The organism is Bacillus sp. DB-2, from assembly GCF_003315125.1.
GTDB classification, from domain to species: domain Bacteria; phylum Bacillota; class Bacilli; order Bacillales; family Bacillaceae_G; genus Bacillus_A; species Bacillus_A mycoides.
In genome coordinates, this window is the sequence record NZ_QNRN01000007.1 from 153,850 (window position 1) to 211,520 (window position 57,671).

Consider the following 57,671-nt stretch of genomic DNA (forward strand, 5'->3'; position numbering starts at 1 on the left):
AAGCTGAAATAGGAAGTGTAATAACCCATGTAATTAACATGCGTTTTGCAGTTCCCCATTTTACACCTTTCACGCGATGTGAAGCACCAACTCCTAAAATAGAAGAAGAGATAACGTGCGTCGTACTAACCGGTAAGTGAATAAATGTTGCGCCGAAAATAACAAGTGATGATGATAAATCGGCAGCTACACCATTTACAGGACGAATTTTCATAATTTGTCCACCGACAGTTTTAATAATTTTCCAACCACCGACAGAAGTACCAAGACCCATTGCGATTGCACAAGATAATTGTACCCAGAAAGGGATATCGCCAGAAGTATGATAGTTATTGGCCATAAGAGCCATCGTAATGATTCCCATTGCTTTTTGTGCATCATTCGTACCGTGCGTATAAGCTTGCAATGCAGCGGTGAAAATCTGGAATATACGGAAGTTCTTGTTCGTTTTCGTTAAGTTAAAGTTTTTAAATACCACTTTAAAAATACTATATACGATGTAACCAATAACAAAAGCGATGATCGGTGAAATGATTAAAGCTTCAAGAATTTTTATAAACCCTTTATAGTTTAATGCGCTAATACCAGCAGCAGCAATTGCTGCACCAGCGATTGCGCCAATGATTGCATGCGAAGAACTACTTGGAATGCCATAGTACCAAGTGATCAAATTCCAGACTATTGCCGCAAGCAAAGCAGCTAAAATTACAAGAGAACCATTTTGCAAAGCAAACGGGTCAACAATATCTTTTGTAATCGTTTTTGCTACACCTGTAAATGTCATCGCACCTAAAAAGTTCATAATAGCTGCCATAACAATTGCATGTCTAGGCTTTAGAGCTTTCGTTGAAACAGCCGTTGCAATAGCGTTTGCTGTATCGTGAAATCCATTGATAAAGTCAAAAGCTAAAGCGCAAATGACTACTAAAACGGTCAGTATCAAGAGTGTATCCATGATCAAACTCCTTACGCGTTCTTCATAATGATTGTTTCTAATACGTTTGCAACGCTTTGACAGCTATCAGCTACTTCTTCAAGCTCTTCGTAAATCTCTTTAAATTGAATAATCTTAATCGGATCTTTCTCACGAGAGAATAAGTGCTTAATCGCATGACGGCGAATATCATCACATTGTGACTCGTAATCCTTAATCTTGATCGCATTTGTACGAATATCGACTAATTTCTTTTTAGAAAGTAGTTCAACAGAATTTGCAATCTCAATCGCACATTGATTAATTGCTTCAACGAATTTAATCATGTATTCATCAGCTTCTGTAATAGAATACATTTCGAATAGACCAGCACTGTGATCTAATCCGTCTAATACATCATCCATACTCATTGCAAGTTGTAGGATGTCTTCACGTTCAATAGGAGTAATAAACGCTTTGTTTAGCTCCATAATGATTTCGTGAATGAATGAGTCACCTTTTGACTCATACTCTTTCATGCGCATAGAAAACTCTTTTAAATCGCTAGCATTTTTAATTTTATACTCCACGAAAAACTGCGCGCCTTCTTTTAAATTTTCGGAAACGTTCATAAGCATTTCAGAAAATTTATCTTTTTTTGATTTAAAGACCATTATTGTTACCCCCACAAAAGTAATATATGTAAAATATATTGGCTAATCAATTCTAACAAAAAACTGTCGTTTTTTAAAACATTTTATCGAAAAGTTTACAAAAACTTAACATAACTCTCATTGTTGTATTAATAATATTAATACTCAACGATGAATATCTTACTTGTAGAATGTCCTTTTCTTGCAAAAAGTATGAATGTGAAAGAAAAGCTTTACACTATAGGAACGACTACGTTATTATAATAAATTTAAAAGGAGGTATATTCTTCCTTTTAAAAAGAAGAGTGTAAACAAATGAAGGAAGTGAACCAATGAAATTGAAGAACACTCACTTTAAAAAAACGCTTGAGTGGTTCAATAAGAGGAAGAAACTACGCAATTCATTAATTGTACTGGGAAGTTTACTTGCTACTCTATTTATTGTTGTAAATATAATAATTTCCATTCAAGATATATCTGAATTAAAACAAGCTGTTCCACAACCGACTTTAATTTATGATGCAAATAATGAAGTTGCGACTAAATTAGCTTCTTCTAAAACAGAAGGGGTCAAAAGGAAAGATATTCCTGATATTATGGTTCAAGCAATTGTTGCAGTAGAAGATAAGGAATTTTTTAGTCATCATGGTATTTACTATAGTGGAATTATAAGTGCTGTATTTAAGAACATTACAGCCGGTGAAGTTGTGGCAGGTGGTAGTACAATTACACAGCAACTTGCGAAAAATGTATTTTTAACGCAAGACCGTACATTCTCGCGTAAAATAAAGGAATACTTTCTAACGAAAAAAATAGAACGTACTTATACGAAAGATGAAATTGTTGAAATGTATATGAATCAAATTTATTTTGGTGAAGGTGCTTGGGGGATAAAAAGAGCAGCTAAATCTTATTTTGATAAAGAAGTAAAAGACTTAACGATTTCAGAAGCCGCAACGATTGCAGGATTAATTAAAGCGCCATCTGCGTATTCGCCGTATAAAAACTTTAATAAATCAATTGAAAGACGTAATGTCGTATTAGGTTTAATGAAGGAGCAAGGATATATTTCTGAAGAACAATATAATCAGGAGAAAGAATCAGGTCTTGTATTACGACGTGGTGTTGACGATAAATATAAGGGAAAATATTCTCAATACGTAGATTATATTGTTAGAGAAGCGATGGACAAGTATGAATTAACACAAAATGAAATTTTAGCAGGTGGCTATCGTATTTATACGGAACTTGACTCGAAAAAACAACAAGCGGTTGAAGATGTTGTGAATAATGATAGTTATTTTAAAGATAGTGGCTCAGATCAGCTTATGCAAACTGGAGTGGTCCTTATGAATCCAAAAACTGGCGGTGTTCCGGCTTTAGTTGGAGGCAGAGGTCCTTATCAATTTTTGCAGTTTAATCATGCAACACAATTAAAAAGACAGCCAGGTTCAACGTTAAAGCCTCTTGCAGTGTATGTACCAGCGTTAGAACAAGGATATGAAGTATACGATGTCTTAAAAGATGAACCGTTTAATATTAAAGAATATGCACCACAAAATAGTGATCATACGTTCCATGGTAATGTGACGATGTATGAAGCGGTGGCAAAGTCATATAATGTTTCAGCAGTTTGGCTATTAGAGAAAATTGGATTAGATAAAGGATTGAAATCTTTAGAGCGGTTTGGTATTCCATTAGAGCCTGAAGACCATACGTATCCGATTGCTTTAGGAGGTATGCATGTAGGGACTTCACCATTTGTAATGGCTCAAGCGTATAGCGCACTTGCAAATGATGGTGTCCAAGTAGAAGCTCATGCCATTAGAGAAATCCAAAATGCTGAAGGGGAAACAATTGGAAAATGGTATAAGAAAGAAACTCGTGTGACGAACGAGAAAGTTGCCCAAAAGATGACATACTTATTAAAAGGTGTTATTGAAAGGGGAACAGGGGAAAAAGCGAAAGTTAATAATATCGATACCGCAGGCAAGACAGGGACTACCCAGCTTGTAAATGGACCAAGCACTGGTGCGAAGGATTCGTGGTTTGTTGGATACACACCGGATTTAGTAGGTGCGATTTGGGTAGGGTATGATAAAACGGATAGTGAGCATTATGTGCCAGGAGGCAGCCAAATTACAACGACAATGTTCCGGGATATTATGAAGAAAGCGAATGGAAATCCAACTCAAAAGGCATTTCAGTTATCACTAATACCTGAGGCGGATTATACAAAACAATTAAAAATGATTGAGGAAGAAAAACGAAGGAAAGAAGAAGAGAAAAAACGAAAAGAAGAGGAACAACAAAGAAAAGAACAGCAAAATGAATGGATAGATAAAGTGAAAGAGTGGATTCCATTTTGGTAAAAAAAGAGGCGAATAGCGAGTTCGCCTCTTTTTTATGAGAAATGAGCGGTTTTATCTCGGTTCAAAATGCGGCAACAGAAAAGAAGTTAGGTGAGAATCGAGCTGCCTATAAAAATTTGATGGGTTTAACTTAATAATCCGTGGGGATGGGAAAAGCGCCACGGATTAAAGCTTCAGTTTATTTAGCGTAACATTGGTCCTACCGAAGGATTGAGAATCATACGTGACGGTTATTATTCCTTTACTAATAGGTTCATATGGCAATTCCTCTTCGAAACTTCCAGTATTTTCATTATGGATAGAGAGTGTTATTTCATCAACGTCTTTATTTTTATATTGATCTTTAATCGTTTCAGCGATTTGAAGTAGGTTTTCATAACTAGAAGCTTCTGTAATAAGCATTCCTTTTATAACTTTTTTTTCATTTTGTGTGGAAGAGGAATACGGGATGTTGTTTTGTTTTGTATACAGAAGTTCGTATGGAATGGTTTTTCTTTCTGCTTTTGAAACATTTGAATAGTTTAGAGTTAAAAGAAACCCTATACATAAAATTATGCATACCATAAGAACAAACCAAAAACGTGTCAGTGATATAATTCGCATTGTCATCCCTCTTTCATGTCTTTGTCTTCACTATTCATCATACAAAAAGAGGATTAAGCTAGAGTAAATTTGAAGTAAAGAAACGTAAAGAAGGAGCACTTATCCTCCAAAATAAGTGCTCCTTTTTATTAAAAGAAAGATTTAACATACAATCAAAATAATACAAATTACTATAAATCAAACATTCTTGGTCGTTCAAAAATAAAATGAAAACTAAAATTAGTAAATTCGGAAGACTGATAGTGTAGCTGTTGTGTCACCAGTGTTAGGGATGGAAATAGTATTTACTGTAGGTTGTACAGAGATGGTTGTACCAGCTGTTAAAGTAACAATTGTGGAGAAAGAAACCGCACTACCGATAACGTTAGTTGAAAAATTACGAGTAGGTGGTTGACCGTTGAATGAAATACCGAATCCAAATGGTGAAGAACCCGGGAAGGTTGTAGATGCTGAGAAACTAATATCGTATACTCCTGTTTCTAAAATAGTTAAAGTATCTGAAGTGTCATTAAAAATGAGATTATTTAGTTCGAAAACTTGATTGAATTGGATATTCGTTCCAGGTGATATAGTTTGTGGATTAGAATTTCCTATTGCTGCTATAGTTACAGGGATTGGTGTGCCCGACGGTCCAGTAGCACCTTGAGCACCAGTAGCACCAGCCGGACCTTGAGTACCTTGAGCACCTTGAGCGCCAGTAGCACCAGCCGGACCTTGAGTACCTTGAGTACCTTGAGCGCCAGTAGCACCAGCCGGACCTTGAGCGCCTTGAGCACCTTGGGCACCAGTAGCACCAGCCGGACCTTGAGTACCTTGAGCACCTTGAGCGCCAGTAGCACCAGCCGGGCCTTGAGTACCTTGAGCACCTTGAGCACCTTGGGCACCAGTAGCACCAGCCGGACCTTGAGTACCTTGAGCGCCTTGAGCGCCTTGAGCACCTTGGGAACCAGTAGCACCAGCCGGACCTTGAGTACCTTGAGCGCCTTGAGCACCTTGGGCACCAGTAGCACCAGCCGGACCTTGAGCGCCTTGAGCACCTTGAGCACCAGTAGCACCAGCCGGACCTTGAGTACCTTGAGCACCTTGAGCGCCAGTAGCACCAGCCGGACCTTGAGCGCCTTGAGCACCTTGAGCGCCAGTAGCACCAGCCGGACCTTGAGCGCCTTGAGCACCTTGGGAACCAGTAGCACCAGCCGGACCTTGAGCGCCTTGAGCGCCTTGAGCACCTTGGGAACCAGTAGCACCAGCCGGACCTTGAGTACCTTGAGCGCCTTGAGCACCTTGGGAACCAGTAGCACCAGCCGGACCTTGAGCGCCTTGAGCACCTTGAGCGCCAGTAGCACCAGCCGGACCTTGAGCGCCTTGAGCACCTTGAGCACCAGTAGCACCAGCCGGACCTTGAGTACCTTGAGCACCTTGGGCACCAGTAGCACCAGCCGGACCTTGAGCACCAACCGGACCTTGAATACCTTGAGGTCCTTGAAGTCCAGTAGCACCTTGAGCACCAGCCGGTCCCTGAGTCCCTTGAATACCTTGAGGTCCTTGAGGTCCTTGAGGTCCAGTAGCACCCCGAGCGCCAGCCGGTCCTTGAGGTCCAGTAGGTCCAGTAGGTCCTATTGTTCCTCCACCAAGGCAACCTGATCCATATTGAACTAGGATAGCTTGAATTTCTGTAATGAGCTTAACTAGTTTATCGATAGTACAGCAATCGATTTTGAATAACTTAGCAATATACAATAAATAATTAAGCAAACTTTGTAGTTCAACGTACAATGCTCCGCATGAGAAAGGTGAGGACTTTAGGATAGTTAATAAGTTAGCAATAATAGAACTACCAATCTTTTCTTGTGCAGGTGATAAATTTAAGCAACTGAGGAATTTTTGAAGATTATTCAGGAGAGCAATTAGTTTATCGATGTTATCTTGAGAAGGGTTTTGAAATACAGCTTGAATACTTTGACCAAGAGCTTGAAGAAGTCTAGCATACTCTTTTAGTTCTGCCTTAGAGATGTTAATATAACTGCAAGCTCTTACTTCGCAACAATCATTACCATAAAACACTTTCCCTTTATTTTTGTTGGACATTTGTTCATTCCTTTCTTTTATAGAATAAATAGTCGTTACTATATAATAAAATGAAAACTAGACTGAATTCGTGAGGGACAAACTACTATTTCTAAAAAAATAAGCAGTTTACCTATCTTGTGAAAACAAAGAACAATTAAGAGATAGAGAAAGATTTATATGAGTTAAAAAAGAACAGGTTAGAATAAAAAACTGCACGCAAATTGTTAGATTATATCTAACAATTTGCGTGCAGTTCGTGGAACAGCCCAACCTTTTTAATGATTAATTCGTTCATAGTTCGCTTTAGGTAAAATTGGAATAGAAATAGTGAAAGTTGTACCGTTTTGATTACTAGACATTTTTAATGTACCGTTATGATTTTGAATAATTTTCTTCGTTACTGACAAGCCCAGTCCTGTTCCTGAATCTTTTGTTGAGAAGAATGGATCAAAGATATATTCTTGAATAGCTGGAGGAACCCCAGTTCCGTTATCTGTGAAAGTAATCCGAACAAAGTTATCTAGGCGATAACTAGAGATTTGAATGGAAAGAGGTCTTTCGCCTCGAGCATCGATAGCATTTTGAAATAAATTTAAAAAAACTTGCACAAGTTCATGACGATCGATATTGACAAGTACACCATCTAATTCCGTAGAAAATTCATAGTCAATAGAAATGTTGTGTAAAAAAACTTCACTAGCAAGTAGTTGTTGAATATATTCGCGTAAAAACGTATTGATGGGAAAAGGTTCTCTAGTAAATTCACGCGTTTTTGAAATGGCTAAAAATTTTGTGATAATACTATTTGCACGATCTAGTTCAGGAATGAGTAGACTTTTAAACAATTCTTTATTGGATGGAGAAACGTTATCTTGTAGAAATTGCAAGTATCCACGTACCGTTGTAAGGGGATTTCGTACTTCATGAGCAATCCCAGCTGCGATTCGTCCTGCTAATGAAAATTTTTCTGCATCACGTTCTGTGTTTAAATAATGGAAGACACTAATAACTCTAAAAATCTCTCCGTTATAATCCCGAATAATTCGATTGTTTAAAATACCATAGTTTTTGTCTAACACTTCTTCATTATATATTTCTGTTCCTGTTCTTAATGTTTCAATCGCTTTAATTTGTTCTTCTGGCAAGTTTAGTAATTGTTGAATTGGCTTTCCAATTATATCATTTCGTACTACACCAAAATCATCTGCTGCAGCTTGATTACATAAAGTTATATTTCCTTTACTATCAACAAAGGTGACATGATGTGAAAAAGCATCAAAAATATGAACAAAGTATGTTTCAAGTTGTTCAAATAAAAATAATGAATCGCAAGTAAGTTGAAAATCAGCCTTTTTATTCTCTTTTTGTATGTTTTGAATGGAATGAGTCGTTCTCGTTTTCTTTATTTGTAAACCAATATGTGGATTTTTGTATGTGAAATGATGTGGTAATTGATTCACAAGCTCTTCATATAACCGCACTTTATTTTCTAGTTCTTCTATTCGTTTTTCATGAGATACAATATCATCGTTTGGAAGCATAAATAAATAACCCCTCAATTTAAAAATTCTTCCATTTAGTATATCATATTTTTATACGGATACTCTTAAAGAAGGGGCTACTTAATGAAATTGATTAGCTGAAATGTCCGGGAAGTGAGTAGAATGGATAGAAGGTGAAGTTAAAAAGGGAGGGATATATTTGCTTTTCATTGGAGTGACAGGGTGGGGAGATCATGATTCTTTATATATAAATACCTATGAAAATAGAAATAAATTGCGAACTTATAGTGAACATTTTCCCATTGTGGAAGTAGATAGTTCATTTTATGCGATACAACCTGCGCGGAATTATACAAAATGGGCGATGGAAACGCCGAAAGATTTTTCTTTTATAGTAAAAGCCTATCAAGGAATGACAGGACATATGAAAGGGGAAATCCCTTTTTCTACGTTCGATGAGATGTTTGATGTGTATAAACAATCCATTCTTCCTTTAATAGAAGCAAATAAATTAAAAATGATTTTATTTCAATATCCACCATGGTTTGATTGTAAAGTGAAAAATGTAGATTTACTTCGATACACGAAAGAAAAAATGGAAGATTTACCATGTGCAATAGAATTTCGAAATCAAACATGGTTTTATCCAGAAATGAGAGATAAGACGTTACAGTTTTTAGAAAAAGAAAACTGGATTCATACAATTTGCGATGAGCCTCAGGCTGGAATAGGATCAGTACCGCTTATATTAGAGGCAACAAACTCGGACATGACGTTAATACGTTTTCATGGCCGAAATGTTCATGGTTGGCTGGATAAAGGAGAAAATTGGAGAGCGGTTCGCTGTTTATATCGTTATAATAGTAAAGAATTGGCGGAATGGGTAGAACGATTAGAGCGATTGAAAAAGAAGACGAAGGATATATTTGTATTGTTTAATAATAATTCGGGCGGAGATGCAGTGGATAATGCGAAACAGCTTATGAAAATGATGAACATTACATATGGTGAGCCGAAGCCTGAGCAATTAAATTTGTTTGAATGATGATAAACAAGAAAGGCACTGTACAAACAGGGGGAATGTACAGTGCCTTTCTATATGAAAAAGAGGGGTAACAATGTTACTGAGCGTTTGGTTGATTCATCAATTGTTGGCTTCATAATAAATGATAATGGTTATCATTATCATTGTCAATGGTTTTTCGGAAAATAAGTAAAAAACTTTTTATCCCGCTATTTGCGGCAGTAAAACCCCTACCTCAAAATTCGGCTGGAGCAAAGAAGTTAGGTGGGAGCCCTGCTGCCCGTAAGCGCCCGATTGGTGAAGGCTAATAATCAGTGGGGGATGAACAAAACCCCCACTGATTAAAGTTTCACTTTATATTTTAAATAGTAATAAAAAAAGAACAGCAATTACTGCTGTTCTTTTCCATTGATGATTTGTTGTAAATCAAAAGGAGTTATCGCTTGGATAAATTCCTTTGAGATAAGTGTTTGAACGAGAGTGCTTTCAGAAATTGTAGCACCTGTTTTCTTTTCATAAGATTTCTTTAATAAATCAAGTTTTTCAGCCGTTTCTTTCGGTAATTCAATTGTTAATGTGTTCATAATTTCTCCCCCTTACTATTAGAGTACCACTACAGTATAGGAGAGACAAGAAAAGAGAATATGAAACATAAAAAAGGTTACCAAATTTACAAATGGTAACCTTTTTATGTATAAGAGTTATTAAGCAATACCGATATACTTTAAAGTTTTGGATGGAGTACTGTGATCAAAGAAGTGTTGTAAAAATGCAATATCAACACCTGATTTGTATGCACAATAGCCCCAAGTTTTTCGAAGTGTATGTGAGCTAATCCCTTCTAATCCAACTTCTTTTGCAGCTTTGTTTAAAATGTACCATGCATGTTGTCTCGTAATAGACTTTGTTCCTTTTTGAGACTTTAATAATGGTTCATTACGTTTCCAAGTTTTACGTTCTTTCATGTAGTCTTCGATTGCGTGCTGTAAGTCTTCATTTACAGCAAACCATTTATGTTTCTTTACTTTTTCATTGTAAAATAAAATGGAATGGCGAACATTTTCGTCTTCATCGATTACATCACTAACTTTTAATTGTAAGATTTCACTTACTTTTAAGCCAGAATTTACAGCTAATACGAATAATAAGCCATCACGTTTCGAAGATTGTAAAAGTATATTTTTGATAGTTTCTAATTGTTTTTCATTTTGAATAGGTTGTCCTGCTTGTTTCATTTCACGCACTCTCCTCTTTTATATGTGTAAAGGAAAGGATTAACTTGTTTCTTACTATAAAGGGAGAGTGTGAATTTCATGTGAACTCCTAGTGAAATTAAGACAAATTATTTGACTTCTTTTACTTTTTGTAAATTAAAATAAAATACAACGCTATTAGTGGTATTATACACGCCGTATTCAGCGTGATGGAGATCTAAAATGTTTTTCACAATGGATAACCCAAGGCCAGTACCCCCAGTATGACGGCTACGAGAAGCGTCTAAACGGTAGAAGCGATCCCAAATTTTTTCAAGGCTTTCTTCTGGAATAGGATTACCTGTGTTTTCAATTTTGATTTTCACTGTATCTTCCGTTTCTATAACAGAGACGTGTATTTTTTCACCATCTGGAGTATATCGAATTGCATTGCTAAGTAAGTTTACAACGACTTGCTCAATACGGCTACGATTTGCTTTAACAAATAGAGAAGAGTCAGCATGGATGTCCACTTGTAAATGTTTTTCCTCCATGCTAAATAATAATTTTGTATAGACTTGTTGAATTAATTCACCGATCGAGAATGTCGACATTTCTAGTTTGTACGTACCTGATTCTAGTTTTGCTAATTCTAACATTTCAACAATGAGCCTGTTCATATTATCTGTCTCTTCCAAAATAACATTTGTATAATATGTCGTATCTTTACTTACGCCATCTTGAATACCTTCAGCGAAGCTACGAATAACACTAAGTGGTGTTTTTAATTCATGAGATACACCAGAAATGAATTCTTTTCTCGTTTTTTCCAATTGACGTTCGCGTTCAATATCTTGTTGTAATTTTGTATTGGCGACATTTAATCGGTCGATTCGATCTTTTAAATTTACAGAGAGTGTATTAATACCACTTGATAACCCGCCAATTTCATCGTCTGCCGTAACAGGTAACTTCTCGCTAAAATCAAAGTTTGCCATTTTTTTTGTAACACGATTTATCTTAATTAATGGTTTAACAATGATTTTTGAGTAGTAGAAGGATAACAAAATAATAACGAGAAACACGATAATTAAGGCATAGACATAATAATCTTTTAAAACGAGCATCGCTTCATTAACAGGTTGTAAAGATGCTATCACAAAAGCGTAATCCTTAATTTTTCCGTTTTCCATAATAGGCTTTACAAAGACACTGTTTTTTATATTTTCCCCACTATCTAAAATATACGTGTTTAATTGATTTGAATTAGAAGTACCTTGTCTAATAGTACTTGCAAAATATTCAACAGCTTGTAATGTTTCAAAATCATTTGCAAGGCGAACCTCAGATTTGGAAGGGATATGTAATTTAGATATCACACCGGTAAAACTGATCTGAGACGTAGTTTTATATCGATTTGTGAGTCGATTTTTAGAGGGGTTACCACTAATTGATTGAAAATCCGAATTGCCATTTTCATTTCGCCATCGATTATAATTAGTCGTCAGTTCTAGTGGCGTTATTATATTATCTTGTAAAAATCCCTCTACGTGAATCATGCCCTCTTTTTTTAAGCCTAAATTTTCGAATTTATTATATTCTTCGGGTGTTAAAAGATTATTAAGTGGGATGGAATAGGTTTTATTGTTATTAGGGTTAATTACCTCAATGTAGTAATTGTTTTCACTTTTAATAATGCCGTTAGAATCTAAAAATTGCATTTCAGCATTCGTTTTATCGTGAAATTCTTGTTTTAGCTTTCTGATTTCCTCAAAACTTTTGTCGCTTTTTTCATAATTATCTACGAATTTTTCAAAAGCCGTTTGAACGGTTTTTATTTTTTTATTAATATAAAACCTCTCTAAAAATAGAGATTGTCCAAGGAAAAAAAGGAGAAATATGATTGTAAATAAAGTTGATGTTAATAAAAATAGTTTAAAGACGATGCTTCTGTTCTTCACTGTTTCACCTCGTATGAAAAATACTGTAATATAAATGATTTCTTAATTATAACAAAGGTTACAAAAAAGTAGAGGGGATAAATCTGTCTCTCTCTAAAGTAGTTTTTTATAGAAAGTCACATAAAGAGACGGTACAGTGACTATAGAAGTATTTTAGCATAAAAAAGAACTCGCCAGACGTATGACGAGTTCTTTAGTGTACTATTGCTGAATTGCTGCATCTAAAGCGATTTCAATCATTTCGTTAAATGTAGTTTGACGCTCTTCAGATGTTGTTTCTTCACCCGTGAAGATATGGTCGCTTACTGTTAATACAGATAATGCATTTACACCATATTTAGCTGCTAATGTGTAAAGAGCAGTCGTCTCCATCTCTACTGCTAATACACCGTAATCTCCAAGTTTTTTAACCATGTCCATGCTCTCACGATAAAATACATCTGCTGTTAATACGTTACCAACACGAACGTGTAATCCTTTTTCTGTTCCAGCATCGTAAGCTTTCTTTAAAAGATCAAAATTTGCAGCAGGAGCAAAATCAAAACCCGGGAATGTTAAGCGATTCATATTAGAATCTGTACAAGCCGTCATCGCAATAATAACGTCACGTACCTTAACATCTTTTTGAATTGCACCACATGTCCCAACACGAATTAAATTTTTCACTCCGTAGCTTTGAATTAATTCGTTTACATAAATAGAAATAGAAGGAACACCCATGCCTGTACCTTGAACAGATACACGCTTTCCTTTGTAAGTTCCAGTAAAACCTAACATGCCACGCACGTTATTATAACAAGTAACATCCTCTAAAAATGTTTCAGCAATATATTTTGCACGTAATGGATCACCAGGTAATAGAATAGATTCAGCAATTTCGCCTTGTTTTGCTTCAATATGTACACTCATGAAAAATCCTCCTTATAATGTATTGATAGAAATCAATATCATTTGCATTATACACTACGACTCCTTTCAATTAAAATCTTTTTTATTTGTAATATGTGCAAAAGAGGAGGATTTCATAAATCATAATCTAGAATATATATTTAAGAGGTTTTGCATGGATAAAGAAAATAAAAATGGTAGGTGATATTTTGAAAAATCTTGTCATTGGGCTTATTGCACTAGTACTTATTGTGGCAGGAGGATTTTACATAAAAAAATATCAAGAAACTGTAGAAACGACCGGAGATGTTCAAGAAGTGAAATGGGATGTGAAGAATAAAGAAGGAAATGAAAAAGTCGATATTTCGTTTCAATTGCTAAATAAAATGAATAATGAAGTTCGTGGTGTGAACGATCAAATTCGAGCAGTGATAGTGGATGGGAATTTGAAAAACATACAACAAACGAAGCCTATATTTGCTGGAAATGGATCGTATAAGCTATCTTCAGATGTAGCAAAAGGTGAAGAGTACACGATATTTTTGTATGAAGATGAAAACAAGTCAGTGGAATCATTTGCTAAGAAAGATTTTGGTGAAGAAAAAAAGGAGACAAACAAGGACAAGAATAAAAAGAAACTACCTGTCGATACTGTACTTACAAAAAATATAGGAGAGCATCAAGTGTCTCTTTTATTTGGTGCATTACATCCGAATGAGGCAACGACATTAACATTTCAGTTTCAAGCGAAAAAGGGAGAAAAGCTGAAATTAAATTCAGGGAGAGGCGAAGTCAACGCGCTATATATCGTTGATGAAACGAGGGGACATTTTTTATATGCCATTCCTGTTGATACGGATGAGCAATTACAATATCGTATTACATTTCCAGAAGAAGGAACATATAAAATATGGGGGGATTTCTATATAAATGGTAAGAAGTATGAAAAGGAGTTTAGTATACAAGTGCAAAAACGAAAAAACAGCTAAGTACTTAGCTGTTTTTTCGTTTTCCTATTAATTTTGTTACAGAGAGCATTGTAATTGGTAAAGAATGATTCTTTCGAAATGCTAAATATTTTCCACTCCATGCAGGTTTATATTTTTCTTTGAAATGTCGTAAACCGCTGAAGCTATATGTGTAACGAACGTTATTAAATATTGCAGCAGCAACTCGTTCAGACCAGAACGATTGCGTTGATAAACCGACATTTGAGAGTGGTGCCATACCAATATTAAAGGAATGGTATTCATTTTCTTTTGCCCAGTGGAATAAGTGGATAAAAATTGCATCCATAATTCCGCTAGGGGCATCTGGATAATAACGCATTAAATCAACAGATAATATGCCACTTTGATATACTGGCATAAAGGTTGTGAATGCAATGATTTTTCCTTCTGCATCAGATAATGTAGCGATAGGGGCACGACTAATATACTCACGATCGAAGTACCCAAGTGAAAATCCTTTCTCTTTTTTTCCGCCGAGCCAAGCATCAGACACTTTCTTTAATTCCTCGTATAATTCGTCTGAGAATGGTGGCTCATGAATAGAGAATGTATAACCTTCTCGTTCAAAACGGTTGAAAGTGGCTCGCATACCAGCACGTTTCTTTCCTGTTATTGTAAACGTATTTAAATCAACGACAGCCTCTTCACCAAGTTTAAAGAAGTTGTAGCCAAAATCGTGGTATAAGCTCATCCATTTGCTTTCAATTTGATAGAATACGCAAATATACCCAAATCGATCAGCTTCAGTCAAAAATTCTTGCAACACAGTGCGGTAGGAGGATGGATCACCAATTGGATCACCTAGTACAACAAGACGTTTTCCAGTAATTGAAAAGAGAAGAAGTGCTTTTCCGTCACTACTGAAGAAGAACTGTTTATCTCCTAAAAAACCTAAATGACTAAGTACATTCCCGCCATGTTCATCTAAGAAGTTTTCTAACCTTTTATCATTAGCTGGTTGCCCGGGAAATTGACTACGATAACGATTGGCAATTAGTGAGCCGATAAGTAAAAAAGTAGGAACGAAAAAGGCTGCTGCTAATGCACTTCGTTTAACTTGTGTAATATTTCGAACGACAAAATCAGGTTGGAACGCTTCTTTTGCACCCGCAAATAAAATACCTAAGTTTTTATATAAATATAGCGTAAGTAATAAGAAGATAAATACTTTTACGATATCAGAAAGTGAGACTTCCATTTTCTCGCGTATAAATCTTTTACGAAGCATATACAACACAGCAAGTACGATTAATAAAATAAAGGTTTCTTCAATGTCAATTCCTTTTAGGGTATTAAAGATTGCTGCTCCAATTAAAGAAACAATCGTCATATAGTAAGAACGCTTTGTTCCATAATATATGCCTCGCGAAAGAATCAGGAGGAGAATACCGAATGTTAATGATAAGCTAAAAGAAAATTGAATAAGGTGCTTTGGAGCTAAAATATGTAAGGCGTGAGCTCGATTTATACTAGTCGGTAAAATTGTTGATAGAATAACCATTAAGCCAGCGAATACTGTTAAAGCGGCGGATGCCCATGAACCTAATTTCCCTAAAAAATCACGTTGTAAAGTCCAAATTACACCAGTTGTTTCTAACGCAGGTGCAATAAAGGGTTTATCTTCAATTTTTTTTATGGCCGCTCCTGTCATTTCAAAGGCTGCAAAAATGAGACCTAGGCAGAATGGTAAGATGTAATAGACAAGTCGGTATAATAACATAGCAGGTAGTAATACGCCTGTATCAACGCCGTATTGTCCTAGTCCAGTTAAGAAAACAAGGTCAAATGAACCAAGGCCACCAGGAACAAGACTTACGACACCAGCTAAAGCAGCGATTACGTAAACACCTAAAAACTTTTGAAATTCGATATCAATTCCAAACAATATTAAAATGACGTACATAACGATACCGGCAGATACCCACTCGACTAATGAAACTAATGAATATAAAACAGTTGGATTTTTCTCTTCTTCTTCTTCTTCCTCTTGTCCGTCTAGCTGTTTTGTTTTTCTATTTTTAATTTTAGAAAACCCAATATATATAGGAACGAAAAGAGCAAAGAAGATAAGAACAGGCCATAACCACGGTTTTTCGTGCAGAATAAAACTAGTGTCTAATATTCCAATAAGGCCGAGGAATGACAGAATGGCTAATCCGTTAATAAAAGCGGTTGTCATCCAAGCAATACTTTTAATAAGTTTTCCATTATCTTTTATATGCGGACGGTATAGCATTGTACGTACACCGGCACCAACAAGACCACCAAAACCGATAAATCCATTTAAAGTGTTTGCAATCCATGAGATACGGAAAATCTTTTGTACAGGTATGTCTGCTTTTAAGTAACGAAGCATAACAAAGTCATAAAAGAACATTGTTGAAACGGCAAATGCACCGAGTGTAATCGCTAAAAATACCCCACCAGTTGGAATGTTTTTAATTGTTTCAATTGCTTCTAAAAAAGAAATGCCTGCTAATTCTTTTTTAGCTTGAAAGAAAACAATTGTTAAGACAACAAATGGGAAGATTATTTTCCCGATTTGTAAGAAACGTTTCCATGAAAACGACATAAATACAACTCTCCTTGTGTAAGAAAACTGAGACAATAATATTATTATGACAAACTTCAAGAAAAATAAAAAGGTAAATTCCTGTATAGGGAAGCTATTTTTTATATAGGTTATATTTAAAAGAATATTTCGTTTATCAGAAAATTAAGTTAAGATAAGATGAAAGAAGGAAGAGAGGGGAAGTAGATGATTATAATAGGTTATGCAGGATATGAGTTAGAAAAAGCAAAACCGAATACATCAGAAGATTTTTTTAATAGATCTGAAGTGACATATATATTAAATAATCAAGAGAAAACCTTTTCTGTCTTATATGTTCGATATTTTGAAGAAATTTTACAAGAAATTACCCCTTTTGAAGGAAATCCAGTTTATAAAGTAGAAGAACAAGACGTATATTTACGAGATATTGTAGCGATCGCTTGTTTACTGAAAGATAAAGAGCTACGCGCGCAGAAGCGCTTGTATCTCAATGAAGTAACAGACTTTCAACGATACTTTGATGAGGGAACAGTGGTGAAAGTACAAGAAATATTAGCTGAATTACATAAAAATAAAAGAGTAGAAATAGCGTAAAACGGCAAAGGAGAGAGAAGCCATGTCTAATTTGATGGTTGAAAATCAAACAGAACAAGTTTCTATATTTTTAGAAGATGTAATTTCCTTGATAACTAATTATGTGAATTATCATACGTTACCTTCTTTATTGGAGGAGACACCAACAGGAAACGAGCAATACTATAAAGGGATATTAGCATCAATAAGAAGACTTCTTGTTTTTTGTGAAGAAGGACTTGATGCATGTTTTGTTTTGTTGAATAGCCAACCATTTCGAAAGACCGCAGCTGAAACAGTTTTATATAAGATTTACCATCAAGTAATTGCAGAGTTTTTTTCGCCAAAGAATGATCATTGGTATGAAAATAGTCGTTCTGCTTATACAGGGAAAAATTCTATTGTTTTTCAGCAAATCCCCCCTGGATCTATAGAACGAATGATGAAGGATTTAGAAGGGAAATTTCAATTGATGCGTGAAGAACTAGAATATTATGAGACAGATTACCAAACAAAAATGTTGCACAAATATTAATTAAGGAAAAGAAGCTAAGGATACTTAGCTTCTTTTCCTTTTGTCCAGTTATATAAGGGATTTTAATTGAATATAGTTAAAGTGGATAGCATCAAGGAGGTGTGACATGAGTCAGCAAGGTGTATTTACAGATTACTTTCATGAAGTAGAAAGCTGGTGTGAAAGTGTTCTTCAAGTATTAGATAGCCGTGCAATGGAAGTGTATGATGTCCATATGCTTGCTTATAAAATTCAAACGTTATTAGAGCGTATGAAAGAGCATGAATACGACACAGATGCCGAGTTTATGTATGAAATAAGTGATGATGTAGAACATATTCAACACCATTTACAGGAAGTATTTATGCAAGAAGGAGAGGAATATGAACTATGTGAAAGAGGGGATAGCGAACGAGCTGTTCCGATTGGGGGGCATACCCTTCCGCCATTACCTTATCCATATAATGCGCTAGAACCGTACATTTCACGAGAAATTATGATGTTACACCATGATAAACACCATCGTAGTTACGTGGAAGGATTAAATAAAGCAGAGAAGATGATGGAAGAAGCGAGAAAAACAAATCAATTTGATTTAATTAAGCATTGGGAAAGAGAAGCGGCTTTTCATGGATCAGGTCATTACTTACACACGATATTTTGGAATAACATGAAAAAAGATGGTGGTGGAAGTCCGAGAGGGGCTTTTTCACAACAAATTGAGCAAGATTTCGGAAGTTTTTTACGTTTTCAAAAGCATTTCACGGAAGCCGCTTCTAAAGTGGAAGGTTCAGGATGGGCAATTCTTGTATGGGTACCTCGTTCAGGAAGGTTAGAAATTTTGCAAAGCACGCTTCATCAATTGTTTACACAGTGGGATACGATACCACTCCTTGTACTGGATGTATGGGAACATGCGTATTATTTACAATATCAAAATCGAAAAGATGAATATATTAAAAATTGGTGGAATGTTGTAAATTGGCCAGATGTAGAAAAGAGATTTGAAAGTGCGAAGCAAATTGAATGGACACCGTATTAGACGCATATCTCATGCGTCTTTTTTAGTGGAGGTGGAAGGAAAATTTCGTTCATATTTTAAAAGGCCAAGCATACACTTGTACAAAAAGTGCCAAAAGGACGTGGGGGGAAATATGAGACGAATTTGTATAATAATTACGCTAATTATAATGTACGCAAGCGTTATGCCAATTCCTGCATATGCAAAAATGAACGGTGGTGTCAGTGCTCGTAACGCAGTCTTAATGGAACAACAATCCGGTCGTGTGCTATATGGGAAATTAGAACATGAGCCACAAAAAATTGCTAGTATAACAAAAATTATGACAGCATTGTTAGCTGCTGAATCAGGAAAAATGAAAGAATTAGTATCGGTTAGTAATGAAGCGGTACGAGTAGAAGGATCGGCAATTTATTTAAAACCTGGACAAAAAGTTAAGTTAGAAGATTTAGTTTACGGATTAATGCTTAGATCTGGTAATGATGCAGCACAAGTAATTGCTGAAAATGTGGGAGGGAGTATAGAAGGATTTGTATATTTAATGAATCAAAAGGCGAAAGAAATCGGAATGAAAGATACGCATTTCTCAAACCCGCATGGCTTGGATGGGGATGGATCGCATTATTCGTCGGCTTATGACATGGCATTATTAACGAAATATGCAATGGGGAACGAGACCTTTAAGAAAATTTTTGGAACAAAAACGTATAAATCAGATTCTTGGGATTATCCGTGGAAAAATAAACATAAGCTTGTGACATCTTATTATGAATTTGCAACAGGGGGAAAGACAGGTTTTACGAAGAAAGCAGGACGGACGCTTGTCACAACAGCTTCAAAAGATGGACTAGATTTAATTGTCGTAACTTTGAGTGCTTCTAGTGACTGGGATGATCATATGAATTTGTTTGATAAAGGCTTTGAACGCTATAAGCAAGCGAAAGTTTTAGGACAAGGCGCACTCGCTGAAATAAATGAAAAGAAATATGCCAATCATGTTTATACGAAAAATAGTTTTTCTGTACCTTTAACTGAAGAGGAAAGAAAGAGCGTGTTATTGAAAGTTGAGCTCGATAAAAGTGCAAAACTTACGGATGGAGTAAAGATTGGGAAGACAGAAATTTATGTAGGGAACGAGAAAGTTGGAGAACGAAATTTGTTTTACAGTAAACGAAAGTTAGTAGCTACAACGGGAATGTATTGGAATAACGTAAAAGAAATCTTCTCTTACATGATAGGTGTTGGGATAGATGGTTAATCTCGTATGGGCAGCGATGGCAGTTATAGGGATTGTGTATGCCATGATAAATGGAACGATGGAAGAAGTGACCAAAGCAGTGTTTGAAGGATCAAAAGATGCTGTAACGATTTGTATTGGACTTATTAGTGTTTTAGTATTTTGGCTCGGTTTAATGAAAATTGCTGAGGAAGCTGGATTGTTAAAGAAGTTAGTATCACTTTTTATGCCGATAGTAAAAAGATTATTTCCAGAAATACCGAAGGATCACCCGTCAATGGGATTCATTTTATCAAATATGATGGCGAACTTTTTTGGGTTAGGTAATGCAGCAACACCTTTAGGTATTAAAGCAATGGAACAACTGAAAGAGTTAAATGGTGGAAAGGATTCAGCAAGTCGTTCTATGGTGACGTTTCTAGCATTAAATACTTCAGCGATTACATTAATTCCGACTACTGTCATTTCGATTCGAATGACTTATGAATCAGCAAACCCTACTGAAATCGTTGGCGTAACATTTATAGCACAAGTGTTATCGATGATTGGAGCGATTTGGATTGACCGCTATTTTTACCGGAGAAGGAGTAGAAAGGGGCGGAAAAAATGAGTATTGTAAATACAATTTCATTATGGGTAATTCCTTGTGTAATTGGTTTTATCCTTTTGTATGGCACGATAAAGAAAGTTCCAACGTACGAATCGTTCGTTGAGGGCGGAAAAGAAGGGATTCAAATTGCGGTTTCCATTTTGCCGTTTATGGTTGGAATGCTTGTATCTATTTCTATTTTCAGGGCATCAGGTGCTCTAGATGCGATGATATCGGTAATGAAGCCGATGTTAGACCTTATTCATGTACCAGCCGAAATCGTTCCACTTGCACTTATACGTCCGATTTCGGGATCTGCTGGTTTAAGTATTACGACCGACTTAATCGCTACATATGGGCCAGACTCGTTTATTGGTAGGTTAGCTTCAACGATGCAAGGTAGCACAGATACGACTTTTTATATATTAACAGTATACTTTGGGGCTGTCGGTATTAGAAAAATGGGAGATGCATTAAAGGTAGGACTTTTTGCAGATTTAATCGGAATTATTTGTTCGATTGTGTTTGTTTCCCTATTGTTTCGGTAATACTATTCATTTTTTGCGCTATTTCGCTTATAATACGTATACGACCACTATTAACGTGTAGTTTAATAGTGGTTTTTTTATGCGGTATTTTTGACAAAATGGTGAACTTTTATCGTGGACAACATGAAAAAGTGTAAATAATAATAAAGGGTGAAAACGTGATATAGCCTTTATACGTTTATTATCATTGCTATGTTGTTAAAGGTAGGCGAAGTAAATGGCATAAAGCTTAGGCGGTTGCCAAGTCTTTCTAATGTAAGGTAAGATAAATTTGAGGTGAAAAAAAGAAATGGAACGATTACAAAAAGTGATTGCGCAAGCAGGTATTGCATCGAGAAGAAAGGCTGAGGAATTAATTCAGCAAGGGAAAGTGAAAGTTAATGGGAAAATAGTGAAGGAGTTAGGAACAAAAGTAACTCCTCAAGATAAAGTGGAAGTAAATAACATCCCTCTTGAAAAAGAAGAACCTGTTTATTTTTTACTATATAAACCAACTGGTGTAATTTCAAGTGTATCAGATGATAAAGGAAGAAATGTTGTAACAGACTTTTTCCCTGAAATTAGACAACGTTTATTCCCAATCGGACGCTTAGATTATGATACGTCTGGCGTATTATTGATGACAAATGATGGTGAATTTGCAAATGTATTAATGCATCCGAGATATAAGGTTGAAAAAACGTATGTTGCGAAAATTAAAGGGCCATTAACAGGTGATAAAATTCGCATGTTAGAACGAGGTGTTGCATTAGAAGATGGGAAAACAGCACCAGCACAAGTGAAAATTATTTCTTGGGACAAGCGTAAAGAGATGGCGATTGTACAATTAACGATTCATGAAGGACGTAACCGTCAAGTACGCCGCATGTTTGAAGCGTTAGATTGTAAAGTAATGAAATTAAAACGTGAACGTTATGCCTTTTTAGAAGTGGGTAGCTTGCGTCCTGGTGATGCAAGAGAATTAACACCACATGAGGTGAAACAATTACGTGCATTGGCTTCTACAAAGCCTCGCTAATCTATATTGTGAAACTTTCACCAGTGGAATGCTCCGCTGGTGATTTATTAAAAAATACATATATTTATCACTCGTCGAAGAGAGGGGAGACAACATGAAAAAAAATCGCTTATTATTTCGTGTTATCATTTTGCTCATTTTAAGCGGTGCGGTAGGGTTTACGCTATATCAAGGATTTTTTACTGATAAAGAGAAAATGCAAATTGGAAAAGAAGCACCTAACTTTGTTGTAACTGATTTAGAAGGAAAGAATATTGAATTAAAAGATTTAAAGGGAAAAGGTGTATTTTTAAATTTTTGGGGAACTTGGTGTAAACCTTGTGAAAAAGAAATGCCTTATATGAATGAGTTATATCCGAAATATAAAGAAAAAGGCGTTGAAATTATTGCCTTAGATGCAGATGAAACGGATATCGCAGTGAAAAACTTTGTGAAACAATATGATTTGAAATTCCCAGTTGCAATTGATAAAGGGCAAAAGATCATAGGTACATATGGAGTGGGACCATTACCAACAACCTTTTTAATTGATAAAGAAGGAAAAGTAGTAGAGCAAATTATAGGTGAGCAAACGAAGGAACAATTGGAAGAGTACTTAAAGAAAATCACTCCATAATTAAGAAAGCCTTTACATAAGAGGTGCTTACGTATAGCGCCTTCGCTTTAAAAATTCTGAGTATTGCGGTAACTCTAAGCTGGAATATACAATAGTACATATAGATAAAAGGGCGGTGAGAGCTTTGAAAGAAATTAAGTGTGAATGTGGACATGTTAATCCGATAGGAACCATTTTTTGTGAAGCATGTGGGAAACCATTTGAAAGTAATGAAAATATAAAATTATTGGATATGAGATATGAGGGGAGTGCTCGGAGATCTCTCACACATACAAAAACGATAGTCGATAAAATTTGGAGTTTTTTCTCTTCTGTAAAAGTAGGTGTATGGTTAATCGTAATAACTTTAGCTTCATCGGCAATAGGAACTATCTTTCCCCAAGAAATGTACATAACTCCAGGAATCGAACCAGCTGAATATTATAAGACCGAGTATGGATTTTTAGGACAATTATACTATCAATTAGGATTTAATAATTTATATGGATCATGGTGGTACATGATTTTAATTGCTTCCATTGGTATTTCACTTGTTATATGTAGTTTAGACCGTGTCATTCCTCTTTATAAAGCTTTAAAAAAACAAGGGGTGAAAAGACACCCAAGTTTTTTGAAAAGACAGAGAGTGCACGGGACTGGTACGCCGCATGAAGGTGACTTAGAACGAGTTCAAATTAATTTAAAGAAACGTAATTATAATGTGAAAGTGGAAGACGGGAACGTTTTAGCGGAAAAGGGACGTTTTTCACGTTGGGGTCCATATGTAAACCATATTGGTCTTATTATCTTTCTATTCGGTGCAATGCTACGTTTTTTACCGAGTATGTATGTAGATGAAGCACTTTGGTTACGTGACGGTGAAACGAAAGAAATACCAGGAACAGATGGTCAATACTATTTGAAAAACGAAAAGTTTATCAAGGAAGTTTATGATAAGAGTAAGGATAAAGAAGTTTTTGATGAAGCAATTGATCGTGTTGGTGATAAAATGATTGCGAAAAACTTCCAAACAAATGCTGTATTATATAAAGCGGCAGGAGAAAATATAGCGGGTCAAAAACCAAAATTAGAAAAGGTAAAAGAAGCTGAAATTCGAGTGAATGAGCCACTGAAATTTGATCAATTTGCTGTTTATCAAGTGGATTACAAAGAAAGTGAATTTAAAAGCATGTCTTTCCATTTGCAAAACAAAGAAAATAATCAAAAGTTGGGACCGATTAAAGTAGATTTAGCGAATCCTACAGAAAAATATGATTTAGGAAATGGGTATTCTCTAGAACTATTAAGCTATTTTCCGGATTTTTATTTTGATGAGAATGGAAGGCCGAATACGAAAACAAAATTACCGAATAATCCTGCATTCGTCTTTAAAATGTTTACCCCGGAAACACCAGATGGTGAAGTTAGTTTCGTCGGTATTCAGCAAAACATAGAGCCTGACGGGAATAATAAATATAAAATGTCATTTGCAGGTGTGGAAATGCAAAATGCAACAGCTCTTACAGTAAGAAAAGATTTGACGCTTTGGATTCTCGGTATTGGAGGATTTATATTTATGGTTGGTGTGATTCAAGGTATGTATTGGAACCATCGCCGTATTTGGATACAACGTGTTAATGATGAATGGTGGGTTGCAGGCCATACGAATAAAAATTGGTTCGGCTTAAAGAAAGATATTGAAAGAGTACTAGAAGGAACAGCGATTCCACAACCACACGATAAAATGAATGAAAAAAATTAGTTAAGGTGGGGAAACGATATGGTACAAATAAGTAGTAATTTTCTGTTCGCGGCGTTTATCTTATATTTAATTGCAACTTTATTTTTTGGAGGAGCAATTAAAGAAAAAGGTAACAAGTGGGCAAATATAGGTATAACTATAACAATTTTAGGATTTATTGCACAAATAGTATATTTTGTTACAAGATGGATCGCATCAGGACATGCACCGGTTAGTAACTTTTTTGAATTTGGTACATTTTTTGGCATGATGCTTGTGGGAGCTTTTATCATTATGTACTTTGTATATCGTGTAAGTATTATTGGTTTATTTGCTTTACCGGTAGCTCTTTTATTAATCGCTTATGCAAGTATGTTCCCGAGAGAAATTTCGCCGCTTATCCCATCTTTAAAGAGTAATTGGCTACATATTCATGTAACGACAGCGGCAGCGGGACAAGCAATATTAGCAATTAGTTTTATTACAGGCGTAATGTATTTATTGAAAAATGTAGATCAATCAACAAGAAGTAAGCGTACATTTTGGTTAGAGACAGTAGTTTTCACACTTGTTTGTACAGTTGGATTTATTGGAATCACAACGGTATTTTCTAGTATGAAATACGAAGCGAAGTTTCAATGGGTTGATAAAAATGAACAACAAGTTGAGATGAAGTATAATCTCCCTGCTTTAGTTGGACCGCATGAAGGGAAGTTAATGACAGAAAATAAATTAGAACCGGCGGTTGAAGTCCCCGCGATTGTAAATGCGAAAAAATTAAATACTGTTATTTGGTCAGTGTTAGTCGGAACACTACTTTATATTGTATTAAGACTTGTTTTACGTAAGCGAGTGTCAGCGGCACTTCAGCCGTTAGTAAAGAATACGAATAGTGATTTATTAGATGAAATTGGGTATCGTTCTATTGCTATAGGATTCCCAGTGTTTACATTAGGAGCATTAATCTTTGCAATGATTTGGGCTCAAATCGCTTGGACGCGCTTTTGGGGTTGGGATCCAAAAGAAGTTTGGGCACTTATTACTTGGCTCTTTTATGCTGCGGTATTACATTTACGCTTATCTAAAGGATGGCATGGAGAAAAATCCGCCTGGCTTGCAGTAATTGGTTTTGCAATCATTATGTTTAACTTTATTGTAGTAAACTTAATTATCGCGGGTTTACATTCATATGCATAGAGAAATAAAATAGGAGAGTGTATGTCACTTTCCTATTTTATTTTTGTCAAATTTTCTTCTTTTTTGAGAAAAACATGACAAAGTAGCGGTTGATTCTGTAAAATGATGTCGAGGACCAAATATACTGTTCAAAAAAAATACATAGTTTTGGAAAAAAAATGAACAAACTTTATTATTCTTGTGAAGCATAATATGGGAAGTGGAACGTTAAGAAATGCTTAATTAAACGAGGATAGGTGCAACATTATATTGTAGAAGGGTAGGTGTAAACCGTTGTGGTAAAAGTACGCAGCGGGTAGAAATGGAAAATGAATCAAGAATTTTAATTGTAGACGATGAGGATCGTATTCGTCGTTTATTAAAGATGTATTTAGAAAGAGAGCAATACACAATTGAAGAAGCGGATAATGGTGATACAGCTTTAGAAATGGCGTTACAAAATGATTATGATTTAATCCTATTGGATATTATGATGCCTGGTAAAGATGGTATCGAAGTGTGTAAAGGGATTCGTGAGAAGAAAGCGACGCCAATTATTATGCTGACAGCAAAAGGTGAGGAAATAAATAGGGTACAAGGGTTTGAAGTTGGAACTGATGATTATATTGTAAAGCCGTTTAGCCCGCGTGAAGTAGTACTTCGTGTGAAAGCGGTATTACGCCGCGCTGTACCAACGACATTCTTTACACAAGATACAACGACGAAAGATGTTACTGTGTTCCCGCATTTAACAATTGATAATGATGCGCACCGCGTTACAGCGGATGGTAATGAAGTAAACTTAACACCGAAAGAATATGAATTACTATTATTCTTAGCGAAAGCCCCGGATAAAGTTTTTGACCGTGAGCAATTGTTAAAAGAAGTATGGCAATATGAGTTCTTCGGAGATTTACGTACAGTTGATACGCATGTAAAGCGTTTACGTGAAAAGTTAAGTAAACAATCACCAGATGCAGCGAAGATGATTGTTACCGTTTGGGGCGTTGGTTACAAGTTTGAGGTTGTGAACGACTGATGCTTTGGAGAAGTGTAGTAGGGAAGTTATGGATGACCATATTACTTCTCGTTTCGTTTGTTCTTGGATTTGTTGCTATTTTACTTTCACAGTTTTTTAGAACGTATTATGTTGATATGAGTCAAGCTAGGCTTCAGAAAGTTGCAACAAGTGTCACGGAATTAATTGAAGAAGGTGCCGATGTAAAAACGATTGAGGATATTGCTTACAAATTTTCTGATCCACTTTCAAGGATTATCATTGTAGAAGATGGTAAGGAAATTTCTTCTTCGCCGAAACAAGAAGGATTAGTTACTCTTACAATAGATGATTTGAAAAATGATAAAGAATTAGCGGCTGTATTTAAAGACAAAAAAGAAATTAAAAATAACATTAGAAAAGCTTCTAATAGTAGGAAGAATAAAAATACTGAAAATGATATTATGATCGTCGGGAAACCAGTACAGTCAAAAAATCAAAGTGCAGTGTTTGTATATGAATCATTGCAAGTTCCAATACAAGGTATGGAGAGAACGACTGATTTTATTTTCTTATCAGCCGGGATTGCGATTATTTTAACAACTTTCTTTGCATTTTTCTTATCTACTCGAATTACGGCACCGCTTCGTAAAATGCGTGAGGTTGCATTTGAGGTAGCGCGCGGGAAATTTGATACGAAAGCCCCTATGGTGTCGCAGGACGAAATTGGTGAGCTTGCAACTGCTTTAAATCAAATGGGGAAACAGTTGAAGTTTAATATGAATGCCCTGCAGCAAGAAAAAGAGCAGTTAGCTAGCATTTTGAGTAGTATGGCAGATGGTGTTATTACGTTAAATCAAGAAGGTGAAGTCGTTGTTATCAACCCACCGGCAGAACACTTCTTACAAGTTTGGCAAGAAGAAAAAGAAGTAGAGTTAATTAAAAAACTGCCTTCTGAACTTGTTGAACTATTCCATCTCGTTGTAGAAAGTGAGCAACAACAAGTTGTTGAAATTAATTTGCAAAAAGGTAACTACGTAGTTCTTATGACACCGCTTTACAATCAAACAAAAATTCGTGGAGCTGTAGCAGTATTGCGAGATATGACGGAGGAGCGTCGTCTTGAGAAAATGCGTCAAGACTTTATTGCGAATGTATCACATGAACTTCGTACACCGATGGTAATGCTTCAAGGATATAGTGAAGCAATTTTAGATGATATTGTGCAAACGAAAGAAGAAATTAATGAGTTTGTTCAAATTATTTATGATGAATCTGTTCGTTTAGGTAAACTTGTAAATGAGTTATTAGATTTAGCCCGTATGGAAAGTGGACATGTAGAGTTACATATAGGTGAAGTAGATATTCATCCATTTGTCGAAAAAATTGGCCGTAAATTCCAGGGGATTGCAAAGGATAAAGAAGTCCAATTAACAGTGGATTTCCAAAGTCCAATTGCACAATATCCGTTTGATGCAGACCGTATGGAACAGGTACTGACGAATTTAATTGATAATGCAATCCGTCATACAAATGCAGGTGGACATGTTACACTTGTAATTAATACGAAAAATAGTGGCCTTACTTTCGAAGTGCAAGATTCAGGTGTTGGTATTCCAGAAGAAGATATTCCGTTCTTGTTCGATCGATTCTATAAAGCTGATAAAGCGAGAACTCGCGGGAAAAAAATTGGAACTGGACTCGGGCTTGCGATTGCTAAAAATATTGTTCAAGGTCATGAAGGGAAGATTTTTGTATCAAGTGTCGTTGGAGAAGGAACTACATTCTCTGTATATTTACCAAATCGTATAATTTAGATATATATGTTTTTAAAAAGTTGATCATGAATAAAAGCTTTACTGTTTTTTATTTTTTTGTAAGTGCAATTAAATAAAGAATGGTAGAGTTTTTTTCTTTAATAATCAGAATGAAAATAAAAAGAGAGGTGTCATAATGAAATGAAACTTTATACAAAAACAGGTGATAAAGGGGAAACGAGTGTCATAGGTGGCCGAGTGGATAAAGATCATATACGTGTAGAAGCTTATGGAACAATTGATGAGGCGAATTCTCATATCGGATATGCCATGTCTAAATTACAAGAGGAATGTTTTCGTAACATTTATAACGAACTTGAAAATATTCAACATGAACTATTTGATTGTGGAGGGGATTTAGCAATAGTAGAGAAGAAGATCCCTTATAAAGTAACGATAGAGATGGTCGAGTATTTAGAGAGTCGAATTGATTCGTATACAGAAGAAGCGCCGCCTTTAGAGCGTTTTATTTTACCAGGCGGTAGCGAGATATCGGCTGCACTACACATTGCACGTACAGTTATAAGAAGAGCAGAACGTTGTATAGTGTCATTGCAAAAAGAAGGAGAAACCAATGAAATTGTTCTAAAGTATGTAAATAGGTTATCTGATTATTTATTTGCGCTTGCTAGAGTAATAAATGCGCGTTTACAAGTGAAAGATGTGGAATATAACCGCAGTGCACTTGTTTTTCGTAATAAAGAAGAGAAGGAAGTGGAGTAATACACTTTCTTTTTTTTGTATACTTTTTTCTGTAATATCCCACAATAGAGAAGGTATGACGGTTATTAGAAAACGGAGGATGTATATGAAAGCGTTAAAATGTGGCGTGGTGATATTGAGTGTATTATTTTTATCTCAATTACATGTTTACGCTGAAGGGAATCAGTGGATATGGCCTGTTGATGGGCAGATAAGTGATTATTTTGGGACAAGACATGGGAAACACTATGGTATTGATATAGCTGCGCCAATTGGAACGCCTGTTGCAGCTATTCAAAATGGTAAGGTGACAAAGTCTTATTTTTCAAGTAGTTATGGAAATGTTGTGTTTATTAAACATGGAGAATATGAGGCTGTTTATGCGCATTTAAATAAGAGATATGTAGTTCAAGGTGATAACATTTCAAAAGGAGAGCTAATTGGAGAGGTAGGGAATACAGGAGAATCGCGAGGAGCGCATTTACATTTAGAAGTGCATCAAGGGAGATGGACGATGGAGAAAAGGAATGCGATGAATCCGTTGCTTGTTTTAAATGAACAAAAAAATCAAGTTGTGTCATCATCACTATATATTGTACAAAAAGGTGATACTTTAGTGGGTATTGCCCGGAAATTTGGTATGACAGTTGAGGAAATTAAAGTGAGGAATGGATTGCGACAAGAGCAAATCTATCCGAACCAACAACTATACGTCAAGTAAAGGCAACGTCCCAAAAGCATAACTTTTGAATAAATTTATTTTCTTCTTATTTAAGATTGCGATAGTAAATGAAATTATATCGACATTTCGACAAGAAATGTCGATATAACAATAAAATGCGACAGTAAGAGCAACCTATCCTTAACGAAAAACCGTCCCAAAAGATCTTTTGGGACGGCTTCTTTTACCAAAAAATAAAGACACATATAAATCCAGTAATAGCTAAGTAGCTATATAAGTAAAAGACTTTTGTTCTTGTTTTTTCTTTTGTCCGAAATAGTACGATAGTTGGTTCGATTAGACCAATTGTAAGACAAAGTAAACCAAGAAGCATAAAGCCAATTGAAAGAGAATACAGGGCGATTTGTGGTGCTTGAAATGGAATCATCCATTTTAATAAAAATGCAATAAGTGCAGTGTAACAAATGCTACCGATGTATTTATTCAATGGTGTATCAGAACGGAAACCAGGAAGTTTCTTGGAAAACGGACGGGAAACAACTTCCGTTTGTAAAGATGTATGTTCTTCAATTATTTTTTGAGCTTCTTTTCCTTTTTGGAAAAGGGATAAAATCCAGTTTCGCTCACCTTGGAAAATAAATTGAGAAGTTGTTAAATAGTGATCAACTTTTACCTTATTCCAACTCTTCCATGGATGACGCTCACACAATTTTAATTTACTTTCTGTTTTTTTATCATACTGATAAATACTTATGCCATCTTGGTCAAAAGTAGCGTAGTATGTCTCTCTTGAGAATGTGCCTAGATCAATTGGACAGTAGAAAAGTAATTCTTTTTTCAAATAAAAGTATTCTTTTCTTAAGTTCTTTTTCATTGCTTCTCGAATAGAGTGTCTTTTATCTTTCTTCATGACATTTCCTCCATAACTCAGAAAATGTTCTTATCTTAACAATTCAACATCTTATCACTTTTGACGACATATGACTAGGGGGATTCATAGGAGAAATACCGAATTATAAAAAATATGGGTTGTATTGTAAAATATAGTGATCGTTTCTTTAATGATATAAAATTAATAACTTATTTTTAGTAAGTTACACTTTTTTTGTTCACAATACGATCATGTTGTTGTATAATGAAGTGGAAAATAGAATATCGGTCTATCTTCGGGGCAGGGTGAAAATCCCGACCGGCGGTGATGAACAGTTAATAATTTCGTTCTAAGCCCGCGAGCCGTTAAGGCAGGATTTGGTGTGATTCCAAAGCCGACAGTACAGTCTGGATGGGAGAAGATGGAGGTTCAAGCGTTCAAAAAAGATAAGTATTTGAACGTCTGTTTGATGTGCCTTAAAATTCTCCCTTTGTGTAAATCACAAAGGGTTTTTTCGTTCTATGAAAAATAGGCATAGCAGAACCTTTCCACTTTCCATGAGAAGATCGATGGAAAAGGAGAGAGAAAGATGAAACAAAAAAACAGTGTAGTGCAGATGGTGAGTGTAGCGATGCTAAGTAGTATTGCGTATTTACTAATGATGTTGGATTTTCCATTCCCAGGGCTTCCGCCATTTTTAAAAATTGATTTTAGTGATGTGCCAGCTTTAATTGCGGCAATAATTTTTAGTCCAATTGCAGGTGTAATTGTAGAAGCGATAAAAAATATTTTGCATTACGGAATTCAAGGAAGTTTAACGGGAGTACCAGTAGGAGAAGTAGCAAACTTTATAGCGGGATGTTTATTTATTGGTCCAGCAGCATTCTTATTCCGAAAGTATCGCACAGTAAAAAGTTTAACGACAGGATTAATGTTAGGTACAATTACTATGACAGTTATTATGAGTGTGTTAAACTACTTTATTATTTTACCAGCGTACACTTGGTTTTTAAATTCACCAGCTATGTCTAGTGATATTATGCGACAAACTATTGTAACGGCGATATTACCGTTTAATGTAATTAAAGGAATTGTTGTAACAATTGTATTTGTAGCATTATTTTCACGCTTGAAAGTATGGGTATTTGCAAAAATGAAAAATGCTTAAAAATATTAAACCATTGGCAGCGTAACTGCTAATGGTTTTTTTGTTAGTGAGAATGAAAAAGAGTGCAAAAAATCCCCCTCATACTTATGAGGGGGATTTTTTGAAGTTAATAAAAGACTATTCGAATTTTAAAGAGTCGCCATCAAATGATTCGTCAGCAACTTTAATTGAGTCAGTTGGACAACCTTCGAATGCATCCATCATATCTTCAATTAATACATCTGGAATTTCAACGATACCTTGGTTATCGTCTAATGTTACAAATGCAATGCCTTCATCATCATAGTCATAAATGTCTGGTGCAGCAGCACCACAAGCACCGCATGCAATACAAGTATCTTTGTCAACGATTGTATATTTTGCCATATTTTTTCCCTCCTGATAATATGTATGTGAAAAGTTCGCCAAAAAATTATAATCTTATTGTAAAACGGTTTTTAAAACTTTTCAACATAAAATTATAATGATAATGCTTATCAATTAGAGTGTCAACTTATTTTTGAATTATTTCATAAGATTTTCAAAATACTTAAATGTTATTTCGTTTGATACAATAGAATATATAAAAGCATGTAGTGTGAATATGATAAGTTGAATGAATAGCAGTTAATGTGCAATCATATTGAAAAAAGAATGAAGTTAGACTGAGAGGTGGAAGCGGTAATGCAGCTACAATATACTTTATTATATTGTTTAAAACAATTGAATGGTGAAAGAACCGTTTCTTCAATTTATTATTTACTAAAAGGAAAGAGATCGTCGCAAACATTACAAGATGGGAATATGTTTCAAATTTCTTTTTTGTTTGGGATTTATAAGTCATTAAATAGAGCTGATTATGATCAAGAAGTTGCAAAGTTGTTACAAACGGATTTAGTTCAAGGTATACATGATAATACATATGTGTTAACGACTGCTGGTAACGTGCAATTAAACAAATGGGAAGGTGACTTTGCCTTTCCGACATATTTAAATGGTTTACACTATGGGGAAATAGGTGAAACGTTTTGGAAGAGATTATCATTGATCGTTCAAACCATTTCGAATTTACAACAGGCGAATACGAAATTTATTCCAATTCAACAGGATACAGAAATAATGATGTGGGTGAAACGTTTTCTCACTGGAATACCGTATATGAGAAGTGAATTGGCTAAAAGATTATGGAAGGAAATGCATACTCTTTTACAAAAAAATAATCCAGTAGAGGCGACAATCGTAATATATCGGTTAACTGGGTATAAACGTATTGGGTGTACTTTACAACAATTAGCGGAAATTACGAAACAAGATATATTTCGAGTGTATTTTTTATTTTGGGGTACAATTCATTTCCTTATTCAAGAAGTTCGCAATAAAGAAAACGAGTTTCCATTATTAGCTGAAATTATATCGTATCCAAATGAGAAAGCTGATTTATTTAGTTTATCAACGAAAAAAACATATAATCTTTGGAGACAAGGACGCTCTTTAGAAGAAATAGCAACAATTCGGAATTTGAAGGTTGCCACGATAGAAGACCATTTTGTAGAAATTGCTTTACGAGAAAAAGAATTTTCTATTGAAATGTTTATGGAAAAAGAAAAAATGGAAAAAGTAACAAAAGTAATTGAAGCATTACAAACACGTAAATTGCGTGTGTTGAAGCAAGCGGTTGGAGAGGAAATCTCTTATTTTGAAGTACGTCTTGTATTGGCACGGATGGAGGGTATAAATGAAGCTTGAGGAATATTTATATAAGTGGTTTGGATATTCTGAATTTCGTCCGGGGCAAAAAGGAGTTATTACGGACTTATTGGAAGGAAAAGATGTTGTAGCAATGCTTCCGACTGGAAGGGGAAAGTCAATGTGTTATCAACTTCCGGGGCTTCTGCAAGAGGGTACGGTGCTTGTTGTATCACCATTATTATCTTTAATGGAAGACCAAGTTACGCAATTAAAGTATGTCGTGAAAAATCGAGTTATTGCATTGAATAGTTTTCGGACGTTAATTGAAAAAAGAGAAGCAATGAAAAAGCTATCTTTTTATAAATTTGTTTTCGTATCACCAGAGATGTTGCAGTCGGAACTTCTAATAAGAGAATTGAAAAAAATTCATATTTCATTATTTGTCGTAGATGAAGCGCATTGTATTTCACAATGGGGCTATGATTTTCGGCCAGATTATAAAAAATTAGATAAAGTAATTGAGAGTATCGGATCTCCGACGGTACTAGCATTAACAGCAACTGCGACAAAGGATGTACTGCGAGATATAGCGGAAAGTTTAAATCTAAAAAATATTGCTGAGCATGTGTACTCAATTGATCGTCCAAATATTGCGATGGAAGTGCAATTTGTGGAAACAATAGAAGAAAAAAAAGAGGCGCTTTTTGAGCATGTAATGTATTTGCAAGGGCCTGGTATTGTTTATTGTTCAAGTAGGGCCTGGACAGAGCGTTTAACCGAGTATTTAAGAGGAAAAGGAATTACAGGTGTAGCTTTTTATCATGGTGGTATGGAACATGAAGAGCGTATGTTAATTCAACAGCAGTTTATGAATGACCAGTTGCAAATTGTAATATGTACAAGTGCTTTTGGGATGGGGGTAAATAAGGCGAATACAAGATATATTATTCATTTTCAATATCCGACAAATGTAGCTTCCTATTTACAAGAAATTGGAAGAGCGGGAAGAGATGGAGAATTGAGTATAGCCATTTTATTATGTAGTCCATTGGATCACGATTTGCCAATTTCAATCATTGAAGATGAATTACCAAGTAAATCGCAAATACAATTTTTATTTTCGTTACTACAAGAAAGAATGTTTCAAACGAAAGTATTACCATTAGAAGATGTAGAAGGAATTTGTTATAATGCAGCAAGATTTAATGAACAGTATTGGCGCTTTACACGTTATCATCTCGAACATCTTGGAATCATACAACAGCGAAATCTCATGCTAGAGAGCTTGTCAGATGAAATAATGCACAGATTAATAGCGGAAGTGGAAGTGAGAATACGTAATAAATATAGTGAGCTAGAAAATATGAAGTCATGGATACAAGTTCAAGGATGTAGACGTGAATATTTATTACAACAATTCGGTTATAGAAAAGAAAAAGAGATAGAAAACTGTTGTGATTACTGTGGTATTACAAAAACGGATTATAAAAAAAGACGAGCGCAACAGTTAGTTTTCGACTATAATTGGGAAACAGAGTTACAAAAGCTTTTCGGCCTAGGAAAGATGGAGGAATGATGAACATTCAAAGGCATAATGTTGAAGATATGAGTCCGAGAGAAATAAGACTGAATCTCTACATAACACAACTAATCATTATTGGTATCGGTTGTTTACTAGCATATATATTATTTCAAGATAAAAGAGAAGTTTATAGTTTATGGAAATGGGAACCGGTTTCTATACTTTTAATAGGTAGCTTGTTAGCGATTTGTATTGTGTTATTAGATTATGTTGCAATGCGAGTGTTTCCAGAATCTTGGTTTGATGATGGTGGCATTAACGATAGAATGTTTCAAGGGATTTCTGTCATGCATTTACTCGTTATCACGTTTATTATTGGTTTTGCGGAAGAGTTTTTATTTAGAGGTGTAGTGCAGACTCATTTCGGAATTGTAATAGCGAGTTTAATTTTTGCTGTGTTACATATTCGGTATATAACGAAGCCTTTTTTGTTTTGTTTCGTCTGCTTTATTAGTTTTGTTTTTGGTTATGTATTCGAGTGGACAGGAAATTTGTTTATAACAATCTTTGCACACTTTCTTGTTGATTTTATAATGGGGCTCCAATTAAGAAAATAAATGGAAGGTGGTGGTGAACAACATGAGAAAACGAATTCCTGATTTTGAAGAGGAGTTAGAAGTTGAGCAAGTGGAAGAAGATGAAAGTTTACCGCCGCGTAGTGAAATTCATAGAAATAAAGAGAACAAACCAAAGTTTAAAATGAATCACATTTTCGTCCGAGTGTTAACATTTTTGTTCATATTGTTACCTATTAGTATCCTATGGTATACGGATAAATATATACAGGTAAAAAGTGATAGTAATAATGCTGAGAAAAGTGCGTTTGAAGTAATTTTCTTTGATTCCGCTAAGACTGAATCAAAGAAGCAGTCTGAGAAAGTAGCAACTCATGTTGTGAAAGATGGAGAAACTTTAGAAAGTATAGCGAAGCAATATTTCTCAGATGAAGATGGGATAGAAATAATAAAAAAGTATAATGATTTACAAGAAGACGAAGTGAAGGTAGGACAAGAATTGAAAATTCCTATAAAAGATAAGTCCACGAAGTATGAGAGCTAGCTAAATGAGTGATATATAGCTCCACATAAAATTAAGGACTATACTTTACGAGGAGGGAGAGTAAAAAATATATGTCATGGATTATATTATTATGTACTCTCATATGCATTGGTTTTGTATGTCTTCTTGGAATGTATAAAGAAGCGATGCGTAATACAGTGTTGGAACATACTTTAGTATTCGAAGAATTTCCGGAAAGTTTTCAAAAAGTTAAAGTTTTTTTTATTTCGGATATTCATAGAAGGATCATTTCTAGCTCGCTAATTGAACGAGTGAAAGGAAAAGCAGATATCGTAATTATTGGCGGTGATTTAGCTGAAAAAGGAGTACCTTTATCGCAAATCTCTTTAAATATTCAAAAGTTAAGAGAAATAGCCCCTGTATATTTTGTATGGGGAAATAATGACTATGAAATTGAATATCACGAATTAGATGCTTTATTAATAGAAAATAATGTGAAGGTATTAGATAATACAAGAGTTGTATTTGAGTCTGAATTAGGAGAGAAAATTTGCTTACTCGGTATCGATGATGTTGGATTAGAACGAGATCGTTTAGATTTAGCGTTGTCTGATTGTAAAGAAGAAGGTTTTCGCATTTTAATTAGTCACAACCCAGATATAATAAAGAAAATGTCTGGTAATGAACAAATTTCGCTCGTATTAAGTGGACATACACATGGAGGCCAGATTCGGTTGCTTCCATCTGAAAAGTATTTAAAGGGTGGCGTATATAAGCATTCTAATACGACTCTCTTTGTTAGTAATGGGTATGGAACAACATTGTTCCCTCTTCGTTTTCGGGCACCTTCCCAAACACATATCATTACGTTATGCGGAGGGAAATAATGCCGAATTCAAATGGAAAATATAATATAAAAGCTGTCTCAAATATACTCGGAATTCAACCGAGTACACTTCGCGCATGGGAAAGACGCTATCATATTATTGCCCCAAAGAGAAATCGTGCGGGGCATCGTTTATATACAGAAGAGCATATTCATATTTTGAAATGGTTAATGAACAAAGTTTCTGAGGGGATGATGATTGGACAAGCAGTTCAGTTATTAGAAGGGAATCGGTTGCAGAACAACGTTCAAAAAGAAAAAATTACTGATACAGAAGTTGTTTTAGTGGACGATATACTACAAGCTTTGTTAGAATTTGATGAAATTACAATTTCTGCATTATTAAACGAGGTTTTTAGTATATATTCAACGGAAAAGGTTGTTGCAAGCATCATTCTTCAAGTGGCAAACAAGTTGTTAACTTTAAAAAGTAATAATGAGATTACAATGTCGCAATTCAAATATGTTGTATCATTCTTACAAACACGTTTAGGAATGATCTATCATAATGCGTCGGTGTATTCTTCCGTTAACAAAGTTTTCGTCTTAGAAAATAATATATTAAAAGGATTTATTTTCGCGACGTATTTACGACTAAAAGGATATCAAACAATGTATATGGGGACAAGTTTAGATGAAGAAGGTATTTTACTAGCTATTGAACAATTACAACCTAAATATTTGTTTATATCTTTTGATGATGAACGAGAACTTGAAGAGGCAGTAGAATTTATTGACTTGTTACAAGAAAAAAATGAAAACATCTCTGGTGGTTTTATAGGAAGAAAAGATATTGGAGATCAATTAAATCTTCAAAATATCCTAATTGGTAACACGAAAGAAGAATGGGATGGATGGTTAAAGATGTCGGAATAGTCGTTCGAAAAGAACCATCTATTTTCTATTTCATATAATAAAAATTAGATGCAATGGTTACGTAGGGAGGGTATGAGATGAGACTGGAACGTTTAAATTATAATAAGATTAAAATTTTCCTAACATTTGATGATTTATCTGAACGAGGATTAACGAAAGAAGATTTGTGGAGAAATGCACCGAAAGTACAGCAACTATTCCGTGATATGATGCAAGAAGCAAATACAGAATTAGGGTTTGAAGCGGATGGACCGATTGCTGTTGAAGTATTTTCTCTACAAGCTCAAGGTATGGTTGTAATTGTAACAAAAGAAAATCACGAAGTGGACACAGAAGATGAGTTCCGTGACGAGTTTATTGAAATGCAAGTGACTCTTGATGAAAGTGAACATATACTTTACGAGTTTGCTACATTAGATGATGTAATCAATTTGTCAAATCGCTTATATAACCTTGGTGTAACTGATGGGAAGTTGTATACGTGGGATGATCGTTTTTATCTTTGGATAGAAGAAGAAGAGCAATTTCAATTATTGAAGGCGGATTTTATAGCTATTTTAGCGGAGTACGGTAATCCGTCAACAGCAACAATTTACCGCGTAATGGAATATGGTAAAGAATTAATGGATTCTCAAGCAATTGAACAAATATACAATTACTTTGTGAAAAAACAAAACCTCAGCTAATGTAACGTAGCTTGAGGTTTTATTTTTATTCAGCTGAAAATCTAAAATCTATAAAACGAAGTGTAGGTAACAAGACTAGCCGATCTGTATGTTAAAATGTAATCAGTATTTCTTGATGAAATAATTGTTTTATCGAATGTATTTTGATGAAAATAAAAAATATTTAAATATTTAAGTATTTTACTTTTCTAAAAGCAATAAAAGGACTATAATAATAGTGAAAACGCTTGCAATACAAAATAGTTTGTATATATTTGTTAGCGTTTTCTATTGCATTCCAAATTTAACGGTGTATACTAGGCAATGAAGGTTTACTAAACAAGTGAAATTACAGGGGGTTTACTTACTATGGTAGCCGAAAAGGGAACTCAAACGAAAACACAACAACAAGGGGAACAACATTTTGAATTGTTAAATTCAACACAAATTGTAATTAATGAAGCATTAGAAAAATTGGGTTATCCAAACGAAGTATATGAATTATTGAAAGAACCAATTCGTATGATGACAGTGAAAATTCCAGTTCGTATGGATGACGGGACTGTTAAAATATTTACAGGATATCGTGCACAACATAATGATGCTGTTGGTCCAACGAAAGGTGGAATTCGCTTCCATCCAAACGTAACAGAAAATGAAGTGAAAGCACTTTCTATTTGGATGAGTTTAAAATGTGGTATTGTTGATTTACCATATGGTGGAGGTAAAGGTGGAATCATTTGTGACCCACGTGAGATGTCTTTCCGTGAATTAGAAAGATTAAGCCGCGGTTATGTACGAGCAATTAGCCAAATTGTTGGTCCGACAAAAGATATTCCGGCTCCAGATGTATTTACAAACTCACAAATTATGGCATGGATGATGGATGAGTATAGCCGTATCGATGAATTTAATTCACCAGGATTTATTACAGGTAAACCACTTGTATTAGGTGGATCACACGGACGTGAAACAGCGACTGCAAAAGGTGTAACAATTTGTATTCGTGAAGCTGCGAAAAAACGTGACATTGATATTAAAGGTGCACGCGTTGTTGTTCAAGGATTTGGTAATGCGGGTAGCTTCTTAGCTAAATTTATGCATGATGCAGGCGCGAAAGTAATTGCAATTTCAGATGCTTACGGTGCACTACATGATCCGAATGGATTAGATATTGACTACTTACTAGATCGTCGCGATAGCTTCGGTACTGTAACAAAACTATTTAATAATACAATTTCAAATACAGAACTGTTAGAACTTGATTGCGACATTTTAGTTCCTGCTGCAATTGAGAACCAAATTACAGGAGAAAATGCTGATAAGATTAAAGCGAAAATTGTGGTTGAAGCTGCAAATGGTCCAACTACATTAGAAGCAACAAAAATCTTAACAGATCGTGGTATCTTACTTGTTCCAGACGTATTAGCAAGTGCTGGTGGCGTTACGGTATCTTACTTTGAGTGGGTACAAAATAACCAAGGTTACTACTGGACTGAGGAAGAAGTAGAACAACGTTTAGAAAAAGTAATGGTAAAATCATTCGATTCAATTTATGAAACATCACAAGTTCGTAAAGTGAACATGCGCTTAGCTGCATACATGATTGGTGTTCGTAAAATGGCTGAGGCTAGTCGCTTCAGAGGTTGGGTATAATATATAATGTTTTGAGAAAACGTGATTTCCTTTCGAGGGAATCGCGTTTTTTTGTTGAAGTATTAAATGAGGTGTTGTATATGGGGAATGAAATAATGGAACGAGTAGACCAATTAGGTGTTAGAGGGTGAACTTGCAAGAGCTAAGAGAGCCCGAAAAACAAGTGTCGTTAGGGTGTTCGGCGAAGGATTATTGTTTTTAATATTTGGTGCAGTTGTAGTTGGAACAATTATCGCGTTTATATTCACAATTATTACTTGGTTTGGTGAAAAATAGAATAAAAAATAAAAAAGAACGCTTGTTCTACACGAACAAACGTGCTATACTTTCCTTAGATAAGCAAAACGGAAATGATTTTAAGGAGAGATAAATGATGAAAATGACAGTAGACCAAAGATTTATGATGCCAGCCGATGTTGTAGAACGAGTGGAAGTATTACGAAACAAACAAAGCAAGCGTGGCACATTATTACAATCGGTAAATAAATTTTTCGGTTTAGATACGAAAGAAGATTGTATTTGGTTTTACGGTTTTTATGGAGTGGCTGTAAGTATTGTATTATTTATGGTATTCACATCAAATATTTTCGATGTTCTCTTCGCATAAGAAATATGCCATAAGGACATTGCCACCGAATACATATATAAGGAAGTAAGGTAATTTTTTAGGGCGGGAGTTGGTAGTAATGGCGATGTTCCCTATAGAGCGTAACTATATTGGGTATGGAAATTCACGACCAGGAATTCCTCTTTCAAAAGTAAGATTTATTGTAAGTCATGACACGGGGAACCCTGGTAGCAATGCGATAGGAAATCGGGATTACTTTAATGAAATACAACCGAAAGCTTCAGCGCATACATTTATTGATGATAAAACAATATTAGAAATTGTCCCTATAAATGAAGTTGCGTACCATGTTCGATACAATGTGCCAACGGATAATGAGTTATTCGGTTATGATGCGAATAAGGCTGCAATTGGGGTTGAACTTTGCTATGGTGGCGACGTAAACTTTTGGGAGGCGTATACTCGTTTTACGTGGTATCACGCTTATTTATGTCAAAATTTCGGTTTAAATCCTAAAAAGGCTATTGTGTCACACAAAACGTTGGATCCTACTCGGAAAATCGATCCTGAGAATGTATTAGGGCAACAAGGAATTAAATTTCAGCAGTTTTTAGCAGATGTCTATCGGATGTATGTTTCGTTTAGATGACAAATATATGAAAAATGAATACAATAAAGATAGATGCCTACTGCTGTAAGTAGGTTTTTTCTTGTTTATATAAATAGAGCAGAGGTAGAAGACTAGGAGTGAACTAAGTATGCAAAAAGAAACAGTTATTATTATCGGAGGCGGTCCATGCGGATTAGCAGCGGCGATTTCGTTGCAAAAAGTGGGGTTAAATCCGTTAGTAATCGAAAAAGGAAACATTGTAAATGCAATTTATAATTATCCAACTCATCAAACATTTTTCTCCTCTAGTGAAAAATTAGAAATTGGTGAAGTTGCTTTTATTACAGAAAATCGTAAGCCATTTCGTAATCAGGCGCTTGCGTATTATCGTGAAGTAGTAAAGCGTAAATCTATACGTGTAAATGCATTTGAACGAGTGGAACAAGTTCAAAAAGATGGTGATGTTTTTAAAGTTGAAACGACGAAGCGTGACGGAAACAAAGAAATATATGTTGCGAAATACATTGTTGTCGCAACTGGATATTATGATAATCCGAATTATATGAATGTACCTGGTGAGAAACTTGAGAAAGTAGCTCATTATTTCAAAGAAGGACACCCTTATTTTGATCGAGATGTCGTTGTAATAGGTGGTAAAAATTCAAGTATAGATGCAGCGTTAGAGCTTGTTAAATCGGGTGTACGTGTAACAGTTCTATACCGTGGTGGGGAATACTCGCCAAGTATTAAGCCGTGGATTTTGCCGGAATTTGAGGCGTTAGTACGAAATGGGACAATTCAAATGCATTTCCATGCGCATGTAAAAGAAATTACTGAGCATACGTTGACGTATACAGTAGATGGTGAGGCAAATACAATTCAAAACGATTTTGTATTTGCTATGACGGGTTACCATCCAGACCACAGCTTCTTAACAAAAATGGGAGTTCGGATTGATGAAGAAACAGGGCGCCCGATTTATATAGAGGGTAGTATGGAAACAAACGCTGAAAATATTTTTATTGCAGGTGTAATTGCTGCGGGGAATAACGCAAATGAAATATTTATCGAGAACGGTAGATTCCATGGAGATGCGATTGCGCAAACCATTGCATCAAGAGAAGAATAAAAAGAAGCTGTCGAAATCTTCGACAGCTTCTTTTTTAATCGTGCATAAACATATGTTGGATTGTTTCGTGAGAGTTTGTGTTTTCTAGTGCGACTAGTAATTTAATTCGCGCCTTTTGAGCGTTTAAACCGTAGGTGAAAACAATGCCCATATCTTTTAATTGTTTTCCGCCACCTTCATAAGAGTATACGTCTTGAACGATACCGTTAAAGCAGCGTGAAACTAATACAATCGGAATGCCTTTTTCTATTAATCGCCCTAGACTAGGAAGTGTTCTTGGAGGTAAATTACCTTGTCCAAGTGCTTCAATAACAATTCCGTCTACTGGTAGTGTTTCGATTGCTGATAATAATGTATCATCCATACCTGCGTATGCTTTTAGAACGACAACGTTTTTAGAAATCTGTCGTACTGTGCATGTTTCGTGATGCACTAAAGCATGATGGAAAACAACACCACGTTTTGTTACCATGCCAATTGGTCCGTACTGTGGACTTTGGAAGGTCGCGACATTACTTGTGTGCGTTTTTGTTACATTTGTAGCACAATGTATTTCGTCATTTAATACGACTAGAACGCCTTTTTCAGCAGCTTCATTACTACTAGCAACTTTTACAGCTGATAAGAAATTATATAGACCATCGGCACCTAATTCATTACTAGAACGCATTGCCCCTGTCACAACGATTGGGATAGTTGCTTGAACTGTTAAATCAAGAAAATAAGCTGTCTCTTCTAATGTATCGGTACCATGCGTGATGACTACGCCGTGAATATCGTCTTGTTTTACTCTTTCGTCAATGATGACTTGCAATTGTAGCATTTCGCTAGGAGTCATGTGAGGAGATGGAAGATGGAACACATCTTCGACAATTAAATCAACATCGCCTTCTAAATCAGGAATAAATTTTAAAAGAGGATTCTTTTTACCTGGTTGTACGACCCCAGTTTCTTTATCTTCCTCCATTGCAATTGTTCCACCTGTGTGTAAAACTAGGATTCTTTTCAATGCTTATACCCCTTTCAAGTTGAAAAATACATTTAGAACATAACATGTTTTGAGTAAATTCGACAATGAAAATGTATAAAAGTATGCTTAGAAAATGACAATAAAATAAATTACTTTAAGTGTGCTCCGGTAAGTGGTTATTAGGTTAGGTTTTGTTTATGGAAATTTATGAGAGTAGATGTGTAAGTGTAGAGAGGGAAGGAGTGAGTTTTTTGAAAAAAGTGGAGAAAATTATAATTCGTATATTACTGATTCAATTTATTTTTCTTTCTGTCGTCCAACTGCTTTTTATACATAAATCTTCAGTGAAATATTTATCGAAAATTGTTTATTACGAAGGTGTCGTCACGAAAAATAAGGCGGAAATCTTACAGGTGAATAAGTAGTTTTCATTTTCTTCTATGATGGATTATGCTACAATTATTGAGGATTTAATGACGTGAGGCAAATGAGAAGAAGCAGGGGGAGAATACCTGCTTTTCGTTTTGTTTTATAAGTGAAAAATGAGGTGTTACAATGGATAAACGAATTTCGATTGCTATAGATGGTCCAGCGGCTGCTGGGAAAAGTACAGTTGCAAAAGTTGTTGCAAAAAAACTTTCATATGTTTACATTGATACAGGCGCAATGTACCGTACTATTACATATGCAGCCCTTGAACAAAAAGTGGATATTGAAAATGAAGAAAAGTTAATGGAAGTCGTAAAAAATGTAAATATTGAATTTCAGCAAGGGGAAAATACACAACTTGTATTTTTAAATGGACAAGATGTTTCTGAGGTGATTCGTACGCCAGATGTGACGAATCGCGTATCTATTGTAGCAAAGCATCGTCTTGTTCGTGAAGAAATGGTACGTCGTCAACAAGGATTAGCTAAAAAAGGCGGCGTAGTAATGGATGGCCGTGATATTGGTACACATGTACTACCAGATGCTGAAGTGAAAATCTTTATGCTTGCTTCTGTAGAAGAAAGAGCGGAAAGAAGACATTTAGAAAATATGAATAAAGGTTTCGATTCTAATTTAGAGCAGTTAAAAGAAGAAATTGCTAGGCGTGATAAATTAGATTCAGAACGCGAAGTTTCTCCTTTGAAAAAAGCTGATGATGCATTGGAATTAGATACAACTTCTTTATCAATTGAAGAAGTTGTCCAAAAAATTATGGGTATTGTTTCAGGAGTATTTGCGAAATAAAGAAAGAGGACTATCCTCTTTCTTTTTTTTTTGAAATGTAAAGGATAAGTTAATTATAAGTCTCTTTTCTTGACAAATGGGCTAATTTGTAAGAAGTTAGTTACAGAGGAAAAAAACTGTCAGAATATATTCGCTATTATATTTCAAATCATACTTTCTTCAAGATGATTTTGCTGTATACTATTTATATAGATTTAATATAGCTTCTTGTGAACTGTATTGAAACAGAATATGTGATGATAAATTCTTAAACATGCAAATGAAAACATTTGTTTTCATTTCGTATATACATACAAATGCTTTGTCAATTCTGTAGGGAGGTATTTCCATGGTAGAGAAAATGAATGAAGAAGTTATGAATTCAAAAGAATTACAAGTTGGTGACGTTGTTACAGGTTCTGTAACGAAAGTTGAAGAGAAACAAGTTCTTGTAAATGTTGGATACAAAACAGATGGCGTAATTCCGATTAGTGAATTAGCTAACGTTCATATTGAAAAAGCAAGCGATGTTGTAGAATTAGATCAAACACTTGAATTGAAAATTATTAAATTAGAAGATGATGATCTTGTTTTATCTAAGAGAGCTGTTGACGCAGAAAAAGCGTGGGTAGAATTACAAGAAAAATTTAATTCTGGTCATGTATTTGATGTTACTGTAAAAGATATCGTGAATGGTGGGTTAGTTGTGGACCTTGGTGTTCGTGGATTTATCCCAGCTTCACTTGTAGAGGTACATTATGTAGAAGACTTTGCTGACTATAAAGGAAAAACATTAGCGGTGAAAATTGTTGAATTAGACCGTGAAAAAAATCGTGTTATTCTTTCACATAAAGCGGTAGTAGAACTAGAACTAGATTCTAAGAAAAAAGAAGCAATCTCTTCGTTAAAAGAAGGGGATATTGTTGAAGGAACAGTACAACGATTAACGGATTTTGGTGCTTTCGTTAACGTTGGTGGTGTGGACGGTTTAGTTCACATTTCACAAATTTCACACGAACGTGTAGAGCAACCTTCTGAGGTATTAGAGCAAGGTCAAAAGGTAAAGGTAAAAGTGTTATCTGTTGATGCTGATACGCAACGTATTTCTTTATCAATTAAAGCAGCTCAGCCAGGACCTTGGGAAAATGTTGCTGGTGAAATAAAAGCTGGAGATATTCGTGAGGGAGTAGTAAAACGCCTTGTTACATTCGGTGCGTTTGTTGAAATTTTACCTGGTGTTGAAGGGCTTGTACATGTATCTCAAATTGCAAATCGTCATGTGAAAAATCCAAATGAAGTATTGGAAATGGGACAAGAAGTAAAAGTGAAAGTACTTGAAGTCCATGTAGCAGAAAAACGTATTTCTTTAAGCATAAAAGAAACGCTTGAAGAAAATAATGTAACAGAAGATTATAGCCAATATGAGCCAAATGCTGATTCGGCTACTTTCCAGTTAAGTGATATTATTGGTGAACAACTGAAAAAATTAAAGAAATAAAGAGGGGTACAAGTGGTAAGGGCAAAACGTAAATTAGATCATATTGAATATGCTCTTTCTACTGGTCAGTCTCGTACGCATGGCTTTCATGATATTGATTTTGTGCATCAAAGCTTGCCAAATTCAAGTTATGACACTATAACATGTGAAACAAAAATCGGCGAACTTTCACTAAGTTCGCCGATTTTTATCAATGCGATGACTGGTGGTGGAGGAGAGCAAACATTACATATTAATGAGCAATTAGCATATGTAGCGAAACATCATAACCTTGCTATGGCTGTAGGCTCGCAAATGGCAGCTTTAAAAGATGAAAGTGAATCGGCTTCGTATAAAGTTGTTAGGAAAGTAAATCCGAATGGGATTTTTTTCGCAAACTTAGGAAGTGAGGCAACTGTCGAACAGGCAGAGCGTGCCGTTGATATGATTGAAGCGAATGCACTGCAAATTCATTTAAATGTCATACAGGAGTTAACGATGCCAGAAGGAGACCGTGATTTTACTGGTGTACTTCAGCGGATTGAGAAAATAGTTTTAAAAAGTAAAGTACCTGTCATCGTAAAAGAAGTCGGTTTTGGAATGAGTAAGGAAACAGTACAACAGTTAGCGAATATAGGTATAACAGCAATTGATATTGGCGGACAAGGTGGTACGAATTTTGCTGCTGTTGAAAATGAAAGAAGACAGCGAATGCTTTCTTATTTTAATAACTGGGGCATACAAACAGCTACCTCGATTATTGAAGCAACCTCTACAAATAATAACCTCTCTTTTATTGCATCTGGGGGTATACAAACAGCACTTGACGTGGCGAAGGCAATCGCATTAGGGGCGAATACAACTGCGTTTGCTGGATACTTTTTACGTATTTTAATGCAAGATGGTGTTGAGAATTTAGTGGATGAAATTGATCTTTTACATACAGATTTAAAATTTATTATGACAGCTCTTGGCGTGAAGACGATAGAAGAGTTACAATCTGTACCTCTTGTTGTAAAAGGTGAAACGTACCATTGGTTAGCGCAGCGAGGGATTGAAACTGCACATTATAGTAGGCGATAAAAAATCAACCATCCGGTTGATTTTTTTGCGTTTTATTTTCGTAAAATGAAGAGGGAGGGCGAGAAATTATCATTCTATATAATTCTATAAATGGAAAAAAGAGAGAATTTATATTAAAATAAAAGTATATATAAATATCGTGCAGGAAAGCTAAAATTGAAAAAAGGGTTATAAAAATGAAGAAATGTAGAAAATGTGCTGCTGAATTATTGGAGGAATCTTACTTTTGCCATGTTTGTGGAGAGAAACATGGCAAAAGTAAGAAAGTATTCCTCTCTATATAGCTGGTTAGCGATAAAACAAGATAAGAGATTGCTATTTAAGAGTCAAAAGAAACAAGAAAAAATTTACGATAATTTAGGGGATGAGGGTGTTAATAAAAAAGGAGATAATGTATTTTCAAATAGTAAAAATACAATAGGACGCATTACATATAATAGTGAAGATGTTAACATCCATGCACGAAATATAAGAGAAGATACAGCGGTTTCTGGATATAATAAAAAGGTTGAAATTTCATTAACTTCAAATGTAAGAGAAGGAGATTCTAGTTCAACAACAGCACAATTAGCAATTTAAACGGCGAATATTGCAATCGCAGCCGGGAATAAATTGTATAGGAATCCAATGGTGAATGCAGGAAGTGGAATAGAAGCACTAATTTGGCCAAGACAATTAGGAGAAGACAAAAATCCATCGGAAGATTCGTATGCAATTTATTATTTTAATATATCAAATGAAGTGAGTTTAAGTAATGCTGAAGTAGTATTACTTTCTGATCAAGGAAATACCATTGTGAGTAGGGAAATTAAAGGAGAAAAAGAAGATATTGTAGGTGTGAAAAAAGAGGTTGAGCGAAAGTCAAATGAGATAGGAGAGACGGATTATGTACGTGTAGAGGTAAAGAGTAAAGATCCTTCTCTACATACGTATTATGTTATTACATATTCTAAAAAACCAGCAGGTGTAGTTACGATTGATGCCTCGTTGAGTGATAGGGTTTATAATGCGAAAACAAAAGAATTATATTACGAGTAGAAATAAATAAAATAATTGTGTAAAAAGACGGTTTCGTACAATATCGAAACCGTCTTTTTGTATTGCCTATTTGAGGGCAGCTCGATTGGTGTGGGCTAATAATCAGTGGGGATGGATACCCCCACTGAAGTTTCACTTTATTTAATGCTGATTTTGCTTTCGAGCTTGCTCCGGTGTATCAAGACTTGTTGCACCGGGATATTGAAGCGATCGGTCGCGATCAGATTCAACGCGGCGTGATTCTCTTAGCTTTCGTTCTTGGCGATCTTTACCCATTGTGAGTTACACCTCCTTATTAAAAGTTTTGCTGTTATGAGAAAAACTATGCACAAAGAAAAGGAGGATTAACTTTCATAAAAAGTTCCCATAATGGAAATCATAGGAGGTGAAATGATGGATGGGAGTACTTTTTATTTTGTTGCTTGGATAGGGTGGATTGTCGTGACCTTTTTTATGAAAAAGGAATCTATTCGTTGGAAGATAAGTGCTTGTATATTAATTTTTATTATTTGTTCTCCGTTAAATGTGACGATTGCTTCTTTCACGATATCGGTAAATGCCCTTTTGCTTTGTATTATTTCTTTTGTAGGTATCGCGTTATATTCTATTTGGAAAAAATTATATACCTTACTTTCGGCACTTATTATTGCAATGTTATATACAAGCTTTCATTTGTTAGAAGTATATGATCCAATTTGGATTGTGGTTGATAGGTTGTTGCTGTTAAGTGGTGCACTTGTGTATGCATCGGTTTTATTGCACGGGGATCGCATATTACGATTATGCTCCTTGTATATAGGGATGTTACAAGGAGAATTATTGGTGACGCTTATTTTTCGTAAATTACATTTTCCTTATGAATACGGCAGTTTAGCTTTTTTAGATGTTGCTGCTGTTTCTACTTTATTTATGGCGATTTTACTTTGGATTACAAAGGCATCGGTATATATGGAACAATTTAAGAGGAAAACACGTAAAAGAAAGGCGAGGGTAATACATGACTGAATATACACCAGCTATTTTATGTGGCGTAATTGCAGGTACAATAACTAGGTTGTTAATGCTTCGTACCGATACGAGGCAATATCCGACGAGGCTTCACGGGAAAATTATTCATATCGCGATGGGATTAATTGCGGCTGCCTTAGGAGCAATTGCGATTCCGTCTGTTTTGAAAAAAGATTTCTCTGCAATTACATTTCTTACGTTAGCAGCGACGCAATTTCGTGATGTGCGCAATATGGAAAGAAATACGCTTCAACAATTAGATGGATATGAGCTCGTACCACGTGGTAATACATATATTGAAGGAATTGCATTAGTATTTGAAAGTCGTAACTACTTGGCGATGTTAACGTCGTTTGTAACAACGTTTGCGTATATAGGATTCGATTCATGGATTGCTGGGGTAATTACTGGTGTAGTAAGTTTTTTCATTGCGAAAAAATTAATGTCAGGTAAAAGACTTCATGACCTTGTAGAAATAGAGCACGTTCCACTTCGTTTTGAAGGAGCGGGACTTTATATTGATAATATTTACATTATGAATATTGGATTGCCAGCAAGGCAAGAAGAAATTATGAAATATGGAATGGGATTTATTTTAAAACCGAAATCGATAGATGCGATGGTTACAATCTCAAACTTAGGACAACGGCAAGCTATTTTACATGATGTTTCGGTTGCTTTAGGAATATATAGAGATTCTGGAACGCCGGCACTTGTACCGTTAGCGAAGCGTGATTTAGAGGATGGGAGAGTTGGGATTTTTGTTCTGCCGCAAGATCAAGATGCAGAAAAAGCGATAGGGGTAATCGGAAATGTACCAACATTAGAGAGTGCTGTTCATATGTCATCAGAAGCTCCGAAAGGAAGGGGAGATAAGAGATGATGTTAGAAAGTGTTATTCTCGCAGTCATTACAACAACGCCAGAGAAATTTGCAGGTGGTGCTCCTTTATTTATTTGCGAGTCGACAGAGGAACTGGAATTTGTTGCAAATAATTTAGAGGCTATTTTAGATGGTATTGCACATCGCTTACAAGATAATGTATATATTATTGTGAAACATTAGTAACGTGTGGTATAATGTGAGGTGTTTTGATACGTTGAGAAATATTCTGGAATGCAAATCCCTTCTTGCACAAAGAAGGGTTTTTTACATAATAAACAGAAGCAAGTTGAAAGGATGAAAGTATATGCCGAAACCAGTAATAGCAATAGTAGGCCGCCCGAACGTGGGGAAATCTACTATTTTCAATAGAATTGTTGGAGAAAGAGTTTCAATCGTAGAAGATATACCAGGTATAACGCGAGACCGTATTTATAGTGCGGGAGAATGGTTAAATCATGAGTTTAACATCATTGATACAGGTGGAATTGATATTGGAGACGAGCCGTTCTTGACACAAATTCGTCAACAGGCGGAAGTAGCGATTGATGAAGCAGATGTTATCATTTTTATGACGAATGGTCGCGATGGTGTAACTGCAGCAGATGAAGAAGTTGCTAAAATTTTATACCGTTCTAAAAAACCAATTGTACTTGCAGTAAATAAGGTTGATAATCCGGACATGCGTAGTGATATTTATGATTTTTATGCATTAGGATTTGGCGAGCCATTCCCGATTTCAGGTACACACGGTTTAGGACTTGGTGATTTGTTAGATGAAGCTGCAAATCATTTTCCAAAGATTGAAGAAGAAGCGTATGACGATGAAACAATCCGTTTCTCTTTAATTGGACGTCCAAATGTAGGGAAATCATCACTTGTAAATGCACTTCTTGGTCAAGAACGTGTAATTGTAAGTAATATAGCGGGAACGACACGTGATGCTGTTGATACACCATATAGTAAAGATGATCAAGATTATGTAATCATCGATACAGCTGGTATGCGTAAAAAAGGGAAAGTATACGAAAGTACAGAAAAATATAGTGTACTTCGTGCACTTAGAGCGATTGAACGTTCTGACGTTGTTTTAGTCGTTTTAGACGGAGAAGAAGGAATTATTGAACAGGATAAAAAAATCGCTGGATATGCTCATGATTCAGGACGTGCTGTTATTATCGTCGTAAACAAATGGGATGCAGTGAAAAAAGATGAAAAAACAATGAAAGCATTTGAAGAAAACATTCGCGCTCATTTCCAATTTTTAGAGTATGCGCCGATTGTATTCTTATCTGCGAAAACGAAAAAACGTACACAAACATTATTACCAGTTATTAATGAAGTAAATGAAAGCCATAGCATCCGCGTACAAACGAATGTATTAAATGATGTAATTATGGATGCGGTAGCGATGAATCCAACGCCGACTCATAATGGTAGCCGTCTGAAAATATTCTATGCGACACAGGTTGCGGTAAAACCACCAACATTTGTTATATTTGTAAACGATACAGAATTAATGCACTTTTCATATGAGCGCTTCTTAAAGAACCGTTTACGTGAAGCGTTCGGTTTTGTAGGAACGCCGATTCACATTATCGCTAGAGCAAGAGACTAATGGAGAGGATGTGATTTTATGACAAAAATCACAGTAATAGGAGCAGGTAGCTGGGGAACAGCGTTAGCGATGGTATTAGCTGACAATGGGCATGATGTACGTATTTGGGGAAACCGTCCTGAACTCATGAATGAAATTAATACGAAGCGTGAGAACAGTAGATATCTTCCAGGGATTACATTGCCAAGCACAATCGTAGCCTACTCTTCTTTAGAAGAAGCATTAGTAGATGTAAATACAGTACTGCTAGTAGTACCGACGAAAGCGTACAGAGACGTATTGCAAGAGATGAAAGAAATTGTTACAGAGCCAATTACTTGGATTCATGCAAGTAAAGGAATCGAACCAGGTACGTCAAAACGTATTTCGGAAGTGATTGAGGAAGAAATTCCAGAGAGCTTGATTAAGGATGTTGTTGTACTATCTGGGCCGAGTCACGCTGAAGAAGTTGGATTGCGTCAAGCGACAACTGTTACGTCTGCAGCAAAGCGTATGGAAGCGGCTGAGGGAGTACAAGATTTGTTTATGAATAGCTATTTCCGTGTATATACAAACCCAGATATCGTTGGAGTTGAACTTGGTGGTGCTTTAAAAAATATTATTGCACTAGCTGCGGGGATATCTGACGGGCTTGGATTAGGTGATAATGCGAAAGCGGCATTAATGACACGTGGTTTAACAGAGATTGCTCGTTTAGGAAGAAAAATGGGCGGAAATCCGTTAACGTTTGCTGGTCTAACTGGTATGGGAGACTTAATTGTAACTTGTACAAGTGTGCATAGCCGAAATTGGCGCGCTGGAAATATGCTTGGAAAAGGGCACTCTTTAGAAGAAGTGCTAGAAAGTATGGGTATGGTTGTAGAAGGTGTAAGAACAACGAAAGCTGCTCATGAATTGGCAGAGAAAATGGAAGTTGAAATGCCGATTACAGCTGCTTTATATGACGTGCTGTTCAATGAGAATAATGTGAAAGATGCAGTAGGCTCATTGATGGGACGTGTTCGAAAACATGAAGTTGAAGCGATACCTGATTTGTTATAAAGAAAGCGGTAGAAGTACATTTCGTACTTCTACCGTTTTTTATTTTTTATGGGTCTTTTCACCAATTTTTCATCTCTGCATAGGATGAAGAGTAACTTGAGGAGAGGGTGAAAAGAATGGATAACAACATTTTTAATAACATTGAAAAAGAAGCGAAAGTGAACAAAGAAGATATTTTTAAATTAGCGTCGTCTGTTCAAAATGCGAACTTACGTGATGAGACAGTGCTTCGCCAATTGATTCATCAAGTTGCTCTAATGGCAGGACGCGAAGTGCCGAAAGAGCAAGAGGATCAAATTGTAAAAGCGATTATTAACAATAATATGCCGGCGGATTTTGGTTCGTTAAGTAAAATGTTTAAAAAATAAATTATGAGAAACAAAGAGTTTAGAGAATGCATATGATAGTTATGAAAGAATGGGAATAGAGCTGTTAAGGGCATATTTGGTCAACCGAAGCGCATCATTTCGTGCTTCGGTTTTATTATTTTAAATAAAAATCATCAATTCACGGAAAAATGATGTTTTTTATTTGTTTAAAGATTTTAATTTGTTAAAATAGTATAAAAATAGATTGAAAGTAAAGGGGTGTATATATGTCGGAAGGGCTTATGAAAATGTGGTTTGCTTTAGGGGCAATTGGATTTATGTTTCTTGCAGTAAGTTTTATTTTATTGAGTAGGCATAAAATGAAGAATAAATTTTTGAAAGGGATTACAGCTTTAGTAGCGTACACCCTCATGATTGTATCGGGAATTGTTATCTTCCTTGTTGTATTTAGTGGCCCTATTGAGCAATAAAGGATGTGTAGTCGGTAAATGTTACAAAAGCAACAGTCCATACTAGCATGAAAAGGTGATTGTCAGTGAAAAAAATCTATATTATTTTAATATTTTGTTGCATGAGCATTTTAACAGGGTGTATGTATCCAAGAGAAAATATGAAACAAAGTGCTATTCCTTATGAAGACCAGTTGCAAGTTGTACAAAAAGCCATTAATACATATAAGGAGCAAACGGATGGTTTATTACCAATTAAGACGCGTGATATGAGTACGCCGATTTATCAGAAGTATCCAATTGATTTTCAAAAAATTGCTCCAAGGTACATACAAGAGGCACCAGGGAATGCGTATGAAAGTGGTGGAGTATATCAATATGTATTAATAGATGTTGAAAAAAATCCGACAGTAAAGTTAATTGATGTGAGAATGGCGGAACAAATTCAAGAAGTGGCATTGAAGCTAAGGATGTATCGTGATGAACATCAATATCCACCTTTTAAAAAAGTGATCACAGATGGTGTTTATGAATTAGACTTCAAAAAACTAGGATATAAAGATGTACCACAAGTGACAAGTCCGTACTCAGGAAAGGGTCTCCCTCTTGTAATTAATGAAAAAGGAGAATTGTTTGTTGATTATAGAATCGACTTATATGAAGCGTTGAAAAAAAATGAAGGACAATTTAAAGAAGGTGAAGATATCCGGAGTATACTATCGAAGGATTCCCCGTTTGTTCCTGCATACTCTTTGCCGTATACAGTAAAAAATGGAGAACCAATTTTTTTAAAATCATAAGTCATGAACCTTTCTTTTAGTGAATAAGTTCTAGAAGAAAGGTTTTTTATGTTATACAACTTGTGATGCAAACAAAAGGTATTTTTAAATAGTCATATGAAATTGGACAAAATTATATGATATATTGTCCGAACTTCTAGAATACCATTATATTATATCAGATATTATAGGCAACGTTAGAGAAGGTATTAGTTGACTATAAACGTGGAATTATTCCCAAAAATATTGAGGGAGGGAATCACTTGGAAAAGGTAGATATTTTTAAAGATATTGCGGAACGCACAGGCGGTGATATTTATTTTGGAGTTGTAGGAGCTGTTCGAACAGGGAAATCAACATTTATTAAAAAGTTTATGGAACTTGTTGTTATTCCCAATATTGAAAATGAGTCAGACCGTCAAAGAGCGCAGGATGAACTGCCTCAAAGTGCTGCTGGTCGTACAATAATGACGACGGAACCGAAGTTTGTTCCAAACCAAGCGGTTTCTATCGAAGTAGATGAAGGTCTTGAAGTGAATATTCGATTAGTAGATTGTGTTGGATATACGGTTCCAGGAGCAAAAGGCTATGAAGATGAGAATGGTCCGCGCATGATTAATACTCCTTGGTATGAAGAGCCTATTCCATTCCATGAAGCTGCAGAAATAGGAACACGTAAAGTAATTCAAGAGCATTCAACAATTGGTGTCGTTATTACAACAGATGGAACAATTGGTGAAATTCCAAGAAGAGATTATATAGAGGCAGAAGAACGCGTTGTAAATGAGTTAAAAGAAGTAGGAAAGCCTTTCATTATGATTATCAATACTGTACAGCCATACCATCCAGATACGGAGCAGCTACGTCAAAGTTTATCAGAAGAATATGATATCCCAGTAATTGCGATGAGTGTAGAGAGTTTAAGAGAAACAGATGTGTATAACGTACTGCGAGAAGCGTTATTCGAGTTCCCGGTTTTAGAAGTGAATGTAAACCTTCCGAGCTGGGTAATGGTGCTAAATGAAGGGCATTGGTTACGCCAAAGTTATCAGGAAGCGGTTCAAGAGACTGTAAAGGATATAAAACGTCTTCGTGATGTGGACCGTGTCGTTTGGCAGTTTAGTCAATATGAATTTATTGATCGAGCAAGTCTAGCTGGCATCGATATGGGGCAAGGTGTGGCAGAGATTGATTTATATGCGCCAGATGAATTGTATGATCAAATTTTAAAAGAAGTAGTAGGAGTAGAGATTCGAGGGAAAGATCATTTATTAAAGCTTATGCTCGATTTATCTCATGCGAAAACAGAGTATGACCAAGTGGCGGATGCCCTGCGGATGGTAAAACAAACCGGATATGGAGTAGCAGCGCCTGCATTAGCTGATATGAGCTTAGATGAACCGGAAATTATTCGTCACGGCTCAAGGTTCGGTGTTAAATTAAAAGCGGTTGCGCCGTCTATTCATATGATTAAAGTGGATGTAGAATCAACATTTGAACCAATTATCGGTACTGAAAAACAAAGTGAAGAACTAGTTCGTTACTTGATGCAAGATTTTGAAGATGACCCGCTATCAATTTGGAATTCTGATATATTTGGGCGCTCTCTTAGCTCTATTGTTAGAGAAGGAATTCAAGCGAAGTTATCTCTAATGCCAGAAAACGCTCGTTATAAATTAAAAGAAACGCTAGAAAGAATTATTAACGAAGGATCTGGCGGATTAATTGCGATTATATTATAAGAAAAAAATCCCTCTAATTGCAGAGGGATTTTTTTCTTTTTCAGTATGTAATAGAAAAATAAACAGTCATTATCTAATATTTTGTTGCAAATTGTCAAGTTTCATCAGAATTTCACATTTTTAGAGTAACAATTTCCTTAAAAATATTGAATTATAAAGGAGAATCGTATAATATAGGCGTTGATAATGATTTATCTACATCTTTGTAGTATAGAATTTGTAAAAATTGCCTACAAATGAAAGTAAGACTCATTTTATGATCATTATACAGTCTTATCTTTGGGAGGAGGTGAATGGCATGAACAAGACAGATTTAATCAATGCTGTTGCAGAAGCAAGTTCCCTTTCTAAAAAGGACGCAACAAAAGCAGTGGACGCTGTTTTTGATTCTATCTTAGAAGCTTTAAAACAAGGTGATAAAGTACAACTAATCGGATTCGGTAACTTCGAAGTTCGTGAGCGTGCGGCTCGTAAAGGTCGTAACCCACAAACAGGTGAGGAGATTGAAATCGCTGCAAGTAAAGTACCTGCATTCAAACCTGGTAAAGCGTTAAAAGATGCGGTTAAATAATCCTTACATATTAACAGGGAAGAAGAGTTTCCTTTTTGGAAACTCTTCTTTTTGCTTTTAAAAACATAAATATGCTAGAATGTGTTCGTATCACTTTTAGGTTTTTCGGGAGGGCTAGCGGATGGCAAAAGTTAATTTAGAACAAATTGAACATGCAGTACGTCTTATTTTAGAGGCAATCGGAGATGACCCAAATCGCGAGGGAGTACTTGATACACCGAAACGTGTTGCGAAAATGTACGCAGAAGTATTCTCAGGAATGCATGAGGATCCGAAAGAGCATTTACACAAAGTATTCGGAGAAGACCACGAAGAGCTTGTGCTAGTAAAAGATATACCATTCTATTCGATGTGTGAGCATCATCTTGTTCCGTTTTATGGAGTTGCTCACGTTGCATATATTCCGCAAGGTGGAAAAGTAACAGGACTAAGTAAATTAGCTCGTACTGTAGACACGATTGCGCGTCGTCCACAACTACAGGAACGAATTACATCAACAGTAGCTAACTCTATTATGGAAGTACTAGAGCCGCATGGTGTAATGGTAATAGTAGAAGCAGAGCATATGTGTATGACGATGCGTGGTGTGAAAAAGCCTGGTGCGAAAACAGTAACGACTGCGGTGCGCGGCGTGTTAGAAAATGATGCAGCAGCACGTAGTGAAATTTTATCGTTTATTAAGACGAATTAAAGAAGAGCGGGAAACTGCTTTTCTTTTTTTTATATACAAAAAAATGATATAGTTTTAATGTTAAAGAGCAAGAATATAAAGGTTGAAAATTACTTCTGCCTTTTGTGTAAATGAATGTTTGTAGTTGTTAGA

60 protein-coding genes, 1 pseudogene and 1 riboswitch (1 of these 62 running past the window's edge) are annotated in these 57,671 nt (G+C 35.5%); of the genes and pseudogenes, 47 read left to right on the top strand and 14 right to left on the bottom strand.

What is annotated here, in order from left to right:
• Together DET63_RS13930 and DET63_RS13935 are read right to left on the bottom strand one after the other, a co-directional pair.
• On the bottom strand, nucleotides 1–955 hold the 5' portion of the coding sequence (locus tag DET63_RS13930) for an inorganic phosphate transporter (protein ID WP_002030715.1). 44 nt of this gene lie to the left of the window's left edge; the window shows 955 of its 999 coding nt (coding positions 1–955); its start codon is at nucleotides 953–955; the stop codon falls past the left edge of the window.
• 11 nt (nucleotides 956–966) lie between these two features.
• A complete protein-coding gene (locus DET63_RS13935; protein ID WP_000231445.1) occupies nucleotides 967–1,587 on the bottom strand; it encodes a DUF47 domain-containing protein in 621 nt (206 codons plus the stop codon).
• A 311-nt stretch (nucleotides 1,588–1,898) separates the two neighbouring features.
• On the opposite strand from DET63_RS13935, the gene DET63_RS13940 reads away from it, so the two are divergent.
• The gene (locus DET63_RS13940; RefSeq protein WP_113937029.1) at nucleotides 1,899–3,938 is read left to right on the top strand and encodes a transglycosylase domain-containing protein; all 2,040 of its coding nucleotides are present in this window, start codon (nucleotides 1,899–1,901) and stop codon (nucleotides 3,936–3,938) included.
• A 165-nt stretch (nucleotides 3,939–4,103) separates the two neighbouring features.
• Here the strand turns inward: DET63_RS13940 and DET63_RS13945 are convergent, their stop codons facing one another.
• From DET63_RS13945 to DET63_RS13955, 3 genes are all read right to left on the bottom strand, one after another.
• Complete coding sequence (locus DET63_RS13945; protein WP_113937030.1) at nucleotides 4,104–4,541, bottom strand: hypothetical protein; 438 nt, start codon at nucleotides 4,539–4,541, stop codon at nucleotides 4,104–4,106.
• 219 nt (nucleotides 4,542–4,760) lie between these two features.
• Nucleotides 4,761–6,626 (bottom strand): Gly-Xaa-Xaa repeat protein, encoded by a 1,866-nt coding sequence (locus tag DET63_RS13950; protein ID WP_113937031.1) that lies wholly within the window; start codon nucleotides 6,624–6,626, stop codon nucleotides 4,761–4,763.
• 257 nt (nucleotides 6,627–6,883) lie between these two features.
• Complete coding sequence (locus DET63_RS13955; protein WP_002126365.1) at nucleotides 6,884–8,149, bottom strand: ATP-binding protein; 1,266 nt, start codon at nucleotides 8,147–8,149, stop codon at nucleotides 6,884–6,886.
• A gap of 160 nt (nucleotides 8,150–8,309) precedes the next feature.
• Between DET63_RS13955 and DET63_RS13960 the strand changes: the two genes are divergently transcribed.
• Nucleotides 8,310–9,155 carry a DUF72 domain-containing protein gene (locus DET63_RS13960; RefSeq protein ID WP_113937032.1) on the top strand — a complete coding sequence of 282 codons (846 nt, stop codon included), beginning with the start codon at nucleotides 8,310–8,312 and terminating at the stop codon, nucleotides 9,153–9,155.
• Between the two features lie 368 nt (nucleotides 9,156–9,523).
• Here DET63_RS13960 and DET63_RS13965 read toward each other — a convergent pair whose 3' ends face one another.
• The 4 genes from DET63_RS13965 to deoD all read right to left on the bottom strand — a co-directional run bounded on the left by DET63_RS13965 (nucleotide 9,524) and on the right by deoD (nucleotide 13,197).
• The gene (locus tag DET63_RS13965; protein WP_002011737.1) at nucleotides 9,524–9,718 is read right to left on the bottom strand and encodes a DUF3924 family protein; all 195 of its coding nucleotides are present in this window, start codon (nucleotides 9,716–9,718) and stop codon (nucleotides 9,524–9,526) included.
• A gap of 120 nt (nucleotides 9,719–9,838) precedes the next feature.
• Complete coding sequence (locus tag DET63_RS13970; protein WP_000806230.1) at nucleotides 9,839–10,369, bottom strand: tyrosine-type recombinase/integrase; 531 nt, start codon at nucleotides 10,367–10,369, stop codon at nucleotides 9,839–9,841.
• 107 nt (nucleotides 10,370–10,476) lie between these two features.
• A complete protein-coding gene (locus tag DET63_RS13975; protein ID WP_113937033.1) occupies nucleotides 10,477–12,288 on the bottom strand; it encodes a sensor histidine kinase in 1,812 nt (603 codons plus the stop codon).
• Nucleotides 12,289–12,489: 201 nt separating this feature from the next.
• On the bottom strand, nucleotides 12,490–13,197 hold the full coding sequence (gene deoD / locus DET63_RS13980; RefSeq protein WP_000110707.1) for a purine-nucleoside phosphorylase: 708 nt from the start codon (nucleotides 13,195–13,197) through the stop codon (nucleotides 12,490–12,492).
• Between the two features lie 173 nt (nucleotides 13,198–13,370).
• On the opposite strand from deoD, the gene DET63_RS13985 reads away from it, so the two are divergent.
• Entirely contained in the window at nucleotides 13,371–14,165 is a 795-nt protein-coding gene (locus tag DET63_RS13985; protein ID WP_113937034.1) for a hypothetical protein, read from the top strand.
• Between the two features lie 4 nt (nucleotides 14,166–14,169).
• Here the strand turns inward: DET63_RS13985 and mprF are convergent, their stop codons facing one another.
• The gene (gene mprF / locus DET63_RS13990) at nucleotides 14,170–16,758 is read right to left on the bottom strand and encodes a bifunctional lysylphosphatidylglycerol flippase/synthetase MprF (protein WP_016092977.1); all 2,589 of its coding nucleotides are present in this window, start codon (nucleotides 16,756–16,758) and stop codon (nucleotides 14,170–14,172) included.
• A gap of 186 nt (nucleotides 16,759–16,944) precedes the next feature.
• Here mprF and DET63_RS13995 point away from each other — a divergent pair, with 186 nt between their 5' ends.
• The 14 genes from DET63_RS13995 to DET63_RS14060 all read left to right on the top strand — a co-directional run bounded on the left by DET63_RS13995 (nucleotide 16,945) and on the right by DET63_RS14060 (nucleotide 29,989).
• Nucleotides 16,945–17,334 (top strand): hypothetical protein, encoded by a 390-nt coding sequence (locus tag DET63_RS13995; RefSeq protein ID WP_002135238.1) that lies wholly within the window; start codon nucleotides 16,945–16,947, stop codon nucleotides 17,332–17,334.
• A gap of 22 nt (nucleotides 17,335–17,356) precedes the next feature.
• Entirely contained in the window at nucleotides 17,357–17,848 is a 492-nt protein-coding gene (locus DET63_RS14000) for a YpuI family protein (protein WP_002086668.1), read from the top strand.
• Nucleotides 17,849–17,954: 106 nt separating this feature from the next.
• Entirely contained in the window at nucleotides 17,955–18,869 is a 915-nt protein-coding gene (locus DET63_RS14005; RefSeq protein ID WP_002030730.1) for a superoxide dismutase, read from the top strand.
• 112 nt (nucleotides 18,870–18,981) lie between these two features.
• Nucleotides 18,982–20,106, top strand: coding sequence for a D-alanyl-D-alanine carboxypeptidase family protein (locus DET63_RS14010; protein ID WP_113937035.1), 1,125 nt, complete (start codon nucleotides 18,982–18,984; stop codon nucleotides 20,104–20,106).
• A complete protein-coding gene (gene spmA, locus DET63_RS14015) occupies nucleotides 20,099–20,695 on the top strand; it encodes a spore maturation protein SpmA (RefSeq protein ID WP_002086662.1) in 597 nt (198 codons plus the stop codon). Before DET63_RS14010 ends, spmA begins: the two co-directional genes overlap by 8 nt.
• Nucleotides 20,692–21,222, top strand: a complete 531-nt coding sequence (gene spmB / locus DET63_RS14020; protein WP_002201161.1) for a spore maturation protein SpmB — start codon at nucleotides 20,692–20,694, stop codon at nucleotides 21,220–21,222. The genes spmA and spmB overlap by 4 nt, the downstream gene beginning before the upstream one ends.
• Before the next feature lie 289 nt (nucleotides 21,223–21,511).
• Nucleotides 21,512–22,240: a 23S rRNA pseudouridine(2605) synthase RluB gene (gene rluB / locus DET63_RS14025; RefSeq protein ID WP_002064494.1), complete on the top strand. Its 729-nt coding sequence runs from the start codon at nucleotides 21,512–21,514 to the stop codon at nucleotides 22,238–22,240.
• Between the two features lie 94 nt (nucleotides 22,241–22,334).
• A complete protein-coding gene (resA, locus tag DET63_RS14030; RefSeq protein WP_002064495.1) occupies nucleotides 22,335–22,856 on the top strand; it encodes a thiol-disulfide oxidoreductase ResA in 522 nt (173 codons plus the stop codon).
• Between the two features lie 124 nt (nucleotides 22,857–22,980).
• Nucleotides 22,981–24,597: a cytochrome c biogenesis protein ResB gene (resB, locus tag DET63_RS14035; protein ID WP_113937036.1), complete on the top strand. Its 1,617-nt coding sequence runs from the start codon at nucleotides 22,981–22,983 to the stop codon at nucleotides 24,595–24,597.
• An 18-nt stretch (nucleotides 24,598–24,615) separates the two neighbouring features.
• Nucleotides 24,616–25,773, top strand: coding sequence for a cytochrome c biogenesis protein ResC (resC, locus tag DET63_RS14040; RefSeq protein WP_002135243.1), 1,158 nt, complete (start codon nucleotides 24,616–24,618; stop codon nucleotides 25,771–25,773).
• A gap of 301 nt (nucleotides 25,774–26,074) precedes the next feature.
• Nucleotides 26,075–26,791 carry a DNA-binding response regulator ResD gene (gene resD / locus DET63_RS14045; protein WP_002064500.1) on the top strand — a complete coding sequence of 239 codons (717 nt, stop codon included), beginning with the start codon at nucleotides 26,075–26,077 and terminating at the stop codon, nucleotides 26,789–26,791.
• Entirely contained in the window at nucleotides 26,791–28,566 is a 1,776-nt protein-coding gene (gene resE / locus DET63_RS14050) for a sensor histidine kinase ResE (RefSeq protein ID WP_142675681.1), read from the top strand. The genes resD and resE overlap by 1 nt, the downstream gene beginning before the upstream one ends.
• A 141-nt stretch (nucleotides 28,567–28,707) precedes the next feature.
• Nucleotides 28,708–29,289, top strand: coding sequence for a cob(I)yrinic acid a,c-diamide adenosyltransferase (locus DET63_RS14055; RefSeq protein WP_016092975.1), 582 nt, complete (start codon nucleotides 28,708–28,710; stop codon nucleotides 29,287–29,289).
• 85 nt (nucleotides 29,290–29,374) lie between these two features.
• Complete coding sequence (locus DET63_RS14060; RefSeq protein WP_113937037.1) at nucleotides 29,375–29,989, top strand: peptidoglycan DD-metalloendopeptidase family protein; 615 nt, start codon at nucleotides 29,375–29,377, stop codon at nucleotides 29,987–29,989.
• Between the two features lie 184 nt (nucleotides 29,990–30,173).
• On the opposite strand, the gene DET63_RS14065 is transcribed toward DET63_RS14060, so the two are convergent.
• Nucleotides 30,174–30,860: a hypothetical protein gene (locus tag DET63_RS14065; RefSeq protein WP_002011767.1), complete on the bottom strand. Its 687-nt coding sequence runs from the start codon at nucleotides 30,858–30,860 to the stop codon at nucleotides 30,174–30,176.
• 248 nt (nucleotides 30,861–31,108) lie between these two features.
• Nucleotides 31,109–31,248: riboswitch (FMN riboswitch) on the top strand.
• 162 nt (nucleotides 31,249–31,410) lie between these two features.
• Between DET63_RS14065 and DET63_RS14070 the strand changes: the two genes are divergently transcribed.
• Complete coding sequence (locus tag DET63_RS14070) at nucleotides 31,411–31,989, top strand: ECF transporter S component (RefSeq protein ID WP_002011769.1); 579 nt, start codon at nucleotides 31,411–31,413, stop codon at nucleotides 31,987–31,989.
• Between the two features lie 117 nt (nucleotides 31,990–32,106).
• Here the strand turns inward: DET63_RS14070 and DET63_RS14075 are convergent, their stop codons facing one another.
• Entirely contained in the window at nucleotides 32,107–32,355 is a 249-nt protein-coding gene (locus DET63_RS14075; protein WP_001151994.1) for a ferredoxin, read from the bottom strand.
• 297 nt (nucleotides 32,356–32,652) lie between these two features.
• On the opposite strand from DET63_RS14075, the gene DET63_RS14085 reads away from it, so the two are divergent.
• From DET63_RS14085 to DET63_RS14140, 12 genes and pseudogenes are all read left to right on the top strand, one after another.
• Nucleotides 32,653–33,714 carry a YpbB family protein gene (locus DET63_RS14085; protein WP_002086645.1) on the top strand — a complete coding sequence of 354 codons (1,062 nt, stop codon included), beginning with the start codon at nucleotides 32,653–32,655 and terminating at the stop codon, nucleotides 33,712–33,714.
• Complete coding sequence (locus DET63_RS14090; RefSeq protein WP_113937039.1) at nucleotides 33,704–35,233, top strand: RecQ family ATP-dependent DNA helicase; 1,530 nt, start codon at nucleotides 33,704–33,706, stop codon at nucleotides 35,231–35,233. The genes DET63_RS14085 and DET63_RS14090 overlap by 11 nt, the downstream gene beginning before the upstream one ends.
• On the top strand, nucleotides 35,233–35,796 hold the full coding sequence (locus DET63_RS14095) for a CPBP family intramembrane glutamic endopeptidase (protein WP_002064506.1): 564 nt from the start codon (nucleotides 35,233–35,235) through the stop codon (nucleotides 35,794–35,796). The genes DET63_RS14090 and DET63_RS14095 overlap by 1 nt, the downstream gene beginning before the upstream one ends.
• Before the next feature lie 22 nt (nucleotides 35,797–35,818).
• Complete coding sequence (locus tag DET63_RS14100) at nucleotides 35,819–36,298, top strand: LysM peptidoglycan-binding domain-containing protein (protein WP_002030746.1); 480 nt, start codon at nucleotides 35,819–35,821, stop codon at nucleotides 36,296–36,298.
• A 71-nt stretch (nucleotides 36,299–36,369) separates the two neighbouring features.
• Nucleotides 36,370–37,146, top strand: coding sequence for a metallophosphoesterase (locus DET63_RS14105; RefSeq protein WP_113937040.1), 777 nt, complete (start codon nucleotides 36,370–36,372; stop codon nucleotides 37,144–37,146).
• Nucleotides 37,146–38,021 (top strand): MerR family transcriptional regulator, encoded by an 876-nt coding sequence (locus DET63_RS14110; RefSeq protein ID WP_113937041.1) that lies wholly within the window; start codon nucleotides 37,146–37,148, stop codon nucleotides 38,019–38,021. The genes DET63_RS14105 and DET63_RS14110 overlap by 1 nt, the downstream gene beginning before the upstream one ends.
• A gap of 77 nt (nucleotides 38,022–38,098) precedes the next feature.
• Nucleotides 38,099–38,707: a genetic competence negative regulator gene (locus DET63_RS14115; protein WP_002011786.1), complete on the top strand. Its 609-nt coding sequence runs from the start codon at nucleotides 38,099–38,101 to the stop codon at nucleotides 38,705–38,707.
• Nucleotides 38,708–39,055: 348 nt separating this feature from the next.
• Entirely contained in the window at nucleotides 39,056–40,342 is a 1,287-nt protein-coding gene (gudB, locus tag DET63_RS14120; RefSeq protein WP_113937042.1) for an NAD-specific glutamate dehydrogenase, read from the top strand.
• A gap of 80 nt (nucleotides 40,343–40,422) precedes the next feature.
• Nucleotides 40,423–40,618 (top strand): annotated as a pseudogene (locus DET63_RS14125) (hypothetical protein).
• 94 nt (nucleotides 40,619–40,712) lie between these two features.
• Complete coding sequence (locus tag DET63_RS14130; protein WP_002011789.1) at nucleotides 40,713–40,949, top strand: DUF3961 domain-containing protein; 237 nt, start codon at nucleotides 40,713–40,715, stop codon at nucleotides 40,947–40,949.
• 79 nt (nucleotides 40,950–41,028) lie between these two features.
• Nucleotides 41,029–41,559, top strand: coding sequence for a peptidoglycan recognition protein family protein (locus DET63_RS14135; RefSeq protein WP_002011791.1), 531 nt, complete (start codon nucleotides 41,029–41,031; stop codon nucleotides 41,557–41,559).
• A 109-nt stretch (nucleotides 41,560–41,668) separates the two neighbouring features.
• A complete protein-coding gene (locus DET63_RS14140) occupies nucleotides 41,669–42,649 on the top strand; it encodes a YpdA family putative bacillithiol disulfide reductase (protein ID WP_113937043.1) in 981 nt (326 codons plus the stop codon).
• A gap of 34 nt (nucleotides 42,650–42,683) precedes the next feature.
• Here DET63_RS14140 and ansA read toward each other — a convergent pair whose 3' ends face one another.
• Entirely contained in the window at nucleotides 42,684–43,658 is a 975-nt protein-coding gene (ansA, locus tag DET63_RS14145) for an asparaginase (RefSeq protein WP_002030754.1), read from the bottom strand.
• A gap of 212 nt (nucleotides 43,659–43,870) precedes the next feature.
• Between ansA and DET63_RS14150 the strand changes: the two genes are divergently transcribed.
• The 6 genes from DET63_RS14150 (at nucleotide 43,871) to DET63_RS31040 (ending at nucleotide 48,429) form a co-directional block, all read left to right on the top strand.
• Entirely contained in the window at nucleotides 43,871–44,044 is a 174-nt protein-coding gene (locus DET63_RS14150) for a DUF5359 family protein (protein ID WP_002135263.1), read from the top strand.
• A gap of 130 nt (nucleotides 44,045–44,174) precedes the next feature.
• On the top strand, nucleotides 44,175–44,852 hold the full coding sequence (cmk, locus tag DET63_RS14155; protein ID WP_002086629.1) for a (d)CMP kinase: 678 nt from the start codon (nucleotides 44,175–44,177) through the stop codon (nucleotides 44,850–44,852).
• Between the two features lie 328 nt (nucleotides 44,853–45,180).
• Nucleotides 45,181–46,329 carry a 30S ribosomal protein S1 gene (gene rpsA, locus DET63_RS14160; protein ID WP_002030757.1) on the top strand — a complete coding sequence of 383 codons (1,149 nt, stop codon included), beginning with the start codon at nucleotides 45,181–45,183 and terminating at the stop codon, nucleotides 46,327–46,329.
• Between the two features lie 12 nt (nucleotides 46,330–46,341).
• Nucleotides 46,342–47,391, top strand: a complete 1,050-nt coding sequence (gene fni / locus DET63_RS14165) for a type 2 isopentenyl-diphosphate Delta-isomerase (RefSeq protein WP_113937045.1) — start codon at nucleotides 46,342–46,344, stop codon at nucleotides 47,389–47,391.
• A gap of 249 nt (nucleotides 47,392–47,640) precedes the next feature.
• Entirely contained in the window at nucleotides 47,641–47,970 is a 330-nt protein-coding gene (locus DET63_RS31035; RefSeq protein WP_113937046.1) for a hypothetical protein, read from the top strand.
• A 48-nt stretch (nucleotides 47,971–48,018) separates the two neighbouring features.
• A complete protein-coding gene (locus tag DET63_RS31040; protein ID WP_113937047.1) occupies nucleotides 48,019–48,429 on the top strand; it encodes a hypothetical protein in 411 nt (136 codons plus the stop codon).
• A 141-nt stretch (nucleotides 48,430–48,570) separates the two neighbouring features.
• Here DET63_RS31040 and DET63_RS14185 read toward each other — a convergent pair whose 3' ends face one another.
• Nucleotides 48,571–48,705, bottom strand: coding sequence for a YpzI family protein (locus tag DET63_RS14185; RefSeq protein ID WP_113937048.1), 135 nt, complete (start codon nucleotides 48,703–48,705; stop codon nucleotides 48,571–48,573).
• A gap of 117 nt (nucleotides 48,706–48,822) precedes the next feature.
• On the opposite strand from DET63_RS14185, the gene DET63_RS14190 reads away from it, so the two are divergent.
• From DET63_RS14190 to folE, 11 genes are all read left to right on the top strand, one after another.
• A complete protein-coding gene (locus DET63_RS14190) occupies nucleotides 48,823–49,434 on the top strand; it encodes a YphA family membrane protein (protein ID WP_002086626.1) in 612 nt (203 codons plus the stop codon).
• Nucleotides 49,427–50,320, top strand: a complete 894-nt coding sequence (locus DET63_RS14195) for a YIEGIA family protein (RefSeq protein ID WP_113937049.1) — start codon at nucleotides 49,427–49,429, stop codon at nucleotides 50,318–50,320. The genes DET63_RS14190 and DET63_RS14195 overlap by 8 nt, the downstream gene beginning before the upstream one ends.
• Complete coding sequence (locus DET63_RS14200; RefSeq protein ID WP_002086624.1) at nucleotides 50,317–50,502, top strand: capping complex subunit for YIEGIA; 186 nt, start codon at nucleotides 50,317–50,319, stop codon at nucleotides 50,500–50,502. Before DET63_RS14195 ends, DET63_RS14200 begins: the two co-directional genes overlap by 4 nt.
• Before the next feature lie 124 nt (nucleotides 50,503–50,626).
• A complete protein-coding gene (gene der / locus DET63_RS14205; protein ID WP_002011811.1) occupies nucleotides 50,627–51,937 on the top strand; it encodes a ribosome biogenesis GTPase Der in 1,311 nt (436 codons plus the stop codon).
• A gap of 18 nt (nucleotides 51,938–51,955) precedes the next feature.
• On the top strand, nucleotides 51,956–52,978 hold the full coding sequence (locus DET63_RS14210; protein WP_113937050.1) for an NAD(P)H-dependent glycerol-3-phosphate dehydrogenase: 1,023 nt from the start codon (nucleotides 51,956–51,958) through the stop codon (nucleotides 52,976–52,978).
• Between the two features lie 116 nt (nucleotides 52,979–53,094).
• Nucleotides 53,095–53,346: a stage VI sporulation protein F gene (locus DET63_RS14215; RefSeq protein ID WP_000369753.1), complete on the top strand. Its 252-nt coding sequence runs from the start codon at nucleotides 53,095–53,097 to the stop codon at nucleotides 53,344–53,346.
• A 227-nt stretch (nucleotides 53,347–53,573) separates the two neighbouring features.
• Entirely contained in the window at nucleotides 53,574–53,777 is a 204-nt protein-coding gene (locus tag DET63_RS14220) for a DUF2768 domain-containing protein (protein WP_002011815.1), read from the top strand.
• Between the two features lie 65 nt (nucleotides 53,778–53,842).
• Nucleotides 53,843–54,556 (top strand): hypothetical protein, encoded by a 714-nt coding sequence (locus DET63_RS14225; RefSeq protein WP_113937051.1) that lies wholly within the window; start codon nucleotides 53,843–53,845, stop codon nucleotides 54,554–54,556.
• Between the two features lie 242 nt (nucleotides 54,557–54,798).
• Entirely contained in the window at nucleotides 54,799–56,277 is a 1,479-nt protein-coding gene (gene spoIVA / locus DET63_RS14230) for a stage IV sporulation protein A (protein ID WP_000416521.1), read from the top strand.
• Nucleotides 56,278–56,575: 298 nt separating this feature from the next.
• Nucleotides 56,576–56,848, top strand: coding sequence for an HU family DNA-binding protein (locus tag DET63_RS14235; protein WP_001043860.1), 273 nt, complete (start codon nucleotides 56,576–56,578; stop codon nucleotides 56,846–56,848).
• A gap of 121 nt (nucleotides 56,849–56,969) precedes the next feature.
• A complete protein-coding gene (folE, locus tag DET63_RS14240) occupies nucleotides 56,970–57,539 on the top strand; it encodes a GTP cyclohydrolase I FolE (RefSeq protein ID WP_113937052.1) in 570 nt (189 codons plus the stop codon).
• The last annotated feature ends 132 nt before the right edge of the window (nucleotides 57,540–57,671 follow it).

Bases quoted from the DNA above. Each gene is read 5' to 3' on its own strand.
- DET63_RS13935 (WP_000231445.1), bottom strand. From the start codon at position 1,587: ATGGTCTTTAAATCAAAAAAAGATAAATTTTCTGAAATGCTTATGAAC.
- DET63_RS13940 (WP_113937029.1), top strand. From the start codon at position 1,899: ATGAAATTGAAGAACACTCACTTTAAAAAAACGCTTGAGTGGTTCAAT.
- DET63_RS13945 (WP_113937030.1), bottom strand. From the start codon at position 4,541: ATGCGAATTATATCACTGACACGTTTTTGGTTTGTTCTTATGGTATGC.
- DET63_RS13950 (WP_113937031.1), bottom strand. From the start codon at position 6,626: ATGTCCAACAAAAATAAAGGGAAAGTGTTTTATGGTAATGATTGTTGC.
- DET63_RS13955 (WP_002126365.1), bottom strand. From the start codon at position 8,149: ATGCTTCCAAACGATGATATTGTATCTCATGAAAAACGAATAGAAGAA.
- DET63_RS13965 (WP_002011737.1), bottom strand. From the start codon at position 9,718: ATGAACACATTAACAATTGAATTACCGAAAGAAACGGCTGAAAAACTT.
- DET63_RS13970 (WP_000806230.1), bottom strand. From the start codon at position 10,369: ATGAAACAAGCAGGACAACCTATTCAAAATGAAAAACAATTAGAAACT.
- deoD (WP_000110707.1), bottom strand. From the start codon at position 13,197: ATGAGTGTACATATTGAAGCAAAACAAGGCGAAATTGCTGAATCTATT.
- DET63_RS13985 (WP_113937034.1), top strand. From the start codon at position 13,371: ATGGTAGGTGATATTTTGAAAAATCTTGTCATTGGGCTTATTGCACTA.
- mprF (WP_016092977.1), bottom strand. From the start codon at position 16,758: ATGTCGTTTTCATGGAAACGTTTCTTACAAATCGGGAAAATAATCTTC.
- DET63_RS13995 (WP_002135238.1), top strand. From the start codon at position 16,945: ATGATTATAATAGGTTATGCAGGATATGAGTTAGAAAAAGCAAAACCG.
- DET63_RS14000 (WP_002086668.1), top strand. From the start codon at position 17,357: ATGTCTAATTTGATGGTTGAAAATCAAACAGAACAAGTTTCTATATTT.
- DET63_RS14005 (WP_002030730.1), top strand. From the start codon at position 17,955: ATGAGTCAGCAAGGTGTATTTACAGATTACTTTCATGAAGTAGAAAGC.
- DET63_RS14010 (WP_113937035.1), top strand. From the start codon at position 18,982: ATGAGACGAATTTGTATAATAATTACGCTAATTATAATGTACGCAAGC.
- spmA (WP_002086662.1), top strand. From the start codon at position 20,099: ATGGTTAATCTCGTATGGGCAGCGATGGCAGTTATAGGGATTGTGTAT.
- spmB (WP_002201161.1), top strand. From the start codon at position 20,692: ATGAGTATTGTAAATACAATTTCATTATGGGTAATTCCTTGTGTAATT.
- rluB (WP_002064494.1), top strand. From the start codon at position 21,512: ATGGAACGATTACAAAAAGTGATTGCGCAAGCAGGTATTGCATCGAGA.
- resA (WP_002064495.1), top strand. From the start codon at position 22,335: ATGAAAAAAAATCGCTTATTATTTCGTGTTATCATTTTGCTCATTTTA.
- resC (WP_002135243.1), top strand. From the start codon at position 24,616: ATGGTACAAATAAGTAGTAATTTTCTGTTCGCGGCGTTTATCTTATAT.
- resD (WP_002064500.1), top strand. From the start codon at position 26,075: ATGGAAAATGAATCAAGAATTTTAATTGTAGACGATGAGGATCGTATT.
- resE (WP_142675681.1), top strand. From the start codon at position 26,791: ATGCTTTGGAGAAGTGTAGTAGGGAAGTTATGGATGACCATATTACTT.
- DET63_RS14055 (WP_016092975.1), top strand. From the start codon at position 28,708: ATGAAACTTTATACAAAAACAGGTGATAAAGGGGAAACGAGTGTCATA.
- DET63_RS14060 (WP_113937037.1), top strand. From the start codon at position 29,375: ATGAAAGCGTTAAAATGTGGCGTGGTGATATTGAGTGTATTATTTTTA.
- DET63_RS14065 (WP_002011767.1), bottom strand. From the start codon at position 30,860: ATGAAGAAAGATAAAAGACACTCTATTCGAGAAGCAATGAAAAAGAAC.
- DET63_RS14070 (WP_002011769.1), top strand. From the start codon at position 31,411: ATGAAACAAAAAAACAGTGTAGTGCAGATGGTGAGTGTAGCGATGCTA.
- DET63_RS14075 (WP_001151994.1), bottom strand. From the start codon at position 32,355: ATGGCAAAATATACAATCGTTGACAAAGATACTTGTATTGCATGCGGT.
- DET63_RS14085 (WP_002086645.1), top strand. From the start codon at position 32,653: ATGCAGCTACAATATACTTTATTATATTGTTTAAAACAATTGAATGGT.
- DET63_RS14090 (WP_113937039.1), top strand. From the start codon at position 33,704: ATGAAGCTTGAGGAATATTTATATAAGTGGTTTGGATATTCTGAATTT.
- DET63_RS14095 (WP_002064506.1), top strand. From the start codon at position 35,233: ATGAACATTCAAAGGCATAATGTTGAAGATATGAGTCCGAGAGAAATA.
- DET63_RS14100 (WP_002030746.1), top strand. From the start codon at position 35,819: ATGAGAAAACGAATTCCTGATTTTGAAGAGGAGTTAGAAGTTGAGCAA.
- DET63_RS14105 (WP_113937040.1), top strand. From the start codon at position 36,370: ATGTCATGGATTATATTATTATGTACTCTCATATGCATTGGTTTTGTA.
- DET63_RS14110 (WP_113937041.1), top strand. From the start codon at position 37,146: ATGCCGAATTCAAATGGAAAATATAATATAAAAGCTGTCTCAAATATA.
- DET63_RS14115 (WP_002011786.1), top strand. From the start codon at position 38,099: ATGAGACTGGAACGTTTAAATTATAATAAGATTAAAATTTTCCTAACA.
- gudB (WP_113937042.1), top strand. From the start codon at position 39,056: ATGGTAGCCGAAAAGGGAACTCAAACGAAAACACAACAACAAGGGGAA.
- DET63_RS14130 (WP_002011789.1), top strand. From the start codon at position 40,713: ATGATGAAAATGACAGTAGACCAAAGATTTATGATGCCAGCCGATGTT.
- DET63_RS14135 (WP_002011791.1), top strand. From the start codon at position 41,029: ATGGCGATGTTCCCTATAGAGCGTAACTATATTGGGTATGGAAATTCA.
- DET63_RS14140 (WP_113937043.1), top strand. From the start codon at position 41,669: ATGCAAAAAGAAACAGTTATTATTATCGGAGGCGGTCCATGCGGATTA.
- cmk (WP_002086629.1), top strand. From the start codon at position 44,175: ATGGATAAACGAATTTCGATTGCTATAGATGGTCCAGCGGCTGCTGGG.
- rpsA (WP_002030757.1), top strand. From the start codon at position 45,181: ATGGTAGAGAAAATGAATGAAGAAGTTATGAATTCAAAAGAATTACAA.
- DET63_RS31035 (WP_113937046.1), top strand. From the start codon at position 47,641: ATGGCAAAAGTAAGAAAGTATTCCTCTCTATATAGCTGGTTAGCGATA.
- DET63_RS31040 (WP_113937047.1), top strand. From the start codon at position 48,019: ATGGTGAATGCAGGAAGTGGAATAGAAGCACTAATTTGGCCAAGACAA.
- DET63_RS14185 (WP_113937048.1), bottom strand. From the start codon at position 48,705: ATGGGTAAAGATCGCCAAGAACGAAAGCTAAGAGAATCACGCCGCGTT.
- DET63_RS14190 (WP_002086626.1), top strand. From the start codon at position 48,823: ATGGATGGGAGTACTTTTTATTTTGTTGCTTGGATAGGGTGGATTGTC.
- DET63_RS14195 (WP_113937049.1), top strand. From the start codon at position 49,427: ATGACTGAATATACACCAGCTATTTTATGTGGCGTAATTGCAGGTACA.
- DET63_RS14200 (WP_002086624.1), top strand. From the start codon at position 50,317: ATGATGTTAGAAAGTGTTATTCTCGCAGTCATTACAACAACGCCAGAG.
- der (WP_002011811.1), top strand. From the start codon at position 50,627: ATGCCGAAACCAGTAATAGCAATAGTAGGCCGCCCGAACGTGGGGAAA.
- DET63_RS14210 (WP_113937050.1), top strand. From the start codon at position 51,956: ATGACAAAAATCACAGTAATAGGAGCAGGTAGCTGGGGAACAGCGTTA.
- DET63_RS14215 (WP_000369753.1), top strand. From the start codon at position 53,095: ATGGATAACAACATTTTTAATAACATTGAAAAAGAAGCGAAAGTGAAC.
- DET63_RS14220 (WP_002011815.1), top strand. From the start codon at position 53,574: ATGTCGGAAGGGCTTATGAAAATGTGGTTTGCTTTAGGGGCAATTGGA.
- DET63_RS14235 (WP_001043860.1), top strand. From the start codon at position 56,576: ATGAACAAGACAGATTTAATCAATGCTGTTGCAGAAGCAAGTTCCCTT.
- folE (WP_113937052.1), top strand. From the start codon at position 56,970: ATGGCAAAAGTTAATTTAGAACAAATTGAACATGCAGTACGTCTTATT.